General features: G+C 44.0%; 55 protein-coding genes, 1 tRNA gene and 1 pseudogene (2 of these 57 cut by a window edge). 25 read left to right on the top strand and 32 right to left on the bottom strand.

The features are described from left to right. Together DOE51_RS14010 and DOE51_RS14005 are read left to right on the top strand one after the other, a co-directional pair. Positions 1 to 278, top strand: the end of a protein-coding gene (locus tag DOE51_RS14010) for a hypothetical protein (RefSeq protein WP_142697172.1). Its footprint begins 844 nt before the window's first position; the window shows 278 of its 1,122 coding nt (coding positions 845–1,122); its start codon lies beyond the left edge, outside the window; it ends in the stop codon at positions 276 to 278. Continuing rightward, entirely contained in the window at positions 275 to 1,783 is a 1,509-nt protein-coding gene (locus DOE51_RS14005) for a GH3 auxin-responsive promoter family protein (protein WP_142697171.1), read from the top strand. The genes DOE51_RS14010 and DOE51_RS14005 overlap by 4 nt, the downstream gene beginning before the upstream one ends. Here DOE51_RS14005 and DOE51_RS14000 read toward each other — a convergent pair. From DOE51_RS14000 to DOE51_RS13990, 3 genes are read right to left on the bottom strand one after another with little or no spacing between them, the layout of a single operon-like run. Then, on the bottom strand, positions 1,773 to 2,114 hold the full coding sequence (locus DOE51_RS14000; RefSeq protein ID WP_142697170.1) for a hypothetical protein: 342 nt from the start codon (positions 2,112 to 2,114) through the stop codon (positions 1,773 to 1,775). The genes DOE51_RS14005 and DOE51_RS14000 overlap by 11 nt on opposite strands. A 43-nt stretch (positions 2,115 to 2,157) precedes the next feature. Continuing rightward, positions 2,158 to 2,682, bottom strand: coding sequence for a GNAT family N-acetyltransferase (locus DOE51_RS13995; protein WP_142697169.1), 525 nt, complete (start codon positions 2,680 to 2,682; stop codon positions 2,158 to 2,160). A gap of 18 nt (positions 2,683 to 2,700) precedes the next feature. Continuing rightward, the gene (locus DOE51_RS13990) at positions 2,701 to 3,396 is read right to left on the bottom strand and encodes an RluA family pseudouridine synthase (protein WP_142697168.1); all 696 of its coding nucleotides are present in this window, start codon (positions 3,394 to 3,396) and stop codon (positions 2,701 to 2,703) included. A 49-nt stretch (positions 3,397 to 3,445) separates the two neighbouring features. On the opposite strand from DOE51_RS13990, the gene DOE51_RS13985 reads away from it, so the two are divergent. Further along, complete coding sequence (locus tag DOE51_RS13985) at positions 3,446 to 3,808, top strand: DUF1428 family protein (RefSeq protein WP_168196457.1); 363 nt, start codon at positions 3,446 to 3,448, stop codon at positions 3,806 to 3,808. Between the two features lie 23 nt (positions 3,809 to 3,831). Here the strand turns inward: DOE51_RS13985 and DOE51_RS13980 are convergent, their stop codons facing one another. After that, a complete protein-coding gene (locus DOE51_RS13980; RefSeq protein WP_246845099.1) occupies positions 3,832 to 4,335 on the bottom strand; it encodes a hypothetical protein in 504 nt (167 codons plus the stop codon). A gap of 207 nt (positions 4,336 to 4,542) precedes the next feature. Between DOE51_RS13980 and DOE51_RS13975 the strand changes: the two genes are divergently transcribed. Next, positions 4,543 to 5,664 carry a BamA/TamA family outer membrane protein gene (locus DOE51_RS13975; protein ID WP_168196456.1) on the top strand — a complete coding sequence of 374 codons (1,122 nt, stop codon included), beginning with the start codon at positions 4,543 to 4,545 and terminating at the stop codon, positions 5,662 to 5,664. A gap of 5 nt (positions 5,665 to 5,669) precedes the next feature. Here DOE51_RS13975 and DOE51_RS13970 read toward each other — a convergent pair whose 3' ends face one another. The 3 genes from DOE51_RS13970 to DOE51_RS13960 all read right to left on the bottom strand — a co-directional run bounded on the left by DOE51_RS13970 (position 5,670) and on the right by DOE51_RS13960 (position 8,651). Then, on the bottom strand, positions 5,670 to 7,343 hold the full coding sequence (locus DOE51_RS13970) for a peptide ABC transporter substrate-binding protein (protein ID WP_142697165.1): 1,674 nt from the start codon (positions 7,341 to 7,343) through the stop codon (positions 5,670 to 5,672). Between the two features lie 42 nt (positions 7,344 to 7,385). Next, complete coding sequence (locus DOE51_RS13965; RefSeq protein ID WP_142697164.1) at positions 7,386 to 7,913, bottom strand: DUF2231 domain-containing protein; 528 nt, start codon at positions 7,911 to 7,913, stop codon at positions 7,386 to 7,388. A 126-nt stretch (positions 7,914 to 8,039) separates the two neighbouring features. Next, the gene (locus tag DOE51_RS13960; RefSeq protein WP_142697163.1) at positions 8,040 to 8,651 is read right to left on the bottom strand and encodes a hypothetical protein; all 612 of its coding nucleotides are present in this window, start codon (positions 8,649 to 8,651) and stop codon (positions 8,040 to 8,042) included. 233 nt (positions 8,652 to 8,884) lie between these two features. On the opposite strand from DOE51_RS13960, the gene DOE51_RS13955 reads away from it, so the two are divergent. Then, positions 8,885 to 9,541 carry an NAD-dependent epimerase/dehydratase family protein gene (locus DOE51_RS13955; protein ID WP_142697162.1) on the top strand — a complete coding sequence of 219 codons (657 nt, stop codon included), beginning with the start codon at positions 8,885 to 8,887 and terminating at the stop codon, positions 9,539 to 9,541. A 16-nt stretch (positions 9,542 to 9,557) separates the two neighbouring features. Here the strand turns inward: DOE51_RS13955 and DOE51_RS13950 are convergent, their stop codons facing one another. Together DOE51_RS13950 and DOE51_RS13945 are read right to left on the bottom strand one after the other, a co-directional pair. Beyond that, positions 9,558 to 12,023, bottom strand: coding sequence for a prolyl oligopeptidase family serine peptidase (locus DOE51_RS13950; RefSeq protein ID WP_142697161.1), 2,466 nt, complete (start codon positions 12,021 to 12,023; stop codon positions 9,558 to 9,560). Positions 12,024 to 12,139: 116 nt separating this feature from the next. Next, entirely contained in the window at positions 12,140 to 12,913 is a 774-nt protein-coding gene (locus DOE51_RS13945) for a helix-turn-helix transcriptional regulator (RefSeq protein WP_142697160.1), read from the bottom strand. 113 nt (positions 12,914 to 13,026) lie between these two features. On the opposite strand from DOE51_RS13945, the gene DOE51_RS13940 reads away from it, so the two are divergent. After that, a complete protein-coding gene (locus DOE51_RS13940) occupies positions 13,027 to 13,365 on the top strand; it encodes a hypothetical protein (protein ID WP_142697159.1) in 339 nt (112 codons plus the stop codon). A 35-nt stretch (positions 13,366 to 13,400) separates the two neighbouring features. Here DOE51_RS13940 and DOE51_RS13935 read toward each other — a convergent pair whose 3' ends face one another. Beyond that, complete coding sequence (locus tag DOE51_RS13935) at positions 13,401 to 13,586, bottom strand: hypothetical protein (RefSeq protein WP_142697158.1); 186 nt, start codon at positions 13,584 to 13,586, stop codon at positions 13,401 to 13,403. 99 nt (positions 13,587 to 13,685) lie between these two features. Here DOE51_RS13935 and DOE51_RS13930 point away from each other — a divergent pair, with 99 nt between their 5' ends. Beyond that, positions 13,686 to 14,189, top strand: coding sequence for a hypothetical protein (locus DOE51_RS13930; RefSeq protein WP_142697157.1), 504 nt, complete (start codon positions 13,686 to 13,688; stop codon positions 14,187 to 14,189). Between the two features lie 6 nt (positions 14,190 to 14,195). On the opposite strand, the gene DOE51_RS13925 is transcribed toward DOE51_RS13930, so the two are convergent. Beyond that, positions 14,196 to 15,089 (bottom strand): universal stress protein, encoded by an 894-nt coding sequence (locus DOE51_RS13925; RefSeq protein ID WP_142697156.1) that lies wholly within the window; start codon positions 15,087 to 15,089, stop codon positions 14,196 to 14,198. A gap of 236 nt (positions 15,090 to 15,325) precedes the next feature. On the opposite strand from DOE51_RS13925, the gene groL reads away from it, so the two are divergent. Continuing rightward, complete coding sequence (gene groL / locus DOE51_RS13920; protein ID WP_142697155.1) at positions 15,326 to 16,957, top strand: chaperonin GroEL; 1,632 nt, start codon at positions 15,326 to 15,328, stop codon at positions 16,955 to 16,957. Position 16,958: 1 nt separating this feature from the next. Here groL and DOE51_RS13915 read toward each other — a convergent pair whose 3' ends face one another. Next, positions 16,959 to 17,873, bottom strand: coding sequence for a sigma-54-dependent Fis family transcriptional regulator (locus tag DOE51_RS13915; protein WP_142697154.1), 915 nt, complete (start codon positions 17,871 to 17,873; stop codon positions 16,959 to 16,961). Positions 17,874 to 18,061: 188 nt separating this feature from the next. Between DOE51_RS13915 and DOE51_RS13910 the strand changes: the two genes are divergently transcribed. Then, positions 18,062 to 18,907, top strand: a complete 846-nt coding sequence (locus tag DOE51_RS13910) for a universal stress protein (RefSeq protein ID WP_168196455.1) — start codon at positions 18,062 to 18,064, stop codon at positions 18,905 to 18,907. A 27-nt stretch (positions 18,908 to 18,934) separates the two neighbouring features. Here DOE51_RS13910 and DOE51_RS13905 read toward each other — a convergent pair whose 3' ends face one another. From DOE51_RS13905 to DOE51_RS13895, 3 genes are all read right to left on the bottom strand, one after another. Next, positions 18,935 to 21,517 carry an erythromycin esterase family protein gene (locus tag DOE51_RS13905; protein WP_142697152.1) on the bottom strand — a complete coding sequence of 861 codons (2,583 nt, stop codon included), beginning with the start codon at positions 21,515 to 21,517 and terminating at the stop codon, positions 18,935 to 18,937. 9 nt (positions 21,518 to 21,526) lie between these two features. Next, positions 21,527 to 22,000, bottom strand: coding sequence for a hypothetical protein (locus DOE51_RS13900; protein ID WP_142697151.1), 474 nt, complete (start codon positions 21,998 to 22,000; stop codon positions 21,527 to 21,529). A 225-nt stretch (positions 22,001 to 22,225) separates the two neighbouring features. Then, a complete protein-coding gene (locus tag DOE51_RS13895; protein WP_142697150.1) occupies positions 22,226 to 22,894 on the bottom strand; it encodes an MCP four helix bundle domain-containing protein in 669 nt (222 codons plus the stop codon). Positions 22,895 to 22,954: 60 nt separating this feature from the next. Here DOE51_RS13895 and DOE51_RS19455 point away from each other — a divergent pair. The 3 genes and pseudogenes from DOE51_RS19455 to DOE51_RS13885 all read left to right on the top strand — a co-directional run. Then, positions 22,955 to 23,206 (top strand): annotated as a pseudogene (locus tag DOE51_RS19455) (helix-turn-helix domain-containing protein); the annotation flags it as partial. A gap of 63 nt (positions 23,207 to 23,269) precedes the next feature. Further along, entirely contained in the window at positions 23,270 to 23,722 is a 453-nt protein-coding gene (locus DOE51_RS19325; protein WP_246845098.1) for a hypothetical protein, read from the top strand. A gap of 152 nt (positions 23,723 to 23,874) precedes the next feature. Beyond that, positions 23,875 to 25,197 (top strand): DEAD/DEAH box helicase, encoded by a 1,323-nt coding sequence (locus DOE51_RS13885; RefSeq protein WP_142697148.1) that lies wholly within the window; start codon positions 23,875 to 23,877, stop codon positions 25,195 to 25,197. Here DOE51_RS13885 and DOE51_RS13880 read toward each other — a convergent pair. Then, positions 25,186 to 26,097: a LysR family transcriptional regulator gene (locus DOE51_RS13880; protein ID WP_142697147.1), complete on the bottom strand. Its 912-nt coding sequence runs from the start codon at positions 26,095 to 26,097 to the stop codon at positions 25,186 to 25,188. The genes DOE51_RS13885 and DOE51_RS13880 overlap by 12 nt on opposite strands. A 105-nt stretch (positions 26,098 to 26,202) precedes the next feature. On the opposite strand from DOE51_RS13880, the gene DOE51_RS13875 reads away from it, so the two are divergent. Together DOE51_RS13875 and DOE51_RS13870 are read left to right on the top strand one after the other, a co-directional pair. Next, a complete protein-coding gene (locus DOE51_RS13875; RefSeq protein ID WP_142697146.1) occupies positions 26,203 to 26,973 on the top strand; it encodes a type 1 glutamine amidotransferase domain-containing protein in 771 nt (256 codons plus the stop codon). Positions 26,974 to 27,030: 57 nt separating this feature from the next. Further along, positions 27,031 to 27,537 (top strand): DUF1993 family protein, encoded by a 507-nt coding sequence (locus DOE51_RS13870; protein ID WP_142697145.1) that lies wholly within the window; start codon positions 27,031 to 27,033, stop codon positions 27,535 to 27,537. A gap of 39 nt (positions 27,538 to 27,576) precedes the next feature. On the opposite strand, the gene DOE51_RS13865 is transcribed toward DOE51_RS13870, so the two are convergent. Both DOE51_RS13865 and DOE51_RS13860 read right to left on the bottom strand, forming a co-directional pair. Next, positions 27,577 to 28,899, bottom strand: coding sequence for a hypothetical protein (locus tag DOE51_RS13865; RefSeq protein WP_142697144.1), 1,323 nt, complete (start codon positions 28,897 to 28,899; stop codon positions 27,577 to 27,579). 45 nt (positions 28,900 to 28,944) lie between these two features. After that, entirely contained in the window at positions 28,945 to 29,568 is a 624-nt protein-coding gene (locus DOE51_RS13860; RefSeq protein ID WP_142697143.1) for a TetR/AcrR family transcriptional regulator, read from the bottom strand. Positions 29,569 to 29,829: 261 nt separating this feature from the next. Here DOE51_RS13860 and DOE51_RS13855 point away from each other — a divergent pair, with 261 nt between their 5' ends. Next, positions 29,830 to 30,165 (top strand): TIGR02147 family protein, encoded by a 336-nt coding sequence (locus DOE51_RS13855; protein ID WP_142697142.1) that lies wholly within the window; start codon positions 29,830 to 29,832, stop codon positions 30,163 to 30,165. Positions 30,166 to 30,186: 21 nt separating this feature from the next. Continuing rightward, complete coding sequence (locus DOE51_RS13850; protein WP_142697141.1) at positions 30,187 to 30,552, top strand: hypothetical protein; 366 nt, start codon at positions 30,187 to 30,189, stop codon at positions 30,550 to 30,552. 20 nt (positions 30,553 to 30,572) lie between these two features. Here DOE51_RS13850 and DOE51_RS13845 read toward each other — a convergent pair whose 3' ends face one another. Beyond that, positions 30,573 to 32,999, bottom strand: a complete 2,427-nt coding sequence (locus DOE51_RS13845; RefSeq protein WP_246845539.1) for an MHYT domain-containing protein — start codon at positions 32,997 to 32,999, stop codon at positions 30,573 to 30,575. A gap of 352 nt (positions 33,000 to 33,351) precedes the next feature. Here DOE51_RS13845 and DOE51_RS13840 point away from each other — a divergent pair, with 352 nt between their 5' ends. After that, the gene (locus DOE51_RS13840; RefSeq protein ID WP_142697139.1) at positions 33,352 to 34,230 is read left to right on the top strand and encodes a DUF4382 domain-containing protein; all 879 of its coding nucleotides are present in this window, start codon (positions 33,352 to 33,354) and stop codon (positions 34,228 to 34,230) included. Between the two features lie 84 nt (positions 34,231 to 34,314). Continuing rightward, complete coding sequence (locus tag DOE51_RS13835; RefSeq protein ID WP_142697138.1) at positions 34,315 to 35,142, top strand: DUF6635 family protein; 828 nt, start codon at positions 34,315 to 34,317, stop codon at positions 35,140 to 35,142. A gap of 26 nt (positions 35,143 to 35,168) precedes the next feature. On the opposite strand, the gene DOE51_RS13830 is transcribed toward DOE51_RS13835, so the two are convergent. Then, positions 35,169 to 36,137, bottom strand: a complete 969-nt coding sequence (locus DOE51_RS13830; RefSeq protein ID WP_142697137.1) for a hypothetical protein — start codon at positions 36,135 to 36,137, stop codon at positions 35,169 to 35,171. A gap of 174 nt (positions 36,138 to 36,311) precedes the next feature. Next, positions 36,312 to 37,154: an alkaline phosphatase family protein gene (locus DOE51_RS13825; RefSeq protein ID WP_142697136.1), complete on the bottom strand. Its 843-nt coding sequence runs from the start codon at positions 37,152 to 37,154 to the stop codon at positions 36,312 to 36,314. Between the two features lie 192 nt (positions 37,155 to 37,346). Here DOE51_RS13825 and DOE51_RS13820 point away from each other — a divergent pair, with 192 nt between their 5' ends. From DOE51_RS13820 to DOE51_RS13810, 3 genes are read left to right on the top strand one after another with little or no spacing between them, the layout of a single operon-like run. Continuing rightward, positions 37,347 to 38,054 carry an ABC transporter ATP-binding protein gene (locus DOE51_RS13820; RefSeq protein WP_142697135.1) on the top strand — a complete coding sequence of 236 codons (708 nt, stop codon included), beginning with the start codon at positions 37,347 to 37,349 and terminating at the stop codon, positions 38,052 to 38,054. After that, positions 38,051 to 40,423 (top strand): ABC transporter permease, encoded by a 2,373-nt coding sequence (locus DOE51_RS13815; RefSeq protein ID WP_142697134.1) that lies wholly within the window; start codon positions 38,051 to 38,053, stop codon positions 40,421 to 40,423. The genes DOE51_RS13820 and DOE51_RS13815 overlap by 4 nt, the downstream gene beginning before the upstream one ends. 2 nt (positions 40,424 to 40,425) lie before the next feature. Next, the gene (locus tag DOE51_RS13810) at positions 40,426 to 41,298 is read left to right on the top strand and encodes an efflux RND transporter periplasmic adaptor subunit (protein WP_142697133.1); all 873 of its coding nucleotides are present in this window, start codon (positions 40,426 to 40,428) and stop codon (positions 41,296 to 41,298) included. Positions 41,299 to 41,456: 158 nt separating this feature from the next. Here the strand turns inward: DOE51_RS13810 and DOE51_RS13805 are convergent, their stop codons facing one another. Next, positions 41,457 to 43,997, bottom strand: coding sequence for a cation-translocating P-type ATPase (locus DOE51_RS13805; protein ID WP_210415536.1), 2,541 nt, complete (start codon positions 43,995 to 43,997; stop codon positions 41,457 to 41,459). A gap of 120 nt (positions 43,998 to 44,117) precedes the next feature. Between DOE51_RS13805 and DOE51_RS13800 the strand changes: the two genes are divergently transcribed. Next, positions 44,118 to 45,410: an APC family permease gene (locus DOE51_RS13800; protein ID WP_142697132.1), complete on the top strand. Its 1,293-nt coding sequence runs from the start codon at positions 44,118 to 44,120 to the stop codon at positions 45,408 to 45,410. 116 nt (positions 45,411 to 45,526) lie between these two features. Next, positions 45,527 to 46,237 carry a hypothetical protein gene (locus DOE51_RS13795; protein WP_142697131.1) on the top strand — a complete coding sequence of 237 codons (711 nt, stop codon included), beginning with the start codon at positions 45,527 to 45,529 and terminating at the stop codon, positions 46,235 to 46,237. Here the strand turns inward: DOE51_RS13795 and DOE51_RS13790 are convergent. Genes DOE51_RS13790 through DOE51_RS13770 form a run of 5 tightly spaced genes read right to left on the bottom strand, consistent with a single transcriptional unit; the run spans position 46,200 to position 50,495 of the window. Beyond that, the gene (locus DOE51_RS13790; protein WP_142697130.1) at positions 46,200 to 47,072 is read right to left on the bottom strand and encodes a copper resistance D family protein; all 873 of its coding nucleotides are present in this window, start codon (positions 47,070 to 47,072) and stop codon (positions 46,200 to 46,202) included. The genes DOE51_RS13795 and DOE51_RS13790 overlap by 38 nt on opposite strands. Then, complete coding sequence (locus tag DOE51_RS13785) at positions 47,069 to 47,443, bottom strand: copper resistance protein CopC (RefSeq protein WP_142697129.1); 375 nt, start codon at positions 47,441 to 47,443, stop codon at positions 47,069 to 47,071. Before DOE51_RS13785 ends, DOE51_RS13790 begins: the two co-directional genes overlap by 4 nt. Positions 47,444 to 47,454: 11 nt before the next feature. Then, positions 47,455 to 48,045 carry a FixH family protein gene (locus tag DOE51_RS13780; RefSeq protein ID WP_142697128.1) on the bottom strand — a complete coding sequence of 197 codons (591 nt, stop codon included), beginning with the start codon at positions 48,043 to 48,045 and terminating at the stop codon, positions 47,455 to 47,457. 15 nt (positions 48,046 to 48,060) lie between these two features. Further along, on the bottom strand, positions 48,061 to 49,263 hold the full coding sequence (locus DOE51_RS13775) for a hypothetical protein (RefSeq protein ID WP_142697127.1): 1,203 nt from the start codon (positions 49,261 to 49,263) through the stop codon (positions 48,061 to 48,063). After that, positions 49,260 to 50,495 (bottom strand): multicopper oxidase domain-containing protein, encoded by a 1,236-nt coding sequence (locus tag DOE51_RS13770; protein ID WP_168196452.1) that lies wholly within the window; start codon positions 50,493 to 50,495, stop codon positions 49,260 to 49,262. The genes DOE51_RS13775 and DOE51_RS13770 overlap by 4 nt, the downstream gene beginning before the upstream one ends. Before the next feature lie 183 nt (positions 50,496 to 50,678). Between DOE51_RS13770 and DOE51_RS13765 the strand changes: the two genes are divergently transcribed. Beyond that, positions 50,679 to 50,963, top strand: coding sequence for a metal-sensitive transcriptional regulator (locus DOE51_RS13765; RefSeq protein WP_142697125.1), 285 nt, complete (start codon positions 50,679 to 50,681; stop codon positions 50,961 to 50,963). A 22-nt stretch (positions 50,964 to 50,985) separates the two neighbouring features. On the opposite strand, the gene DOE51_RS13760 is transcribed toward DOE51_RS13765, so the two are convergent. Further along, positions 50,986 to 51,738: a hypothetical protein gene (locus tag DOE51_RS13760; protein WP_142697124.1), complete on the bottom strand. Its 753-nt coding sequence runs from the start codon at positions 51,736 to 51,738 to the stop codon at positions 50,986 to 50,988. 105 nt (positions 51,739 to 51,843) lie between these two features. Then, complete coding sequence (locus DOE51_RS13755; RefSeq protein ID WP_142697123.1) at positions 51,844 to 52,005, bottom strand: metal-sensing transcriptional repressor; 162 nt, start codon at positions 52,003 to 52,005, stop codon at positions 51,844 to 51,846. Here DOE51_RS13755 and DOE51_RS19210 point away from each other — a divergent pair. Beyond that, the gene (locus tag DOE51_RS19210) at positions 51,944 to 52,606 is read left to right on the top strand and encodes a hypothetical protein (RefSeq protein WP_168196353.1); all 663 of its coding nucleotides are present in this window, start codon (positions 51,944 to 51,946) and stop codon (positions 52,604 to 52,606) included. The genes DOE51_RS13755 and DOE51_RS19210 overlap by 62 nt on opposite strands. A 689-nt stretch (positions 52,607 to 53,295) precedes the next feature. Here the strand turns inward: DOE51_RS19210 and DOE51_RS13745 are convergent. The 3 genes from DOE51_RS13745 to spoVG form a co-directional block, all read right to left on the bottom strand. Further along, positions 53,296 to 53,371 (bottom strand) — tRNA-Gln (locus DOE51_RS13745). 100 nt (positions 53,372 to 53,471) lie between these two features. Beyond that, positions 53,472 to 55,094, bottom strand: coding sequence for a hypothetical protein (locus DOE51_RS13740; RefSeq protein ID WP_142697121.1), 1,623 nt, complete (start codon positions 55,092 to 55,094; stop codon positions 53,472 to 53,474). A gap of 267 nt (positions 55,095 to 55,361) precedes the next feature. Further along, positions 55,362 to 55,673: the 3' portion of a septation regulator SpoVG gene (gene spoVG / locus DOE51_RS13735; RefSeq protein WP_011165187.1), read on the bottom strand. Its footprint extends 15 nt past the window's final position; the window shows 312 of its 327 coding nt (coding positions 16–327); its start codon lies off the right edge, out of view — the gene reads right to left on this strand; its stop codon occupies positions 55,362 to 55,364.

Genomic DNA, 55,673 nt, shown 5'->3' with positions numbered 1-55,673 from the left:
TGCCAGGTGTCGGCGATAATTTAGAAACTATCTATCTAACCCATTTGAATATTCATGAATCTGTCGATGCGTCGGAAGCGGTGAAAGCTTTCGCTGAATATACTTTTAAGTCTGAAAAAGCAGCGCACATGATTTCTTTTTCTGACGAATGGGGATTGCAAAACAAAATTAAAGGCTGGGTTGAACAGCGCGTTCCGGTGTTATTATTTGCGGTGTCTACCGATAAAAAACGTGTTTCCGATGGTTCTTCCGTTTCTTTTGAGATGGGGCTTGTATGATTCGCCGTCTGTGCCACGAGCTTCTACAAGTTTATTATGCTCGCAGTGAAAAGACCTTTCGTCGTTCATTAGGTTCGTTGGAAGCTATTCAAAGAAAAAAGCTTGCAGATATTATAACAAGTCTTCAGAACACCACCGAGTGGAAGCATTTAAGTGCTTCATTGAGTTATGAAGAATTGAGCAAGTCCGTTTCCGTAAAGTCCTATCAAGACTACGCAGCTTTAATAGAGCGTCAAAGAGCCAACGGAGAAAATATTATTTCTTCTGAAGTGGTACGTTACGAGCCGACGAGTGGCTCGACAGACCAACGGAAGTGGATTCCCTACACACGTGTGTTTTTGAACGAAATCAATCAAGCGGCGCAAGTCTGGTTGGGTGATCTGTATAAACGAATTCCAGCGATTAAGTCGGGGACCCATTACTGGTCGCTGTCATGGCTTCCCCAGGAGCTGCGCGGTTTAACTAACTCCAATGATGCAGATCTGTTTCCTGCGTATCAGCGCTGGATTTTAAATCAGTTGATGGCCGTGCCCTCTGAAATCGCGACCCTGCAAAGCTCTGAGGCTGCGTGGTGGGCGACATTGTTGTATCTGGCGGCACAGAAAGATTTATCACTCGTTTCGGTGTGGAGTCCGACTTTTTGGTTGAAGGTCAGTGAAGATATCCAAAACAATTGGTCAGAGATTTGTTCGGCTCTACATAACGGGGAATGGAATAAATTTTCCACCGAGCTTGCAGCTCATTTGGGTAAAGCACCTGTTCGTGATGTTACAGATCTAAATCCAGACGATTCTGAATTCTTTGTAAAGTTGTGGCCTAAGCTTCAGTTATTAAGTTCTTGGGATTCTTCTTCAAGCGCTTTATGGGCTGATAAATTGAAGTCGCGTTTTCCAAATGTAAATTTCCAAGGCAAGGGGTTGTGGGCAACTGAAGGTGTCGTCACGATTCCTTATCAAAAGCAAAAATGCCTGGCGTTTCATTCGCACTTTTTTGAATTTAGGAATTTAGCGACAGGTAACATAGTGCCTGCGTGGCAATTGCAAAAGGGTGAAGAGTATCAGCCGATTCTGTGGACTTCGTCAGGACTTCTGCGCTATCCACTGCAAGACCGCTTGCGTGTTACGGGGTTCCTGCAGTCCGTGCCATGCTTCGAATTTGTTTCGCGTTTACGCAGTGTCGATCTTGTCGGTGAAAAAATGGATGCGGCTTGGGTGCAGGATCTTTTTGCAAATCACCCTGAATGGCAGGCGGTTTCTTTAGTGGGTGTGCGTTTGCCAAAGCCGCAATATATTTTGTTTGGGCAGAATGTCGCAAACGTCGACATTGAAAAGTCCTTGCTGAAGGTGCATCACTATCAGGTCGCAAGACAGCTAGGGCAGTTGCAGCCAGCAAAAGCGGTTGAGGTCCAAGACATCTTTAATTTCTTAAAGCAATTTGGTTCAAGTCGTCTTGCTGGTCAGAACAAGATTGAAGTGTTGTTCTCGATAGATGCTCTTAGTGATTAGCTAAAGAGCATTCAATGTCTAGAAGGATATCGCGACTCCAAACGCTTGTTGAAAGACGGTCATTGCTAGATTTCAACATGCCTTCGCTATAGACGCGCATTTCTGCATTGGCGATAAAGGCCTCAAGCGTATAAATCCCGTCAACTTTTTCAGTGATATAAGCAGTCACGGTATCAACATCGCCGATTTTAACTTTTTGTTTTGTCTTAGACTCAACTTGAGTTTGCAACAATGGATCGTTATTGATGTCGATGTGACAGTTCAAAGTGGCAGCTTGTGCGAAAGAAGAAATAGCCAACGATGCAAGAACGGATACAAGTGTTAGTTTCATGGGGTTCTCCTTAAGATAATTAAACGAGGGCTTGCGCCAAACTTCAAGCATTCAAATCAAGGCCTAAGTTTTTGTCGTAAGCTTTGCGGCGTTCGGCATTAAAGAAGTATTTCATCTCTAATAGAAAACGAAAGCGTTCGTGAAAAACAGTGCCACTAATGACAAAGCCCTTCTTAAGCTTGGGAATAAGAATGGCGGCATTATTCGAGTGATGGGTGCTAGTGATGACCTGAAATCCTTCGCTGCCTACTTTGGCGATAACCGCATCAAGCAATTGGCCATAGACACCATGACCACGATGTTCTTCAAGAACCGCAGAATTTTGCATGTAGTAAGTTTCGGGATCCGTCGAATAGCCGTAATGCCAACCAACGGGTTCATCACCTTTGTAGGCAACCAAGCGAAGATGATAACGTTGTTCCGCATTCTTACGCGCCAGAATTTTGGCTTGGGCCTCTTCCGATTTAGGAAAATTCAAAGGCTGATTTGAGCGGTTCTGATAAACGCGCTCAAAGTGCAGATCCAGGACTCGATACAACTCTTCTTGTGAAACTTCTTTTACGTGCATGAATTTATCATGCTGAAGTTAGTAATTATAGTCGATCAATTTCTTAAAATACTCTGGCACACGGGCTTTGAAGTGCAGGCGCTTTTTAGAATGTGGGTGAGTCAGTTCAAGCTCGGCCGAGTGCAAAAATAAATTTCTGAATGGTGAGTTGGGTTTGCCGTATTTGACGTCGCCCACAAGTGGATGACCTTCTTCGGCCATGTGGACACGGATTTGATTTTTCTTGCCCGTTAAAAGATTGATCTTAATCAAAGAATACTTATCGATTTCTTTAAGGACTTCATATTCTGTGATCGCAAGCTTGCCTTCGTCAGAATTTTGACTTGAGTGAACGTGATAGTCTTCGTCTTCGCTTAAATAACTTTGAATGACGCCGCTTTTGTTCTTCATGTGACCATGAACGATGGCGTAATAAGTTTTGACGGTTTCTTTCCAGTTATTTTTTAAATACTGCTGCACTTCTTCGGATTTGGCGAAAACCAACAGACCTGAAGTCGCCTGATCTAAACGATGGACTACGAAAACCGATTTCGTCGAGCGGGGATTGCCTTTACGAACCCATTGATTCAATAGACCGTGAACAGTATTTTCACGCTCCCATTTCGCAGCAACAGTCAGCAGGCCTGGAGCCTTATTGCCTACGATAATGTCTAAATCGTCATGAAGGATTTCAAATCCTTTGGGCTGGTACTTTTTGGGAATTTTATTGCTCATGCAAGCCTTCGGTCTTAATGTTAGAACATCTTACAGAAAGGGAGTTTCCGTGGCAAAACAATATCTTGATCTCTGCATCATGCCGGTTCCTAAAACTAAAATAGCGGCTTATACTAAAACGACTAAAATCATCGGTAAGCTTTTATTGAAGCACGGGGCTTTGGCGAGCCGTGACTATATGGCTGATGATGAAAATGCTTCATCTCTTTCATTCCCTAAGAAAATCAAATTGAAAAAAGGCGAAGTGATCGTGGTTGCTGAAGCCGTATTTAAATCAAAAGCGCACCGCGATTCAGTTTTTAAAAAAATGTTCAAAGATCCAAAGATGGAACAATTGAACATGGGTCCTGAATGGATGGACCAAAAGCGCTGTGTCGTTGGCGGCTTTACAATGATCGCGAACGTTGAATAGTTTTTCCGTGAAAAGGAGTGTGGCTATAAGCCACACTCGACTTCAAATGTCTCCCATGCTCTTACTTGCGTTGCATCTGTGTGAATCGTATCAGTAATGCGTCCACCGCCACCCACGGCAGTCACATAATTCCCTGTTAATGTTTGAATGGCATATTTGCCACCACTTAAAGAAATAAATTTAAATTGCTCCCATCCTTGCAACCATGTTGCATCAGAGTGAATGACGTCCGTCGTTCTGCCTCCTCCGCTGACCGCTGTCAGATAAAAGCCTTTTACGGTTTTAATGCCGTAGCTGATAATTGGATCGCCAATACATGCATCCACTAAGGTGAATTTTTCCCACGCACCCACTTTGGTGGCATCGGTATGAATAACGTCAGTGGTTCTGCCGCCGCCACCAACCGCCGTTAGATAATGGCCATTGTAGGTTTTGATTGAACACGTTGTCGGGCCGTTACAGGCATTTGCGAAATTGTTGAAACTCAAAAGAACCGCTGAGGCGATTAAGACTGCGAGCGTTTTCATGAAGACTCCTTGTTTGAAAATTCCCTTCAAGAGCAGTGAAGCTTAAGCAAATGTGACTCTCAAGAGACCTTGTTAACTTTGATAAATTATGTGAAGCGAATGTGTATTCGCAGATACTATTTTGCAATTGTGCAGTTCAAACGCTGTCGGAAGCGAATTCAGTTCTTACTTCAGTCGATCTATCAAAAACTGTTTGGAGGAGTCGAAATGAAGTCGTTCGTGGTGTTATTAATTTTATCTCTGGGGATGACGGCCCATGCGATGGATTCAATTTTTATTGATCCAAAGGACCATTATTTAGATGCCAGCGAATGGCTGTTGAAACATCGCGGTTTTTTACCTGTACCAATTATTATCACTGAACCGGCGGTTGGCTACGGAGGCGGGGTGGCCTTGGTTTTCATGAGCGAAAATGAAGATTCAAAAACAGATACAACTCGCTTCATCGCGCCGACGGTCACTGGTGTATTAGGAGCCGCCACTGAAAATGGCACACGTGCTGCCGGTGCTTTCTATGTGCGTAACTGGGATCACGATCGTTGGCGCTATATGGGGTTCGTCGCTGATGTGTCTGCCAATTTAGATTTCTATGGCTTATCGGGATTTACTTCCAGCAAAGACATCCATTTCGCTTACAACATTAAAGGCTGGGGAGTATTTAATGATTTGCGCACGCGCATTGCTGATAGCAATTTCTTTTTTGGTGGCCGTTACATTTACACCGATATCAATGTGAATTTCGATGATGGTATTTTACCTCCGACGTTGCGTCCCGATGAAATTCAAAATCGCAATGGGGGACTTTCGTTTTTACTGAGTTACGACTCGCGCACCAATCCTCTATCACCTCAAGCGGGATTTTTAGGTGAATATCGCTATTACATCTTTCGCGAAGGTTTGGGTGGGGATCTAAATTATAACGTGCAAGAGCTCGACATGCAGGGCTTCATTCCTGTCAGCGATATCTGGGCATTCGCGGCACGTTTGCAAAATAAATGGGTCGATGGTGAAACGCCATTTTATGCAAAGCCATTTATTAACCTGCGCGGTATTGCCAAGCTTCGTTATCAAGGGGAGGTTGCATCTTCGTTTGAAGCAGAGGTTCGTTACAATGCTCATCCCCGTTGGCAATTATCATTATTCGGTGGTGTGGGGCGAGCGGGTGATTCTTTCAAGGAGTTGGAGGAGGCTGAAACAGCTTCAGCCTATGGAGTAGGCTTTCGCTATTTGATTGCGCGACTGTTGGGATTTCAAATGGGACTTGATATCGCTCGTGGTCCCGAAGAAACGGTCTTTTATATTCAAGCGGGGAACGCTTGGATCATGTAGTCCGCTTAGGGCTCCATGCGCCAATTTTCAATTTGTAGAAACTCTGAAAAGACGTGACCCGAAAGTTCGTAGCCCTTCATCTTCTTAGGAATGACAGAATTGTTCGAACGATAATACGCGGGCAAGGACGGAAGTTCTTCACTATAGACTTTAAGAACTTTCTTCATAAGCTCCACGCGTTTGGTTTTATTAAATTCCGATGATGCTTGTTCTAGCCACTTATCAACTTGTTTGTTCTTCCAGCCGGCACGATTGTGTCCTGACCAGCCATTGCTTTCACTGGGAATCATATTTGAGGCAAGTGTATTCACAGGTATCACATTCGGGGAATTCACCCAGGTCAATAACGCCAACTGAAACTTTCTGTGACGAAGAACATCGGCAAAGAAAACTCGCGCGGGATAAGTTTTTAGCGTTAAGTCGATGCCCACTTGTTTCCACTGATTTTGCAGATACACCGCAATCATCTCGTTAATTTTTAAATCGGTAACACCGGAAAGAACCACAGATAGTTTTTGACCGTTTTTCCAGCGATAACCATCTTTGCCCATCATCCAGCCAGACTTTTCCAAAAGCTCAATCGCTTTTTTTGTGCTGAATGGGTACGTTGATACTTCTTTCGGATCATCGGTAAACCAATCGTCAAAAGAGGTCGCAAAGTGATAAGCCGGCGGCTGCTTGTTTTCAAAGAAGGCTTTAGCCATCTCTTTACGATTAAAGGAATAAGCCAATGCCTGTCTGACATTTTGATCTTTTAAAATAGCATCATCCAAATTTACGTCGACATGCGAATACATCACGCCCGGTGCAAACTGAATTGTGAAAGGAAGATTTTGGCTTTTGATTTTTCTTTCAAATGCTAGAGCTTGGTCAAAGCTTAAGCCTGAAGACGACGTCATCTGGACGTTGCCGCTTAGAAGATTCGCTTCCATCGCAGATGAATTAAGAATGAAGCGCAAAATGACTTTTTTAAAGTAGGGTTTTTGCCCCCAATATTTCTCATTCGGCACAAGGACCACGTGACTGCCGAAGACCATTTCGCTTACGCGATAGGGTCCGTTGTACAGACCGGGATTGCCAATGTTTTTAATGTAGTTGGAATTATGTTCGTAGCCATGAACTTGCTTTTTATTTTTCTCAAAAATCGGCAGCTCTAAATGGGCGGGAATAGGACGTGGTAAATTCAGAATGAAACTGAATTGAGGCTTCGCAAATATCAAAGTGCAACGTTTGGGATTTTGTTTGTCGATATTGATTTGGCGAATGTTCGTATAGTCTTCGCGATTCGGTGTTGCCACCAAATCATCGCTGCCGATTTGCCATGACGCTTTCAAATCCTGGCATGTGAGAGGAGTGCCATCGCCCCATTGCGCGGGTGCCAGAAATTCAATGTCAGCTTGCAAGCCACCATCTTTCGTCTTTTGGAGTTTTTTATTTTCAAAAGTTGGAATGTCTTTAATAAGAACGGCTTCCATTTTTCCAGACGGAGTTAGCTTTACCAGAGGTCTTAACGCCGCATCATCGACTAACGAAGCCGCAGCCATGGTATTTACAATAGGATTGATCGTGTCGAACTCTGCATTGAGTGCGATGGATAATTCGTCTTGCGCAGTTCTCGCAGACGAAAGAGTAGGAACAATCAAAAGTGCAATCCCGAAAATGCAAAGAATTGTTTTCATACAATATCTTTAGCATTTTCGCGATAGCGTAGCAATGATGGACTAGTGATACATCACAGGAGGTTCTTCGTGACGGCGTCCACGATGTTCGATTTCCTCTTGATCATGTTCTTGTTCGGGCGAAAGGTCGACACCCACTTTGTGCGTTTGAACCATTGTCCAGCCATAGTAGCCGGCCGCTAAAAGAGTGATGCAGCCAACACCTGTTAGGACTAATGGAGCGGCAAGGGATAGAAGTGGATTGTCCCAAGTGCCATTAACAAAAACTCCACTGATCGCAAAAAGTGCGAGTGTAATCAGATTCAATGACATATGAATAAGGCCATCGCGTTTTGCCAGTGTGCCATTAGGAATTCCCATGGCCCAATCAATGAACCCGGGAATGGCCGCTACGAGTGCGCAAGCCACCGCTGCCATATTCGAGAAAAAGCCAAGCTTATACCAGAAGATCTCTCCTCGTGTCGTTGCATACACTGCAAACGAAACAAACGTTAAGACATAAAGGCAAATTGGAAATGCCACAAGCATAGGATGAACGGGATGTTTATTGATCGTGACCTTACTGTACATAAATCCTCCTTGATGCCTTCAATTATAGATACGCCAAGCGAGAGTAAGTAGGGCCTGTGCAGAGTTGCAAAAGGAAGAGCGGAGACAAACACGCTTGTATGTCTCCACTCTTTAGTCGGGGAAGGGCTATTCGATGACTAGGTCGTAGTAATCGAAATCCTGTTGGGAAATGACAACGGCATTTGCCACTGCATTGGGATTGGTTGTTTTATAGACGGCAGTTGTAACTCCGTTGATGATTGCATAAATCCTGAATGTTTCATCGATGGATAGAATTTTAGAATCATTGCCATTCACGATGAAACTTTGCGCGGGTGCACCTTCATGTTTGATCATGAATTGGACCGGGCTTGCTGTCGTATTATTGAACGCAACGGCGTCGAGGTAAGACGGAGCTGAATCAACGATATCGAAACTCAAGGTCGAACCTGATTCAGTGATAACTGCATCAAAGTTCTTCGGTCGATCAAGATTCAGTGTTTGTGAATTCAATGTTTGTCCGCCTCGTTTAGTAAGAGCCTGCACTTGGAATGGAGAATCGGTGCGCACAACCCCAAGGCCCGAAGGAGGAATCTGAATATGCGCAACCAAAATATCGCCTTTATAAATGACGAAAGTACTTAAATAGATCGTTTGATTTTGCAATCGCATTTCCGATGCATGGCCTAAGCTTGGAAGTAATGTCATCGCGCCAAGTAGAGAAGTGATCATAGTGATTTTTGAAATAAGTGTTTTCATTTTTTGTCCTTTCAAGATTTTCGTAAGAACAATAAAGCAAGGGCGATACCAACTTTTTGCAACCCCAGAAAAGATATATTAGAGTTGAGGAAGACTCTGCCGAAAAGTCGGCGGCTCTGTCTGTTGGGATCTCGTAAGCTGCCGATGTGCCGGCAGGGAATCAGGCAAATAAAATGCAGGATTAGGCAAGTCGATCCATTGGCAAAGCAGTAAGCTTCTACAAGGAGTAAGTGATGGGATTAAAAGTCATACTAACAGGCGCAACGGGAATGGTCGGCGAAGGTGTTCTGATCGAACTTCTTCAAAATTCACAAATTGATTCAGTTCTGGTGGTAGGTCGTCGCGCTTGCGGTTTGACTCATCCCAAATTGAAAGAGCTTCTGACTTCAGATTTCTTTGCCCTGAGTGAAAGCAATAAAGAACTTGCAGGCTTTGATGCTTGCTTTTATTGCGCGGGTATAAGTTCCAACGGTCTTAACGAAGAGGTCTACACAAAGATCACTTACGATACGACCATGCACTTAGCAGCAATTTTAAAATCACTAAATCCACAAATCGTTTTTAACTTTGTTTCAGGCGGGCATACGGATAGTTCAGAGCAAGGGCGTGTGATGTGGGCGCGAGTCAAAGGGCGAACGGAAAATGCTTTACAAAAAATGTTTCCAGGCCGCGAATATAATTTCAGACCCGGTCTGATGAAACCTTTTCCACAGCAGAAACATATTTATGGCTACAACAAACTGGTCGTGATGTTGCCATTCTTGCGCTTGATCTTTCCAATGATTACTTTGCAACAGTTGGCGCAAGCGATGATTGCGACGACTTTGCGTGGATATCCTAAACCTATTTTGGAAGTCAAAGATATTGTCCACGCAAGTAAGTCTGCGTAAGCACGGGAAACGGCTTTTAGCCGCCCGTGTTTTTAACGTACTTATCAAACCATTTTAGCATTTCAGAAATTTGCTGCTCGTTAGATTCGCGTGCTGAATACCAGTGCGGTTCATGCGGCAACATCACTAAACGAACCGTACCGCCATTAGCACGAACCGCATCATATAGAAAGCTTGCCTGCATAGGTGTCGTACCAGGATTGGCGTCATCAGCTCCATGCATAATCAAAAGCGGCGTTTTCATTTTATCGGCAAAGAAGAACGGCGATACTTTCGCGTAAACTTCCGGAGCTTCCCAAACAGTACGACGCTCATTTTGGAATCCAAACGGTGTCAGTGTTTTATTGTAGGAACCACTTGTCGCAACACCAGCTTTAAATAAATTTGAGTGCGTTAAAAGATTCACAGTCATCAATGCACCATGGCTGTGACCTGTGACACCGATACGTTGTGGATCTGCGACACCCAGTTTAACCGCTTGATCAACCGCTGCTTTGGCATCGGCGACAAGTTGATCCATATAGTTGTCATACGCTTTTTTCGGATCGCCAACGATAGGGAAGGCAGCATCGTCAATAATCGCATAGCCCGCAAGCAAAAGTAATTTGTAAGCGCGCAGTCGTGTAAACGTATTTTGTGAGCCGGTAATTTGGCCCGCTTTTGATGAATCAGCATAATCCAACGGGTAAGCATAAAGAATTGTCGGCACACGGGTGCCTTCTTTATATCCTGGCGGAGTGTAAAGCGTGAATGATAATTCCAAGCCATCGGCGCGTTTATACTTCACCAAACGCTTTTTGATATCTCTGACTTGCGGAGTTGGATCTGAAATATGAGTCACAGCGACGCGTGAAGATTTGAAAGTCGCTTCACCAGGAGCCGCTTTGATTTCCTCACCCAATGTGCGTTTATTCACATTCGGCGGATCCATTTGCGTTTGATACCACGTCAAGAACGTGTCGTCTTTTCCGCTTGGCAAGAATGAAATGAATTGTTCGAATTCAGTTTTATCGCTGCGGAACAAACGATCCGTTTTCAAAGTCACAAGATCAAGCTTATCCAGGAACGGACGGTCACCTTCAGGGGAAGCACCTTCGCCTGACAAGTAAATCGCGTTTTGATTTTGAATAACGACTTCATAACCGTTGCTTAAAGTTTTATAAATGGGCTGACCAGGATTGGCATATTGTTCGTCGCTTGAAAGATCCCACAAAACTTTTTTAGCTTGTTGAGGTTTATCGAAGCTTACGATGAATGCTTTGATCCAGTGTTTGTTCTCGTCGTATTCATACAACAAAGAATTGTCACGTTTTTCTAGCCACTCAAAACCAGAATAACGTTGTTCTGTTCTGAAGATCTCTTTAGCCTCGCCCTTGAATGGCGCAGCTAACATCATGATCTTATCACGTGTCGGAACTTTCACATTCCAGTCACCACCGTCAAGAGCTTCTGCCCACACCAGTGTCGCTGCATCGTGCGGCATCCAAGTGAATTCACGTGGCGATGTCGGAACACCATGGATAGGAACACGGTCTGCAAGCGGAAGATCCGCGATCAAGTGGTGAGTGACGTTCTTAAGATTTGCGGTATTTAAAATTTCAACCTTTGCTGGGAAACGACCATAAGTCACCATGTACGAATAGGGGCGAACGATCTTCTTCGTCAAAAGATGCACACCATCTGGAGCATACTGCAAACGCTCATACAGATCTGGTTTTTCAAACGTAGTCACTTTGCGAGTTTTAACGTCAACAATCGCAAGTTGTGAGACGCCGTAATAATCAAACAAGGCTTCATCATTGGCGTTATTCAAAGTGTCGCGTTTTTCGTAGGTACTGCTTTGACCTTTTTGCCCTACAGACTCTTGAATGCTTGGACCAGTTAAAGTCTCTGCCACTTTCGGAGCAGGGCCTTGATTCTTAGGAACAAGTTTTACCAATAGATGTTTTTGGTCCGGAGTCCATTGGACGTCGGAGCCAAACATTTGATTTAATTTCACGTCAGGCACGCGAGTGATCTTTGCTGTCTGCGCATCGCCAAGCCACAACTCAACAGCCGTTGCTGTTTTGTTGCGGAAGAAGAACATCTTACCGTCAGCACTCCAGCGCGGATAATCGGCGCAAGCTAATTTTGAAATATCAATTTTTGTTTCGCTGCCATCGGCAACTTTAACTAATGAAAAACTTTGGGCACATGGTGGAATGCCATAACCGCCCGGAGTGTCGTGGCGACCGCGATTGCTGGGCTCAACACGCACACCTGCTAAACGCAAGAATGGTTCTGCAACACGTGTGATAGAAGGGTAGTTCTGCATCGACACCAGAAGGATGCGATCCTTCGTCGGGCTGATGCGCGGGAACGGAGTCGCCGGTGCTTGCATCACATCCAAAATTTCTTTTGGTGGTTTATCGTATCCTGTGGTTGCATTGGCAAGACTTGCCGTCAGAACAAGACCTGCACTTAGCGCAAATAATTTTCTCATGAAACTCCCTCTATGATGATCCACCTAGCAGATCATATTCTTGGAAGATTTCATCTTTTTATTCGAAGAGTCGAGGGATTCTATTACAAAATCCCGCCTGAAGGACGGGCTGGTTTCTAATCCAGTTTTAAGCGCACCGAACTTTCAATATCCCAAATAGAAAACTCATCAGAGTGAACGATGCCCGAGACCGTCAGCCCGCGCGTGGTCTTGGCGTTCATTTCCATAAGGGACAGATTTTGATACTTCCTTAAAACGTCCATCAATTCGCGAGCAAGACCTTTTTTGTTCTCTTGAGACAGCAGAAGTTCAAACGGTTTACAGATCGCGCCGGTTTCTTCGTTGTAAGTTGAGGTCTTATAGCGGGTCGAGATCACGCTAAAAATAGCTTCAAGATTTTTATGGTGATAGGCCTTGTGTAGCAGACCATCTTCACGCCACTTAAAGGGAAAGCGCGCGAGTTGATTGATGCGATCACGTGGCATTAGTTGAATCAATTCGACGTCTTCAAGCTTGCGCAACTTCTTACGCAGCTCGATTTCTTTAAGATCTAAGGCGGTCTTAATTTGCATGAAATTAAGACCCATAATGATCGAACGGAATAGCATCAGGTAGCTGAGGTCACCAGCAAAAAGCTTCTCTTGTTCTTCGGAAAACAAATACGCTTCTTGCATATTCTGTTTGCTCATTTCAACCAGTTCGTAAAAAGACGTCCCCAGGCATGAGGCCATTTCGCTGAGCTCAGAAATACTCAGTTCACCCTTATTCAGGCGACGTTTCACAGTTGCCGTCGATACGCGCAAAATCTTCGCCAGATCTTGGTATTGCATGCCTTGCTGGCGCATCAGAATCTTCAGGCTGTTTTTGATTTTTGCTTCTTCGAGCTTCATCGTGGGCCCATTTCCAAACAAGTAAAGGGTCAAATATTGACCCTTTCATAAAACGGGTTCTGGGCCTGAGTAAAGTGATTTATGCCTATATTTATGAAAAGCAGGGGGAAATTATGCTTAAAATGATTTTAGCTATTATGGCGACAATGATGGTCGGTCACGTGGCGGGTGCAAGTTGTAATCCTTGTATTTGTGGTCCTGGTGGAGGCATGCCGATCCCACCAGAGTGCCCAAACGCAGGTCACTGGAAGCAACACGCCGTGATTCCACAGCGCGGTCTTGAGACTTTGCATGCCGTTCTGTCTGATAAAAATGTCGAGATTGAATTGCTAGGCGCAGGTGGCTTGGCTGATGTGAAATGTGTCGAATCAGCAAACGCAATCAGCTTCCAATTCAAAGCGGAAAACGGTACTGAATTCGTGACTCCAAGTTTTGTAGTTCCAGCTCAGTAATTAAAAACAAAAAAGGAGAGGGCGACCTCTCCTTTTTATTGTCTTTTTGAACCGCGCGGCGGCGTTTCATCGTTTTTCTTAACGGCCTTCATGATTTTTTCTTTTGAAGTGTGCGAGATCGCCACATCACTAAAAGCCCCTTCTTCTTGAGCCTTTTTTATTTTCTGCTGCTTATAGCGAGAAAGCTTGTTTTGCGCCATCGTCACTCCTTTCCTGATCATTTATAAAATTTTGAATGAGAATGCTGGATAGTAAAGTTCCTTTGGTAAGATACAAGGGCCGAGCTGGCCTTCCGCTAAGAACTTTGCTATTTTAGAACCATGTTTGAAACCCTGGACAATCTTTACTGGATAGAAGAGCTGTTGCCGCCCGACGTGATTTCGATACCGAAGCACGGGGGGATGGCCTATTTTCTTGATACAAAGATGATTCTTATCTTAGTAGAACAGGCAGATAGTAGCTACGAACACAAAGGTGTCACGTATCCGTTTCCGTTGTGGAATGGTCTGATCCTGCCAATTGAATACAAAAAGCAAAATGCACTTTTTCTGAAGTATTCATTTCTAGAAAATCATCCCGTCAGCAAAGATTGGCTTTATATTCCAGCAAGTTCAGAAAACTTCGAAGAAGAAGTGCGCCTTGTGATGCGAGAGATTTCTAAAAATAATCCGCTAATAGGATTGTACTTAAAATCTGCGAGCACTCCGCGAGTGAAAGCCGTGGACGGTGCCGAGAAAAAGAAAAAGCCCGCACCTAAAAAGGTGAAGGCTTCGAAGAAGCAAGAAAATGATTTTTTTCTGAAACTTGCGAATCGAAAAAAATAACTAGCGTCATGGTCTTAAGATTAAGACAGGACATGGACTAGTCACTAAAACGTCTCGAGCGGTGCTTCCCAGAAATCTTTCCGCTCGAGGTTGTCGGACATTTACCAATGCGATGAGATCGGCCTTCTGTTGTTTGGCGACATTAACAATATCGTTAGCGAGAGATTTTTTTTCTTTTTGAATTATAGCGTCGTTTTCAATCTTTGAAGACGTCAGCCGCTTTTTCCATTTATGGGCTTGTCCTTTCCTAACGTCCTCCATTCGATGAATAAAATAGTCGGCATCAACGAAAGAAGGCATGGCACTTGTACTACCCATGTAATAAATCGAAACCTCGACGCGACTGAAAAGAAGTAATTTTGCTTTCAATTTTTGAATCCACGGAACTATATGTGACAGAGCTGTCTTGGATGCGCGATCGAAATCCGTGGGAAAAAGAACTGTAGAGATGCGTTTGGAATGTTGCACCTCGGGATTAAGCACGACCATTGGAGACTCGGTGAGTTCTATAAGAGCCTGGCAAAAGCCGCCGAGGCGAAGCGGCCGCCAAGCACTGCGTTCGTGACTGTTGATAAAAATAATGTCTGCTTCGTTTTGTTTTGCATATTCTGATAGGACGAGAGCTTTCTTTCGACGCGATGGCGACGATGAGCTCAAGATTTTAGCCGGCAAAAAACTTTTTGATGAAGTGAGAGAAAGATATTTTGCCACCATCCTATTGACATATTCGCGGTAATTCTTCGTATCTAAATTGGGATCAATCTCAAGTATGGAATCAGTTAAAACGCATACAGGTTGAACTTTGGCTTTAAATCGATCGGCCCAAAACTTAATTTCTTTTATCATTTGCAGGGAATCTTTTGGATTTTTCTGTGGATCGAAAGCCCAAATGAACAGCATGGGAAACTCCTGAATTTTACGAGATATCTAAAGAGAAGCAAATCATGGGCCGCCTTATGGAGTTTGTACGAAGAAATGATTAGAAAGAATGAGACAACCTGTCGCGAAACCGTGGCTTAGTTGTCTCATTCCGTGGTGAGATGTCGTTAAGCAACTTAAAATAAAATTAAGCCACTTCAAACAGCACGAGAATTATAATTGAGCCAATTCGAGTCTTCTTTTGCGAGGTAACGAATATGTCATATAAGAAAATTCTTTTTCACAACTTGGCACGGGAAAAAATTCTTGAAGGTGTGAACATTCTTAGTGAGACGGTTCGATTGACTCTGGGGCCGAAATCAAAATGTGTGCTTCTTCAAAGGAAATGGGGACATCCCATCGTATGTAACGACGGGGTTACAATTGCCAAAGCAATCGAGCTAAAAGATCCAGAAAATAATTTAGGCGCGCAAATGATTCGAGAGACTGCGGAACGAACAGGCGATGCAGTTGGCGACGGAACGAGTACTTCGATTGTGATAGCTCAAGAAATTTACTCTGAGGGGTTGCATAACGTCGCTGCTGGCGCGAGTGCAGTTGATTTGAAGCATGGCTTAGAGAAAGCCTTATCCGTCTCAGTAAATACTATTAAGTCCCTTTCTAAAAGTGTATCGACTTCTAAAGAAAAGGCACAAGTGGCGGCGATCTCTGCACATAACGATAGTTCAATCGGCGTTCTGGTTGCACAAGCGATGGACAAAGTGGGATCTGAAGGCGTTGTGACCGTGGAGGAGGCCAAAGGAACCGAAACTCATTTGGAAGTGGTAGAAGGCATGCAATTCGATCGAGGATATTTGTCGCCGTATTTTGTAACTGATTCCGAAAAAATGGCTGCGATATTGGAAGCTCCTTATATTTTATTATGTGAAAAGAAAGTGGCTGGCATGCAAGAGCTAGTCCCATTATTAGAAGAGGTGTCAAAAACAAGCGCAGCACTTCTAATTATTGCAGATGATTTTGAAAATGATGCGTTGGCGACTCTAGTCGTTAACAAGATTCGCGGGGTGCTACATTGTGCAGCGGTTAAGGCTCCCGGATTCGGAGACCGGAAAAAAAATTTGCTTCAAGATCTTGCGGTTTTGACCGGTGGCATTCTTATTTCTGAAGATGCAGGATTGTCTTTAGCTCACATCACTCTTAAGGATTTGGGCCGTTGTTCCCGTGTGGTAATAGACAAAGAAAATACGACGATTGTCGGCGGCTTAGGCAAAAAGGAACTTATCGAGGATCACAAGGAAGAAATTCGACGTCAGTTACAGAAAACGAAATCTGAATATGACAAAGGAAAACTTGAGGAGCGACTAGCTAAACTTTCTGGTGGCATTGGAGTTATTTATGTTGGAGCACCCTCTGAGGCTGAATTGAAGAATCGAAAAGAGGCGCTTGAGGATGCTATCAGTGCGACAAGAGCCGCGATTGCCGAGGGTGTTGTTCCTGGAGGGGGCTTATCATTATTAAGAGCATCGAAAGCATTGGTAGAGTTGGAAGGGAATTGTGAAGGTGATGAAAAAACGGGTGTAAAGATTTTAAGGAAAGCCTTAGAAGGTCCAACCCGTCAAATCGCTGCCAATTCTGGTGCCGATGGAGGAGTGGTTGTAGAAAAAATGATGTCCCACAATGGAAGCTATGGGTTCGATGCCTCTAAAAATGAATTTGTTGATCTAGTTGAAGCAGGGATTATTGATCCCACTAAAGTTGTGCGAATTGCTTTAGAAAATGCAGTGTCAGTGGCAAGCGTATTGTTACTTACGGAAGCGACTCTTGTGGACATTGGTGATGAAAAAGAAAAAGGGATTGCTGATTACCCTGAAGAGAATAAAAACCTTTAACTTAGGTCTTTTGATTCAATTTTCGCGAAATCGTTCTACGACTGACCCCTAAGATTTCGGCTGCTTTCCCTTGATGAAGGTTGACGCAGTTTAAAACGTAACGAACATAATCGTCTTGAAGATCCGAAAGGGTTGGTAATTTGTGATAAGAGGCAAAAGCGCCACATGAATCTTCTCGTTCGTCATCGTAAATAAGATCATCTTTTTCTATTATTTGCTTATTAATATTCAAGATAATTATTCGCTCGACATAGTTTTCAAGTTCTCTGACGTTGCCGGGCCAAGGGCGTTTTTGTAACTCCAGCAACGCCGCTTCGGAAAATGGAATTTCTATCTGTTTGAAATATTTTTTGCTGATTTGACCCGAGATACTCCGAACTAAATTCGGTATGTCTTCCTGGCGCTGTCGTAGCGGCGGTAAATTAATCGGAATGACATTAAGTCGGTAATAAAGATCTTCACGAAACTTTCCATTTCTGATTTCCGACTTTAGATTTTTATGAGTTGCTGCGATAATTGTGAAATCAACTTTATGCTCAAATGAAGAACCAATGGGACGAACCGTTCGTTCCTGAATGACGCGTAAAAGTTTTGACTGAAGATGTATGGGCATATCACCAATCTCATCAAGAAAGACGGTGCCACCGCGAGCGGATTCGAAAATTCCTTTATGATCATTGACGGCGCCCGTGAACGATCCTTTGCGGTGCCCAAAAAATTCAGATTCTAGCAGATTTTCTGGAATGGCAGAGCAGTTGATTGCTAACATAGGTTTGTTAACTCTTGGGCTTAGGTGATGAATATATTTAGCCAGCATTTCTTTGCCGGTTCCACTTTCGCCTTGAATAAGAATATTTGCGTCAGTAGCGGCAATGCGTGGTAACGCACGAATCATTTCCTGAATCTGTTTATTCATCGAACTGAATTCTGGGGGGGACGCAGGGTTCACATGAACTCCTAATCATGGAATACACAGGTATTCAAAAGTTTAATTCAACGATTTTCAGTTGGGGAGTTACAATTCTGATGTGGACTGTGGTGATGTGATTTGGCCGATAAAAACACAAAAGGTTTTTCAACACCGCTTTTGTTAGGATGACTTGTATGTCAAACGCTGCAAAGAATAAAATAATTCTATGGGCCATCGATCCAGATCATCTTAACGATGAAACCCCTACGACGCTAAAGATACTCCGTGAGTGGAGCCAAAAACTTGAATGTCAGGTGCAACCGCTGTCGATTTTTACGGAAGACAAATTGCAGTCGCTCCCCCTTGATACTGACACTATTACCGCAAACCTTCGTGACTATTTCCCCGCAGAATTTAATTTGCCGAAAATCCTAGTCATCCGTTCTAGTTCACGTCGCAAAATGGCAGCTCGCTTTAATAGGTATGCTGTTGATCTTAAGGCTTCTTATATTTTTGTTAGAGCCCGCAATCTGAGTGGCGCTTTTTTTCACCTTGGAGGATTTACTGAAGCCCTTTTAGCTCAGACACTTGTGCCAACGGTCGTGTTGAATGTGAATGCACAGGTTAAGCGCTTTGATGCCCCTATTATTTTTCCGACGGACTTTAAAAGGAGCTCGCTTATTGCAATGAAATTAGTTATTCGGTTTGTTCAGCAAAGCAAATCGCCTCTGGAACTATTTAACCAAATTGAACATCATTCACGGTCAGTGATGAACGAAATAAAAGTGCAACGTGGAAAGACCGCAAAAAGATGGACTCGCCATTTGCGTTCCGCCGGTATTGAGTCGAGCGTTCATTTTAGCGTGGATCATAATTCGTTGGCGGAAGAGATTATTCAAGAGGCAAGTCGTGCGCGGGCCGGGCTTATCATAATGCCTTCTCGACCAATGTCATTGCCGTATTCACTGATAGGTAGCAACGTTAAAAAGGTTTTGATGTTGGCAAAATGTCCTGTAATGGTCATCAATAGGAAGGTTTGACCTTTTTCAATTCGGGACCAGATCACGTCATACTCCTCCGGGCCAAGTTTCGGGAAAATCCAAGGCGCTTGTTTTCGTTTTAATTGGATGAACGGCAGATGTTTCATCGACAAACACAAATGCGTCGTAGCGTTGCGCGGGTATCGTCGGAACATAGTTTAATTCTTTGTTTTCATGTTTAGGGTCGTACACGACTCCAACAGCGCGATGGCCATAAGTTCGTTTTCCTAAAACACTTGCTCTGGTCTCTGCATCAAATATGACACTGAAGCCTGAAGTTTTAAGATTCTGCGTGGTCTTGTGGCAAAAGCCTTCGAAAGATGAATCTTTAGCGCGTGGCAAATTCATCACAGTCTCTTGACCTTCCCAAGCGTGCGAGGCGATCACCTGTCCTTGGTAAGTACCGAATCCGACAAGAGCAACAGCATCCATGCCGAAACGTTCACGCGCTAAACCTCCTAAATTAACGTACCCTTGGTGCACCATCTCAGTTGCGTGATAGTCGCCTATATGACTGTTGTGTGCCCAAATTATGCATTTACTATCAGGGCCCCAATTTTTCAGAAGCATATCTAAGGTGTCAATCATATGGCGATCGCGCACATTCCAAGATTCGGGTCCACCGAACAACATACGACGATAGTATTCTTCTGCGTTTGCTACGATACGTGCGTTTTGTTGAACGTCGAATAGCTGCTCCTTCGATTGGTGAAGGTCGTTAATTCGCAAACGGAGAAGTTTTCTCAAAATAGAAACTACTTCGTGTCGACACCCTTCAGGGAACTGAAGCAGATGTCTTGCATATTCTTTTTCGTCTTTTTGAAATGGATTTAAGCAGGCATAGGCTCCCTCAACGGCAAGCAAAAGATTAAGATCTTTTGCTTGGGCATATTCCTTAACGGCCTCGATGGATTCGAATAATGAATAAACGTCAAGACCAAACATAGGAACCATTTCTGTTTTTAGAAATTCAACCAGAGAAACGATTTCTTCATTGGCCCACATCCATGTCGGCCAGCGCGAAAATCCTTGAAGCGCCTCGGAAGCACTGGATTTTGTTTCATTGCGAATAAACTGGTTAATTCGCTGAAAATCTGGCCAGTCACCTTCAACGGCAATAAATTTGAAACCGTGCTTTCGAATGAGACGTTCAGAAATCATTCGTCGTAGAACATAAAATTCATGAGTGCCATGTGTGGCTTCACCTAGCATAACAATGCGTGACTTGGCGATTTGTTCGATCAATCCATCGAGGCTATTGTCTCCGCGAAATGGAACTGCTTTTTTTTCCAACTCCGCAACAATGGATTCAATAGGATGTGGATTAGGTGAGCCATTGATCTGGAATAGGAACCACGAAGAAGCATGCTCAACAACTTCTGCAAGAGTACCCTCCTCTTCAAATAAATGAGTCGCTCCTGGAACCACGACCAGTTCGCATGATTTTATCTGTAGAGACGCTTCTCGATTTAATGACAGGGTCGGCTCATCATTGCCACCGACGATCAAAAGACAAGGCGACGTTACCTTTCTCAGAGCTTCTGCTGCCAGATCGGGTCTTCCACCTCGACTGACGACAGCGAATATTTTTTTAGAACTTTGAGCGGCGGCCATGATCGCTGCGCCAGCACCGGTGCTTGCACCAAAATAACCGATAGGTTGGCTGCTGGTTTCCGGCAAAGATGCCATTTTGTCAGTAGCCAGATTAAGACGGCGAGCAAGTAATGGAATGTTAAAAACGTTAGCCCTGTTGGCGGCCTCTTCATCTGTAAGAAGATCGAAAAGAAGCGTACTAAAACCAATCTTATTTAGTTCAGTTGCGACATATTGATTTCGCGGGCTCTTACGACTGCTGCCACTCCCATGCGCAAAAATTATTAGGCCTTTGCTATTGTTGAGTAGTGTCAGGTCACCTGTAACGGAATCAGGCCCATCTTCTATGGTAATTTCTCGCTCTTGTATAAAGGACTGCTCATGGCGGGATAGTTCTAACAGGCGGATGACTTCTTCATCTGAGACCTGGTCGAAATCTTCGTACCACAGACCCACAGCGGTAAAATTTTTGGGAGCTAATAAACACACAACTTCGTCAGCAACTTCTTTTAAGGGTTGAATGCTATCAGCAGGTGCAACCGGTAATGCGACGATGACTTTTCTTGGGTTTTGCTTTCGCAAAACTTGTAACGCGGCGATCATGGTCGCGCCAGTTGCAAGGCCATCATCTACCACAATGACGTCTTTACCGTTTAAAGTTTCTCGAGTTTTATTGGTGCGGAATTTTTTAATCTGTTGGGCAATTTCCTTGGTTTTATTTGCAGCGAGCTTTTTAATTAGCGCCTTTTCGATTTTTAAATATTGCACAAGTTCTTGATTCAAAACTGTAGTACCGTCTTCGCCGACAGCCCCGATTGCAAGTTCAGGATTGTCGGGCGCGCCAACTTTTTTTGTCATCGTAACATCAAGAGAACATCTTAATGTGCTTGCAACCACAAAACCAACAGGAACGCCTCCACGCGGAAGTGCTATGACTATTGGATTTTGTAGATGCAAATCTGCTATTCGTTCAGCAAGCAATTTTCCTGCGGTCATTCGATTCTCAAGGCGTTCCATATCCTGCTCCTAGCGACTTGCGTTTCCCGGGTAGTCATAGTTTCGCAAGTGTTCATAAATTTCTTTTTTATTCTCACCATAACCGACTATTTTCTGCATTTCTTGAAACGCGGAAAACATCACATTCAAACGTCGTTGATCTGCTTCGACGATCCGACGAGTCAGTTCAGTAATATCCTTAGAATTGAATTTTTTCATGGCGGCTTCTTTAAAGAGTAACGACTTCATTTGACCAATCTCTTTTCGAATCTCTCGCGAATCGGCATAGGTCTTTAAGTACAAGGCATGAAGTTTTGTCTTTTGATCCATCGTTAGACCAGGTGCAGAGGCGAATACCTCTGCGGCACGCAAAGCGATTTCTTCAGGTGTGTTGGCTGGTTGTTCTGCTTTGATTTTTTGATCCAGGCTGGCCTCTTGTTCCTTTGTCGTTGCGCAACCGATGATGAAAAGAAAAGAGGACAAAACTAATACGAATTTAGACATAGAACTCTCCTTCAGATTACGCCAGCAAGACGCAAGCCATTTGAAAACGTTGTAGAGGGTTCAAGACAGATTTAACTGAGTCAGTCCGGCGCACTATTATGACAATTTGTCCAATGTGCTATGGTCTCTGCATGTCGACAAAATTATGAAATTTGCATTTTCTCGTTAGGGCAGTGGGGAGTTGTAGTCGGTGCCCATTTTTCCTTGCTCGACCGATTGCGCCGCTCATTTTTGGCCGCGAATTAGATTCACTGAGTAAATTGTACTTAGTATTCCACCAAGTACAGCCCCGATAATCGCGATGCCAAAAAATCTTTCGTTATTAATACGGGCAACTTCGCGAGCCTCACTGAGCCACGTTTTTTGTTTCTGAGTTAGAAAGTTACGAAGGGCATCAACGCTTCTCATAAAGTCAGCCGCGGCATCGGGACACTCTCTAAAAAAAATACGATTCAATTTTACTTGTGAAGCTGGAGTTCCTTGTTGGTGAAACTCCATGATTTTACGTCCCATTTGCTTGAATTGTAGCCAGGAATGATCGATTTGGGCGATGAGTTCGGCTTCGCCTTCAATTAAATTATCACGATGAAGCTTTTTAAGATCTTCATCGACTGCGGCAATGGAGTTTGCGATTTGCATAACGGTCTGTTGTTGTTGTTCTGGAGTGATCGCTGGAATTCCCAGAGTGCGCAACGTAATTCTTGTCTGCTTGAAATTCAAAAACGCGGAGTCAATGGCAATAACATCATCAAGGACTCCGCGTGCAACGTTTTCGTGTTTATCTTGGGTACTTCTCATAAACCAGTAGGTGCAAGTCGCTGCCAAAAAAATACCGAGACTTATACCAATGCTAAGGCCTATCAACCCCTTTCCAAGATTAAGACGAAACTTCATGAACACTCCAGACTTTGCTTACGTGTTCCATTTCGGCGCATTTTAACAGATTAGTACGCCATGGCTGTCATATTGTTGAAACATCATTTTCGTGCGATGCTTTGTCTTGTGAAAATATTTTCCCGGCACACTCTTGATAAAATAGGCTACACAATTCGTTTCTATCGTAGAGCACGTTCGCTCTCGCAAATCGACATGGCCGAGTTGGTCGGAATGTCCCATCGAAATCTACAGAGGGTGGAGTGCGGCGAGGTCGAGCCTAAACTCGAGACACTGCAAAGTATCGCGAGAGTTTTAGACGTTCCGATTGCGTCCTTAATTAGACCCACTGACAGCTTCAATCTTCAAATTAAAGAAGTCACGAGCACTCGTGAGATGAATAGTTTCTTTGAACTCGATGCACGCGTAGCCGTGACCCAAGATGATTTGAATTTTGCACAGAGTGTGATTTTGAAAGATCAGTGGCGGCCGTTTCAGATGGATGCATCATGTATGGCGAAGATTGAGTATAACCGAGCAAGCTTCACCCAGAAACTTGCCGTCGATTTCGGTCTGCCAGATAATAACAATAATCTCGATTTATATAATATCGACGGAACATCAGCAGAGCGTTGGGAGTTCTTGTATCGCGCCAAGATTTCTAGCGCGTTGATTCAGAATTTTTACGTTTTTCCCAATGGTTTTCGCGCGATTGAATCTTATCATCCCAATATTAGTTTGAATCCCGATGCGCCAATTTCGGAATGCTATGTCCAAGACGTGACATCTCGTCACGAGTTGGAACAATGGTTACAGAAAAATGTTTCATCAAAGACTTTCGTATATTAGCGAGAGCTAAGCTCGAAATTAGAGTGCAATCAATATAGGACTGGCCAATGTTTAGGCACTTTTCTCTCTAAAAGTGATCGCTTTGGCCATACTTTTAGTCTGGATGATGAAAAGGCGCGCTTTTCTGACTGATTCCGTATACATTGCCGGGCATGAACAACTTCACTGACTTCGGACTTTTACCCTCTATTCTTAAAACCCTTAAAGCGGCGCGTATTTTTACACCGACAGAGATCCAACGCATGGCGATTCCCTTACTGATGTCGGGGCAATCTGTCGTCGGTGTTTCTGAAACGGGCAGTGGTAAAACACTGACCTATGCTTTGCCGCTTTTGCACATGCTGAAGAAATTGGAAGAAGATGGCGATCCAGTAAAAGCTGAAGCGGCACCGCGTGCCGTGGTGATGGTCCCAACTCGTGATTTGGGCGAGCAGGTTGCAAAGGTTTTCAAAAGCTTCACACATGATACGCGTTTGCGTGTGCGTCCAGCCCTTGGTGGCATGAGTATGGAGCAGGCAACTCGCAATATCAGCGGTTCATTTGAAATTTTATTAGCAACACCGGGTCGTTTGATTCAACTGCTTGATCAAGAGTTGATTGATTTGTCTGATGTGCGCGTTTTGGTTTTTGATGAAGCCGATCAGATGTTGGATAAAGGCTTTTTGACGGATTCAAATTATATCGTCGATACATGCCCGCAAGATATTCCAATGGCGTTATTCTCAGCAACAGTTTCTAAAAACGTTGAAGAGATGATGAATTCACTTTTTGCAAAAGCGGAAGTGGTTCGCAGTGGTGGCAGTGGTAAGACAGTCAAAACTCTGACGACAAAAAATGAAACTGTGATCGACGGTCTTCGTTGGCCGATCTTTGAAAAAATCATTAAAAAGAAAATTGAAGGCGGCACAATCGTATTCGCGAATACGCGCGAGCAATGCGATAAGATCGCTAAAGAAATTAACGATCATGGTTATAAGTGCGTTCTTTATCGCGGCGAAATGGATAAAAACGAACGTCGCACGAATCTTAAAAAATTCCGTAACGGCGAAGTGGATTTGTTGATTTCAACGGATCTAGCTGCGCGCGGTTTGGATTTAGAACACGTGGGACGCGTTGTGAATTATCATCTGCCGCAACAAATGGATAATTACCTTCATCGCGCAGGTCGTACCGCGCGTGCGGGTCGCGAAGGTTTAGTGATCAATCTTGTGACTGAACGTGATCTTCCTTTGATTGCGAAACTTGAAGGCAAAGGTCAATCAGCGAAAGAACTGAAAGAGCGCTTTAAAGATAAGGACGGTAAGCGTTTGCACGTTAAGGAATCTGACAGAAAGCCTGCGAAGAAAGGCTTCAAGAAACCAGAAGGCAAAGCCGCGCTATCAAGCAAAGCTCTAGAAGGTAAGAAGCCTGCGTTTAAACCTGGCTCGAAACCCAAAGCAAAGCCCGGTGCAAAAGCGAAACGTTTAGGTTTTTAATTTCGCGAACTCGCTCTTTAATAGATTACGGAACCACAGTCGTAATGGATCTTTATGTGTTCGCGAATGCCACAACATTCGTAACGTAATCGTTCCCATCGGAACGGGAGTGGGTTGAACTTGAATCGGAAAATACTCCTTATATTTTTCTAACAACAAAGTTGGCGCGGTCAGAACAACATCTGATTGCGCAAGCACGAATGCCATTCCGGTAAAACTGTAGGAGCCATAAACGATGTGGCGCAGTTTCGTTTTCCCGCTCGCCTTAGTGGCCAAGCTGTCTTTAAAATCCCCTTGCAGCGTAATCAAAGAATGATCCAGTTCGTAAAACTGATTTGCTTTTAATTCTCCGCGAATAAGGGGATGTTTTTTTCGGTAGGCTGTTGAAAAGGTCTCTTCGAGGACTTTGGTTTCATAAAATCCCTCAGGAAGATTTTTATAAAATCCTGCGATCGCAAAATCATAAGTTCCATCTTCCAGTTCCGTTTTTGGAAATTCGCCTTTTGTGGGGCGAATAGAAATCTGTAAGTGCGGAGCTTCCTCTTTAAGGCGTTTCAAAATCGCGGGCATCACTAAGATCTCAACATAGTCCGTCGTTGCAATCGTGATGCGATCTTGAGCCTTCAGAGGATCGAATTTTTCACTATCTTGTGTCAGGGCTTGGGCCTGATGGACTAACGCCTCGATTTGTGGTTTCAGACGCTTAGCCGTCTCGGTCAAAGTCATGCCTTTAGAAGCTCGAACGAAGAGTGGATCATCAAAGTGCAGACGCAATTTATTGAGACCATGACTTATCGCAGACTGTGTCACATTCAGTTCTTGCGCCGTCTTTGAGACATTCAAAGTGCGATAGAGGCTTTCGGCGACGATCAATAGATTTAAATCCAGCGTTTTCTTCATAAATCCTCGATATGAATATAATCGATAGCTTATATGAAAACAATGAATTGGATTTATGAGGGCTGGGCTGGCAACTTTAAAGGTGTCAACTCACTGGAGGTTTTAATGTTTAAGGTTATACCCACTCTTTTATTAGGTGTTTCATTATTTACGCAGGTTACGCATGCACAAACTAAGAAAGGTCAGAATATGGAAAAGCGCGCATTAATCGTTGTATCAAGCCATGGTCAGCTCGGTAATACCGGGAAGCCTACGGGTTGGTATTTGTCTGAAGTGACTCACGTCTATTATCCGCTTGTGAACGCTGGTTATACGGTTGATTTCGCAAGTCCTAAAGGTGGGGCGGCGCCCATGGACCCAGGCAGCAAAGACACGAAAGACGAAGAAAATGAGAAGTTTTTGGCAGATGCAAGTGTCATGAACCAGATGCAAAACACATTGCCATTAGCAAAAGTGGATACGAAGAAATATCGAGTGATTCACTTTGCAGGCGGGCACGGGGCGATGTTTGATTTCCCGGGCAATAAAGATTTAAGCCGCGTTGCTGCGGGAATTTATGAAAATAACGGTGTCGTATCAGCTGTGTGTCACGGCCCAGCAGCCTTGGTCGATATTAAACTTTCTAACGGCGAATATTTGATCAAAGGCAAGAAAGTAAATGGCTTCACGAATGCAGAAGAGGCTGAAGTAGGTCTTACGAAAGTCGTTCCGTTTTTGTTAGCGTCTAAATTGCAAGAGCGCGGAGCAAATTACGAAGGCGGCAAAAACTGGGAAGATAAGGTGGTCGTCGATGGTCGCTTGGTGACAGGACAGAACCCACAATCTGCGCACAGTGTCGGTCGTGAGCTTGTAAAGATTTTGGAAGCAAATAAATAAGAATCTTGTTTCTTTGCAAAAGCTTCGCTTAAATAGGGCACCTGCAGGAGGTGCCCTATGCTTTATGAAATCACAGTTCCTTATTTTATCAAAATGCTTCACAACCTCGAACACATTCTGGAAAAGGGCGCACGCTATGCCGAAACTAAAAAGTTCGACATGGATGTTCTGCTACATTCTCGTTTGGCTCCAGATCAATTCCCTTTGACTCGCCAAATTCAAATTGCTTGTGATACAGCGAAACTTGCAGCTTTCCGTTTGACTGAAAAACCTGCTCCGACACACGCTGATACTGAAAAAACTTATGCTGAGTTCCAAGAGCGAATCAAAAGCACGATTCAATATTTGGAATCATTGTCAGCGGCTGATTTCAAAGGCTCTGAAACAAAACAAATCACGACTCCACGTTGGGAAGGTCAATGGGTGACGGGTGCTGAATTCGTGTCTCACCACGCATTGCCGAACTTTTATTTCCACGTAACGACGGCGTACTCAATCCTTCGCCATAACGGTGTTGATGTGGGTAAAAAAGATTATTTGGGCGCGATGCCTTTTAAAAAATAGATGTCTTTTTAAAGGGTTCCGCACGGAACCCTTTGTTTTTTAAAAGCGAGCGCGAAGATTATAGCGGCGCTCTTTGACTCGTAAGTATTCTGGCTTTTTAAATGCGCCATCTGTTTTAAGTGCTAAAGAAATTCTCAGCAAGGGACTTTGTACTTTTAAAATTCCGTCTTGATAGAACATCTGAATCGAGTTTTCGTCAGAGCGCCAGCCGTTTTTAAGCGGAAAATCTTTTTCAGGGATGCGCACTTGAATGTCAACGTCACCACCACCTATTGAGTGAACATCCAGACGACGATAGTGTTCACCCTCATAGCTAAATGGCTCGGTAATAAACACGCCCATTTCTTTTACCATAGGGGAGCCTTCCGCTAAAGTGATGTCCTTAGTGCGGTGACCTTCAATTTCAGTTTTAGTTCCTTTGAGGCCTTCAAATTTTTTGACCAGCTCTGACATCCACTCGATATCTTCAGGACGCCATTGTGCACGATTTTGCTCTAAGCGTTCAGGCAGATTCGCAAGATTTTCGGCCGTGCTGCCGATCATCCACCAATCTTTAGTTCCTTCCTTAATCGGAGCTTCAAATCCCGGAACTGCTACGAACCCCAGTTTGCCGTACATCTTTACACCCAGTTTATCACCGGGAGTGTAGTACATCATTTTGTTCGGTTCATGACGTGGATCTTTTAATTGCTCGCGAGCATGTAGAATCAATTGAGTGAAGATTTCAGATGTTCCGGTTTTGTTTTGATCCTTGTCGACTACGAAGTTTGCGGGCTCGAATTTTCTGCCGGCATTACTTGGCATCGTCACAGAAAAATCTGCTTCCAAGGGTAGTTTTTTAATGGGTGTTGTGGGATCTACTTTTACGATTTTCATCGTACCGATGAGGTCCTCAGGCAGATAGGTATCCTGATTGAGTTTACGAACTTCAATGTAGGTGCTTTGCTCGGCATAGTGCTCGGCTTCTGCCTTCAGATGCACGCGCAAGTCCGGGGACCAGTCACGACGTTCTGAATAGGATTGTAAAACAAATTCGATATTTTCGTTCACACGCTGACGGAAACTTAAGTCGGTGCTGACAAGGTTTCCTCGTGGTTTGAATTTTGTGATAATCGTGCCGTATTCTGAAGTTGTTGAATTGAGGATATCTTGAGTGATGATTCCAGTGCGGGTATTAATGCCACTTACAGTTTGTGTGGTCCTGAACATCGCCATGTAGTAGGGCTCCATGGCTTCAGCATTTAAGCCGTATTCACCTAAATCAGACGCAGTGACAAAAATGGAATCGCAGCTGACTTGCGCCAAGGCAAAAGCGGGTCTGAAAAGGGCTATAAATGCGAATAAAACAAGAGCGAACTTCATGCCTTTTATAAAGCAAAACGCATTCCATTTCTTGTGAGCAAAATCTTATTTTGAGACAGCGACAGCAAGGCAGGTTTTTAAACAATCCGAGCGCAGCTGCAGCGACTCTTTGATGCTGTGATTTTCAGACAGCAAAATTAAATAACATCCAGTCAAAACAGTTTGAATAATGTGCGCGTTCGAATCAATCCGGGCCGTAAATCCCGCTTGGGTTAAAAGAAGTTTGATTTTCTGTCTTCCTAGGGCGCTTAGCTGATCGTTGCGTCGACGCATTTCCAAATTGTGAGATGAAAGATAAATAAATAACAGAAGTCCTGTTGCCTCGATAGGATGTTCTGCCGCCCAATCCAAAGTGGCTTTACAATAAATTTGAAAATGCAGTCTACTGTCTTTCTCTTTTGCGAGAGATGTTTGTACGTAATTCTGTAAATGCAGCGTACTTAAATCTAAAAGACTGTTTGCTAATTCCAGTTTGTCTTTGAAATAGTGATGTACAAGAGAGCGTGAAATTTTGCATTTTTTTGCGAGTTCTCCAAACTGCAACTGTTCAAATCCTTTTTTTTGAATCAGCTCTAACGCCATTTCCAAAATAAGAAACTGGCGATGTTCGGCGATGCCTAAACGCTTATTAAAAAAGGCTTTCTTTAAATCAAACTGCAAATTCTTCATCTTATCTAATATATCGGAATAATTGCGAAAAAACTAAAATATTGACACTTTGACAAACGGTGTGGCGAGTCTAGGTGAACGCCGGTATTCTTTGTCACGAATCAGTAACAAGGTGGAACACCACAGCTTCGAGGGCAGAAACTCTGCTCACGAAAATAAGGAAGCGCCTTCAATTGGTGGCGATGAAATCTGGCACGACAGCTGGATGAGAATTTAGGGCCTCTCAGGATGAGTTTCATTTTTGAATAAGGAACTTAGTCAATGAGACAACCTGATATTTTTGAGTTCTTAAACGTTCATCATTTTTTGCAGCAAATGTATGCCTACCGCAAATTTGCTGAAAAAAATTTTTCCTATCAGATGTGGGCTGAAGAGATGGGAATTAAAGATCGCTCTTACCTGCGCCAAGTCGTGATGGGCAAACGTGGGGTGAATGCAGAGATGATTGAAAGATTTCTCTTGAACATGAAACTGAATGAACTTGAACAACAGTATTTTCATATTTTGAACGAATACTCGACCACAACCACGAATGAGTTGAGGGATGAGTTAGGAAAAAAATTGATTGGCTTAATTAAACAGAAAGAGACCCTTTAACAATAATCCTAAGGAGGATTTATGAAAACAATGTTAGTAGCAGCAGTTTTAACTTTGATCGGTCTTCAAGCACACGCACAAGACAGCGTAAGTTACGTTGGTCAAGATAGCAGCGGACAAGAATGCTCTGTGAGCTTTGATGTAAAAAATAATATCGTTTCATTTCGTTATTTAACTAATGATGGCGTGGGTGACGGCTATGGCTTCACGATGACGCAAGAATTTAAGGCGGCTTTGCAACAAAGACAGAATCCAATCACGATTAACGAGGGCGGATTCGGTGGTGCTACTTTGAAGATTTCAATCAGCAATAATACCATGCAAGCGAAATTCCGTAATTTGCTAGTTTTAGGCGCTACGTGCAAGGACATGCACCGTCAGTACTAAAATTTTGCGAATCGTTTAGATTAGACTTGAGAAGGTTCAGCATTCTGTGCTGGGCCTTCAGGTTTTGCAATGACAGCCTTGATCGTGCGTAAAAGATCTGAACGATTGATAGGCTTCGTTAGATGAGCGTCGCAACCGGCCTCTAAAGATTTTTCGATTTCTTCTGGTAGGGCATGGGCCGTCAGCGCCACGATCGGTTTGTTATATCCTTGCGCACGAAGTTTTCGTGTCGCTTGCAGTCCATCCATTCCCGGCATCTGTACGTCCATCAGCACCACATCATAATTATTTTCCAGAGCTAATTTCACGGCTTCAAAACCATCTTCTGCGCAAGTCACTTGGAAATTGTCAGACTTAAGATAACGACGCATTAGCAATTGATTGTCTGGAAGGTCTTCAGCCAAAAGAACTTTGACCGTTTGTCCGTCAAAATCCTGCATCGTTACGACCGGAGCGGGAGTCATGTTCGCTTTGTGTTTAGCTCTTGCAACGGCCTTTTCGTCATATTCAGAAACAATCGTGAATAAGAAAGTACTGCCCACACCTTCTTTACTTTGTAACAGTGACAGATTGCCGCCAAGGGCACGAGCAAAGTGGCGTGATAAGACTAAACCCAAACCCGTCCCGCCGAATTTTCTGATGATCGAAGAGTCGGCTTGACCGAAAGCTTGAAAGATTTGTTTTTGCCCTTCTTCAGAAATACCGATACCAAAATCTTGAACTTCGGTGGCAATATGAATTTTCCCTTCGATGGTATCAGATTGAACTCTGATTTTGATCGGTCCTTTGTTTGAAAACTTCAATGCATTGCCAAGAAGATTTACTAAGATTTGTCGTAATCTAACAGGGTCAGAATAAATGTTATCAGGTAGAGTATTGGTTTTATCGAACTCTATCAGAATACCTTTTTTCTGCGCCATCAGGGACATGGAGCTGATGACCTCTTCGACTAAGTCATTATACGATATCAAAGTTTTCTCAATTGGCATTTTGCCTGCTTCGAATTTTGATAAATCTAAAATGTCATCGATGATTCTAAGTAGCAAAGTTCCGTTTGCTTGAATTCGTCCTAAGAACTCCTGTTGTTCATCCGTAAGCTTTTCAGAACTAAGTAGCTCAGCAAATCCCAAAATGGCATTCATAGGTGTGCGGATTTCATGGCTCATGTTAGCTAAGAAGGTCATCTTGGCTTTGGTTGCTTCTTCGGCGACCTCTTTTGCTTTTTTCTCGCGAAGGAGTGCTTGTTCCAGATCGGCCGTTCTTTCTTGAACACGACTTTCTAATTCGGCTTGAGTTTGAAGAAGCTCTTTTTCAATATTTTTTAGATCGGTGATGTCTTGAGTTGTGCCGTATATCTTTGTAACTTGATCGCTTTCGTCTATGGTGATTTGCCCACGTGTTTGCAAATATTTTGATGTCCCATCGGAAAGACGAATGATGTGTTCGAAGCTGAACGGGGTTTTATTTTCAATGGCTCTTTTGATTGTGGCTTGAATTTTTTCACGATCCGAAGAGCTAGCGCGGCTTAGCAGATCGTCTGACGTCACCGTGGCTGTTTTATCGATGCCGTAAATGTTGTACATCTCTTCAGACATACTTACAGTCGGACTGCTGATTATTCTTTCCCAACTGCCAAGGTGTGCGATTTCTTGCGCTTCTTTTAATAAGATATCGCGACTGTTGATCGCGGCACTGGCTTCTTTGGAGCGACGGATAAGAACTCGACCAAAAACAGAAGCAATCAATGCCACGAGCAAGATAGCAAGTGTAGTGCCGATAACGACATAGGCAACGGTTTGCGTTCCTAGTACGACTCCTTGAGGATTCGGAATGTGCTCTCCGTCGTGAACGAAGTTTGCCGCAGCCATACCGACATAGTGCATGCCTGAAACGGCAACGCCCATGAGTAGACTTGAAAAGATATGAAGTAAGTTAATTCGCTTCGTCGTGCGAAAAAGGAGTGATACGCCAAGTGCCGCGAACGAAGCGAAGGCTGCGATGAATACAGACAGTGCGACGAGGTTCCAATTCCACTCAATCTGTGCTGGCATGCTCATCGACGCCATACCGATATAGTGCATGCCGGAAATTGCGACGGCCATTGAAAGTCCGCCGAAGATCAGGCCGATCAAAGAAACTTTCAATCTGCTGATAAGATAAAACGCTAACAGTGAAGCCGCGATCGCGACGCCTAAAGAAAGAATAGACAAGCCTAGATCATAGCCAATGATGATCCCTGGCATGATCATCGCGAGCATTCCGACAAAGTGCATACTCCAAATGCCAAGGCCCATGGCAATCGCTCCAGCTAAGAGCCACAGACGATTGCTTTTTTCCAAAGACTCTTTAATGCGCAAAACAATATTCAAAGCAACGTAAGCACCGATTGTCGCAATCAGGATCGACAGGGCCACAAGTTCTTGATTGTAAGCGTGAGACATTTTCATCACTTTAAAATTAACGAAGGTGGCAGGGGATGGCAAACAGGTCATGGTTTGTTCAATACCATCACCAAAATGCTGGAAAGCACGGTTGGTATAAAAACTTCGCACAAATGCCCTCAGTTCGAATTGTTGAATTTATAGAGAGAGAATTCAGATAAAAATGTATTTCTAAATACTGCCCGCGAGAATAAAAAGAATGTCAGATTGCAAGTCTTGCGCTCTTTGAAATCTTCTTGAAATTGACTATTTTTTTATCACCCTCTCGAATTGATCGACTCAAGAAGAGCACGATTAGGCACTCTTAAATTGTTGGAGTATTGTGGTTTGTGTAAATCATCACTCACCAGGAGGGTGTATGAAGAACCCCGTGTCTAGAATAGTGTTCGTAGCAGGAATGGCCGTACTCGGCGCTTGCAGCCCACAGTCAGCGACCAATTCATCGTCCCTGAATTCTGCCTCGGCAAGCTCATCACAAGGAGCTATCGATAGCTCCAAACAAGCGGCGGTCAGTTTTAAAATGGTGGATGCTCCGAACAAAGACATCAAGTCCGTGGTCGTTGATATTGATCATCTTGAAGTTTTAGTCGCGGGTGCTAGTAAAACGGGTCGATTGTTATTGGCACAAGGACTTGGGCCGGTGGATCTTTTGAAGCTTCAAAATGGCGTCAGTCTGCCGCTTCAAGATATCGTTGCTCCGGATGGTTTGCAGATTCAGCAAATCCGTCTGATTTTAAAAGAGTCAGGACATTATATCGTTAAAGGCGATGATTCGATTTGTGAATTGAAAACACCAAGTGCGCAAAACACAGGTGTTAAAATTATTCTGACAAATAAAGTTCAATTCGAAGCCGGTCATCAATACAACGTCACTTTGGATTTTGATGCCAACAAGTCCGTTGTGTTGCAAGGAAATGGTGGCTGTCTGTTGAAGCCAGTTTTAAAATTGATTTCTGTGACGAAGCAGGAAATACCTGAAGGCGGTGGCTCTGATTCGGGTGGTTCTGAGTCTGGTGGTGGATCTGGGTCTTCTCCTGAAGTGACGCCATCGCCAACTGTAGAGCCGTCACCAGAACCTACGGTTGAACCTTCTCCGTCACCAACGCCAGAGCCTCCGGTAGAAATTATTACGACTCCAGATGGAAACGATCCTTCGACGGGTGATGGTTGGGACTATACTCCAGTGATCGATGGTCAAGAGCCAGTCGTTACTGAAAGTCAGTTATCGACACTTTAAGACTTAAGGGAGTCTGCTTTGAATCGCGTAGAGAAAAATATCATCTTAGGCACTATCGATGAAATTCTTGAAGAACATTTTACGATGAAGAAAAATGAAGTGACGGTTTTTATCGACCGTCACTTTACTCTTAATGAAGTTGTGGCGATTCAAAAGAAATCTCTGCTGGCGGATCTTATCTTTTATCCCTTAAATGCTTTATGGTCTGTGCCTTATTTGGCGGTTAAAAAGACCATAGAGACCTTTGATAAACTAGGGTGGAGTCAAGCCAACGGCTTAATAAAGAAAGTCCCATCAGCTTTTAAAACGCGATATCAAAAGACCACCGAAAAAATATTGCTCGAAGATTTTCTGAAAGATTCACAGAGCGAAATTTTCGCTTCTTTGAATTCAAAGTTAGATCTACATGCGCTATTTTCAAAAGCGGAAGTAGAGCAGCTTAATAAAAAAGTTTCCGATCTTTATAAAGAAGAGATAGATAAGTTTTCTTCGGCCCAAGTGCTGACGACCGATCTGATTGCGACTTTGTTGACCTTGGTGGCGGGAAAATTGTTCTTCCATAATAGCTCCCTCGGGATCACGGGAATGGGCTCTAAAATCGCGCGCAAAGTTGCGAACGAAGATGCAGCCGACCGATTTTTTCTAGGAAAAAGAATGGGTTCGACGTTCTATAATATTTTTCCGGTCGCGCCGACAAATACGCAAATTTATGTAGCCACGTTTGGCATCGGACTGATGTTGACTGTATTAAGCATCTCAGTCGCGGTCTTTAGCGATCCGATCCGAAAATCTTTGGGCGTTCAAGATTCTAAGCTGAAGGGTTTGCTGAATTCGCTCGAACAAAATTTATATATGATCTTTAAGAATGAAATTAAGGCGAAGATAGTGGTACGCAAGAGCTCAAAGGAATAAACCTTTGAGGCTCTTGTCTTTGGACTCTAGTTGTATTGTGCGCGCAGTTTTTGAATGAGTTCCGTGCTATCAACTTTAGGCAATACGGTGCTGCTCAACGTTTTAGCTTCACCTAAGCGATAAGTATCAAGGATAGTGCCTTTATCTGCATCAAATTTGAATGATGATGAAAACAGGGAGCCTTCTGGGCAATTTGCTACAACAGATCCCTGACCTTTTGGTCCATCTAACAGCGCCACCATAACTTTATAGTCCTTAACAAGCGATAAAGTATTAAGATCTGTCAGAACCAGAAATTGCTGTTCACTTAAAGTGGGAGTGTTTACATCAAGTGCTACTTCCGTCAAAGCGAGTGGGCATTGGCCACTTGTTTTGATCACACTTTGAAGTGACATGCGCATCTGTGGCACAAGGATTTGGTCATCAATAAGACCACTGCGAGTCGTCTCGACATAAACATTGTAGCCATAGTGAGGGCTAAAGTTAGTAATTAAGGTTTTAATTTGACTATAAAGTGCATCAATAACATCAGCATCTTTGCTCGCATCAATTTGAGCTTTCAAGTTCTTCACGCGCGCTAAAAGATTTTTCGCATTCGTGATGTACTCGCCATCAGTTGCAAAAACATTAAGTGCAGATTGACGATCTTTGATTGTGAAGTTGTTTGATGGAACTGCGCCTGTTTCTAAGACATTGGCATTTAAAACAAATTGAGCTGCTCGACGATAATAAGACTTAAATGCTCCACCTTCTTTGCCGAATTGATCTGCAAGGGCGTTCAAACGGGCAGCATATTGAACACGGGCTGTGCTTGGGTGTTTTAAAGCTTCGCCTATTCCATCCTTAGCGTTTTGATTAATCAGGTTTTGAGTCTCACTCAAAAATGAATCTACTTCCAGTTGGCGACGTGCCTCAGGAGTGATTGTTTGTGCACCTGCCAGTGAGGCATTAACAGCCAATAACAGCACGCAAAGGTTTCTCGTTACGTTCTTCATAGGTATTCCTTTTCAATTATATGTTCCGGTGAAACACCAGGTCGGTTCACAATTGTTCAACAACTGTACCTAGGAAAAACGACCCTTAAAATTGATATACCTCAGTTAGGATGTCGAAGAAATGAACAGACGCCTCGTTTTGTTTGTGCTCCCAAGATGTAATGAATGCGTTGCCTATTGTTTCCAAATATCCGTCAAAGCAGAGGCTTTAGAGTCTAAGCGGCCCAGATCGCCCAATCCAAATTCATCTTCGATAGTTTTAAGAAGACTCACTTGATTCATTGGCTGACCACTTTTTGCGCCTGGTTTGACAGAGCTTCCCAAAAGAACCGTGTAGATATGGTTGGCTCCGGAATGTCCTGCGGACTCGTCGAAAGTGACGATAACAAGATTGTCTTGCAGAAAATTTGCGTTGTTGAACAGAGAATCAAAATTCTGTTGCAACCAGTTTGCCGCATACGCAGCTCCTGTATCATGGCCGTCATCACTCAAGTTCGGTGAAAGAATCGCGAAGTTAGGTAGGGAGTTTCTAGCTACGTCGTTTTTAAATGCGACATAGTCCTGAATCTTGGCACAGCGAGTGGGGTTGTTAGAGATATCCGTGTAGCTAATAAAAGGATTGTGCTTTCTAGCGTAACGACCGCTGGTTGCACCTTTGAAGCAATTGCCAGGATAGTTCTCCATGTAACCCTTCCAGGAATATCCGGATTGTTCTAGAAGATCCACGAGATTGGTTTGATCCAGGTCCACGGGGTTGTCATTGCGAACCCCAAAAAAATCTCCGCCTAAAAGTGCCAGGTAATTTCCTTGAGACGGATGAACCATTCCCGTCATATTTTGCAGCAAAGCCCCTTGGGTTGTGAGCTTTTGGAAATAAGGTTGCTGCAAGGCCGTTTCATAATCGGTATTTTCAAAAATAATGAACAGTACGCGCTTAAAGTGTGAGCCCGTTTCGGCCTGAACGCAGAGGACGTGAAGAGTGACGATGAGAGAAACCAAAATTCTTTTAAAAGTCATGGTTAGTGTCCTTATTGCCGAGGGATTAGATATCAGAGTCTTGTGTCAGTCAAACCACAATTCCCGTATAAATACATCTCGAGGGTTGCTTCAATTTGAGTTATGAATTTTATGAAGGAATTTCATTTCGAAGTGTTTTTATAAAGATTTCGCCGCGAAAATTGAACCTGTCACCCGGCAGAAAGCAAGATCATGACGGAACCGGTCTTCACAGCCAGAGACTTAAAGAAATCCTATAGGATGGGAGAAGTTGAAGTCGCGGCCCTGAAGGGAATTAATCTCGAGCTTTTCGCAAAAGAGTTCGTTGTTCTTTTAGGGCCTTCTGGAAGTGGAAAGTCCACGTTGCTCAATATTTTAGGCGGCCTTGATAATCCTTCCTCTGGGAAAGTCAGATATCAGGATCATGATTTGGTGTCGGCAAATCCAGAGCAGCTTACCACTTATCGAAAAGAACATGTCGGTTTCGTGTTCCAATTTTTTAATTTAATTCCAAACCTTACGGCGATTGAAAACGTACAGCTGGCAACGGATTTGGTAGAAAATCCGATGGCGCCGGTGGAGGCGCTTGCTTTGGTTGGCCTGAGCGAACGCAAAAATCATTTCCCTTCGCAAATGTCTGGTGGCGAGCAGCAACGTGTTGCAATTGCCAGGGCTATCGCTAAGAGACCTGATGTTTTGTTGTGTGATGAACCGACGGGTGCGCTCGATATCAAAACCGGGAAGCTTGTTCTGGAAGCAATTAATCGTATCAATCATGAATTAGGAACATTGGTCGTTGTGATCACACATAATTCTGCAATTGCAGGGTTGGCTGATCGAGTGATCTATCTGTCGGACGGTACAATTAGCGAGGTTCGAAGTAACAAACACAAGATTTCGATCGACGAGGTTCATTGGTGACAGGTTTACATCGAAAGCTGTTGGGAGATCTTAAAACTTTACGTGGTCAGATCTTGATGCTGGCGATTCTTATCATCTGTGGCGTTTCGGTTTTGGTTTCGTCATGGAGTTCTTATCAGTCTTTGCAACGATCAAAAAACACCTATTACCAACAATATCATTTTGCGGACGTATTTGCGGAGTTGATTCGAGCCCCACAATCCGTTCTTACAAATATTCGCCGACTTAAAGGCGTTGAACAAGTTGAAGCGCGAATTATTAAAGATGGTCTGGTGGAAGTTCCAGGACAGACTGAACCCGCCTTGGGCCGTTTCGTTTCTTGGCTGGGTCGCCATCAGTCTTTGAATAATATTTATCTACGCCAAGGCCGAATGCCTGAAGCCAGTTCGATAATGGAAGTAATTGTTCATGAATCATTCGCGGATGCACAACATTTAAAAATGGGAGATCGACTACGGGTTTTACTGGGAGGACAGGAAAGGACTGTTGTGATTTGTGGCATCGGTCTTTCACCAGAGTATGTTTACGCATTGAGCCCGCTTGCGCCCTTGCCAGATGATAAACATTTTGGAGTATTTTGGGCCCGGCATCAGGATCTGGAATCAGTCACTGGAATGAACGGCGCTTTTAACAGTGTTCAGATTAAAGTCAGTGATGCAGATAAAACAAGCGCGACCCTGGAAGAGATCAAGCGCCAGGTTGATCGGATTCTTGAGTCTTACGGAAACATACAGTCTTATGATCGCACTTCGCAGTTGAGTAATACTTTTGTTGAAGACGAAATTCGCCAGCAAAGGGTGATGGCGATTTTGATGCCATCCATTTTTATGTCCGTCGCCATGTTTATTCTGAACGTTATCTTTTCCAGACTTATTTCTCTTCATCGCGGACAGATAGCGACATTGAAATCATTAGGATACAGCAGTTGGTCTTTAACATTTCATTATTTCCAGCTTGTGACTTTTATTTTGGTGATGGGCATCTTGCCAGCCATTGTCGTTGGGGCAGGCATTGGTCAGTGGTATGCAGGGCTGTACAAAGAATTTTTTAGATTTCCGACGATTGATTTTTCTCTTTCGGCGAGTGCCATTGGGCTGGCATTTCTGGCTGGGTTAATCCCAGGATGGATAGGAGCGGCTAGCGCTCTATCACGTGTTTTCTTTCTTTTGCCGGCAGAATCCCTAAGGCCTCCAAGTCCGCCACCTTTTCAGAAAGGACTCTTTGAAAAAATCAGCGGAACACGATCTTTAAGTGTGTTTTCAAAAATGATTTTACGATCGCTGTTGTTTCGTCCTTTGCGTCTGATTTTGAATGTGCTCGGCGTTGCAGCGGCATTATCAATTTTAATCAATGGCTCTTTCTGGACTGATGTCATTGATTTTATGATTGAACGTCAGTTCCATGAAATGCGACGTGAAGATCTGTCTGTTCGCTTGCTTCACCCAAAGAAGTTGGGACTTTTATCCGACATTAAAAATATTCCTGGAGTGATAATTGTTGAGGGTGAAAGGAATGTGCCGGTCTTGCTAAGGTACAGGAACTCTAAAAAAAATATTTCTATTCTTGGGTTGGATAAGTCGCTGCAACTCACTCGTGTTATGGATCAAAGGGGACGAGTGATTGAGCCGAAAGAAGGCGGTATTTTGTTAAGTCGTTACTTTGAGACCCAGTTTCAAATTCAAGTCGGAGATCTTGTTAGTATGAAAGAGCAAGAGGGCGAACAACGTGAGTTTCAGGCTCCGGTGATGGGGTTTGTTGATGATTTGATTGGGCAGCAGGCCTATGCGTTGAAGGCGGATCTGCATCACTGGCTGAGAGAAGCACCGGTAGTCGATACGTTGCTGCTTAAGGTGGATCCCTCTTATGTCGACAAAATCTATGTTGCGTTAAAGGAAATGCCGGAAGTTGCTGTGGTCAGTGTACGTAAACTGTTACTTGAAAGCTTTACCAGAACCGTTGCCGACATGATCGTAACGTTTACGATTATTTTATATATATTTGCGGCAGCCATTGCCGGAGCCGTGATTTATAACTCGGCCCGGATTAGTTTTTCCGAAAGAGCTTGGGAATTGGCAAGTCTAAGAATTTTGGGTTATGGCACAAAGAATGTTTTTGATTTGTTATTTATGGATATTGGAGTGCAACTGTTATTAGCTTTAGTTCCTGGATTGATGTTCGGATATTATCTTTCTTTTTTAAGCATACATTTTATTCACAACGACACTTTCAAATTTCCGATGGTTGTGAATCCTGTAACTTATGGGTTGGGGGTCTTTGTTTTGCTTATGATTTTTTTTACCAGCGGAATTTTCTTATACAGGAAAATAAAAAATCTGGATTTTGCCGAAGCACTTAAGGCGAGGGACTGAAGATGAAAAAAATCTTTTATGGTCTTTTGGGTCTGGTGCTTCTTGTTGTCGCCTACGTGCTGATGACTCCCAAAAAGGTATCTGTTGAAACTTTTAAGATCGAACGAGGCCCTTTCCAGGAAACATTCTCGTCTGATGGCAAGGTGCATACTCGCGATAAGAAAATCGTTTATGCATTTGCAAATGGCAGTATTGACAATCTTGACATCACACTTGGCCAGCTTGTTAACAAAGGAAAAGTAGTTGGCATGTTGGATTGGGATAAAGACCGTCCTATTAAAATTCCAATAGACGGAGTGATATCAAAGATTTTCCGAGACTCTGCAGGGCCTGTCACGCGAGGTGAGCCCTTGTTTGAAGTTTCGAATCTTGCGACGCTTGAAGTGACGGCAGATGTGCTGACTCCAGATGTTGTGCGGTTAAGTGAAAACGGGGAGGCGAGGATACAAAACTGGGGTGGAGCCGAAGATCTCGAAGCAAAAATTATGCAAATAAGTAGAGCCGGCGTCGTGAAAACCTCTGCCCTTGGCGTAGAAGAGGAACGGACCGAAGTCAGAATGGAATTCATAAAGGTCCCAGAAGAACTTAAAATTAAATTCGGCGATAATTATCATGTGGATGTCCTTTTCGTAGTTTCCCGTGAAGCCAACGCACTCAGCGTTCCGTTGGGGGCATTGTTCAAGGATCGAGATCAATGGGCTGTGTACGTATTTAAAGATGACAAAGCAAAATTAAGAGACGTCAAAATAAGTAAGCGCAACGATCGCTTCGCAATGGTCACCGATGGGCTTTACGAAAACGACGAGGTCATCCTTTTTCCCGGAGACAAAATACACGACGGTACAAAAGTAAAAAGGACCAATGTCGTCCGTTGAATTGTGTTGACTATCCAGAGCCTACTAAAGAAATGCGGGGGAGCTGTCAAGAGTTTGGAGGCATGATGCATGGAGGCCCTGGGCACAAAGGTCACATGCATGGAATGATGACGGGTTTCTGCGAATCGAATCGGTCTTTTCCGGCAGAGCCATCTCAATCAAGCCTTTCGCTTCGCCAGACCACGAAACATCTCCGTCCACGTAACACTAATAAAGCCAACAACGAAGCAAAGAACGAGATCAAGTGGATGAAGTATCGAAAACCGAAACAGCTGTCTTAATTGATCAATATACAAAATGCACGCAAGAAGGACTATTGATCCGATGGCAATCCAACGGACAACAGTGTTATCCCCAACAAAGAAGCGTTCCTTGAGAGTCTTGTGAGACCTGCGGCTTGTGAAAATGAGTGCGATATTAGAAATAAGAAGCGTTGTGAAAACGAGAGCTCTTGCATCCTCTTCTCCTTGCCCACGCCAAAGCGCAATCAGATAAACAATCGTCAGCGAAATTAACACGCTTGCCCCTTTGATAAGGCTCGGTATCCAGAGCTTTCGATCAAATAGCGGTTCCTTCGGGTCGCGCGGTGGCAGATTCATTAAGTCTTTCGAACCAGGTTCAATCTCAAATGCAATTGAAGAAGCGGGTTCGATAATTAAATGGAGAAGTGCGATGTGAGCGGGTAGTAAAACGAGTGGCAGTTTAAAAACGACCGGAATAATGGACATTCCCGTTATCGGCAAGTGGACCGCGAATAGGTAGACAAGTGCACTCTTAATGTTTGCATAAACTCTTCGACCCATTTTTACTGCTTCGACGATCGAGCCAAAATCATCATCCAAAAGAACAAGTGCAGCGGATTCTCGTGCCACGTCAGTTCCTCGGCCTCCCATCGCAATGCCAATGTGCGCACTTCGCAACGCCGGGGCATCGTTCACACCATCCCCAGTCATTGATACGATTTCACCGTTAGCCTTGAACGCTTCAACAAGTTTAAGTTTTTGTGTGGGTGAAACCCGAGAGAAAACATTGACGGATTTAACGACACGGCAAAGATCATCTGCTGAGTAGCTTTCTAGGTCTTGGCCGGTGACAACTTTATCAGGAGAAGGTAGGCCGATTTTTTGGGCGATGCTGCTGGCAGTGGCTGGATGATCTCCAGTGATCATAACAACGCGAATTCCCGCTGAATGACATTCAGCAATGGCCTGAGGAACCTCTGGTCGTATAGGATCCGCGATTCCGATGAGTCCTAAAAATGTGAAGTCAAAGTCGTGTTGAATCGGCGGCAAAGATGTTTGCGGAAAAATGCTTTTGGCCACTCCTAGAACTCGAAAACCCGCAGCGGCCATCGTCTCGGCGGATTTTGTGGCCGCCAAAGTTTGGTCCTTGTTCAGATGGCAAAGATCAATGATTGCCTCGGGGGCGCCTTTTGCTCCAACAACATAGCCGCCTCCAGGGCGAGGCTTCCATGCGTGTGTAATAGCGAGAAGTTTTGGTGAAAGTGGATATTCCTTTTCGAACTTCCAATCATAGTGAAGATGCTCAGTGCCGCGTAAGTATTGGACACCAGCGTTGATAAAAGCAATTTCCATTGGGTCAAAGGGATCTTGGCGACTCGCTAATATTCCGTACTCAAGAACCTCATGAAAATCTTCGGGGAGGTAAGGTTTGCTCAGCTCACTTAAATCTAATGATTGGTTATTCGAGAAGATCCGCTGAATTTTCATTTGATTCAACGTCAGAGTTCCCGTTTTGTCGACGCATAAGACAGTGGTCGATCCAAGATTTTCAACTGCGGGGAGTCGTCGGGTCAGAACACGTCTTTGTGAAATTCTCCAGGCACCAAGCGCAAGAAAAATGGTTAAGACCGCTGGCAATTCGTTCGGCAAAATCGCCATAGCCAGTGTTAGACCAACCAAGAATCCCTGCAACCAATCATGACGAGTGATTGAGAAGACCAAGAATACAATAATACAGATGCCACCAACAATCCATGCAATGCGACCTACTAGCTGTTGGGTATGAATTTCGAGTCTTGTTCGTTCCCTATTCTCGCTTTGAATTGATTTTCCGATTTGCCCAATCTCAGTATGAAGTCCGATGGCTGTGACGATGGCCATGGCTTGGCCTCGCACTAAAGTGGTTCCCGCATAAATCATCGACTCTGAAGTCTTTTCGACGGGAACTGATTCGCCAGTCAACAGCGACTCATCCACAGCGATCAAGTCTTTCGAGAATACGAGGGCGTCTGCAGGGACGCGATCACCCTCATTGACAAAAATAATGTCATCTCTAACAACCTCGCGTCCCGGAATGCGTTGCTTCGTTCCTTCTCTGAGAACCAGGGCACGGGGACTTGAGAGATCTTTCAGAGCATCAAGAGCTCGTTCCGCTTTTCTTTCCTGGAAAACTTCGATCCCAATGATAAGAAAAAGAAAGCCAAGTAGCATCGATGCTTCTTGGTGATCTCCAACAATAAAGTAGATTGTTCCACATCCCAAAAGCAAGTACACCATGGGCTCTTTAAAGACACCCATGACAATGTGATGCAGCCTGCGAGGTTTTGTTGTCGGCAGTTCGTTGAATCCTTCTTCTTCACGGCGTCTGAGAATGAAAGAGCGCGAAAGCCCACCTGACGAGTGCAGGTCGGCCGCAGTCGTGATAGAAGTCATTCTTTCTTTTTTTTGATAAGACATGATTCCCACTAAGTCATCATGCCATTAAGTCCTACTTGAATATGTTTGTTTCTCTACAAATGAACTGCATTAAATGGGACAGCCTCCACTCCGCGACGCAAGCTGTGGCAGAAGGTGAAAATGAGTGCCCCCAGTGAGAAACCAAAGCCAGAATTAAAACGTGTTCTTGGGCTTAGCTCGTTGGTGTTTTATGGTGTCGGCATGATCCTGGGCGCTGGCATTTACAGTATTATTGGAAAAGCAGCAGGCGTCGCAGGCCATTTTCTTTGGCTGTCGTTTGTAATTGCGGGTCTTACAGCGGGTCTTACTGCATTGTCGTATGCCGAACTTTCAACAATGGTACCAAAAGCTGGCGCTGAGTATGCTTTTCTGTCGTTTGCATTTCCCCGCAAAAAGTGGCTTGCGACGACAAGTGGGTTAATGATGTTTTTTTCCGCGGCGGCGACAGCGGCCGCTGTATCATTAGCATTCGCTGGGTATCTTTCACACTTTTTAGATCTTCCACAAGAACTGACAGCGATGATACTTTTGCTTGGATTTACGAGCTTAAGCATCTACGGCATTCAAGAGTCCAGTCGCTTGAATGTGATTTTCACGTTGATCGAAGCTTTTGGATTGATAGTTATCATCTGGCTCGGAGTTGGTTCGCACTTTGGTCGCACCATTTTTTCTTCGCCACTTGCTTCGGGCGTGTTTTCCAGTGCAGCACTTGTCCTATTCGCATTTTTGGGCTTTGAAAACTTGGTGAACTTCACTGAAGAAGCGAAGCAACCTGTACGCGATATTCCCAAGGCCATATTGCTGAGTCTTGGGTTGTCGACGGTCTTGTACATTCTTGTGAGCATTGCTGCCGTTTCACTTGTTGATCCCGCCGACCTAGCGAAGAGCACAGCACCCCTTATGGATGCCGCAATGACCAGATCGGTCGTCTTCGGTGATCTTCTTGGCTCGATCGCATTGTTTTCAACGGCCAACACAGTTTTGATTGCACTTCTTGCTGGAAGTCGAATTTTATATGGGATAGCGAAAGGTGGTGATGTTCCGGCGATCTTTGCACGACTTCATCATAAGCGTCACACCCCGTGGATAGCTTGCCTTCTTGCTATGGCAATCGCACTTTGTCTGATTCCGACTGGCACTGTCGACGTCATTGCAAGTCTTGCTTCGTTTGCAACGATCATCAGTTTCATTCTTGTGAATATCGCTGTCATATGTCTGCGATTCAGCCATCCACAGCAACATCGGGCTTTCTTCATTCCATTGCGTATCGGACGATTCCCGCTTCTGCCAGCACTCGCTGTTATCACGTGTGGCTATCTTATTTTAGAATTTCAGAAAGAGGTTTACGGATTGATGGCTTTGTTTTGGATTCTGGGGCTGGTGCTTTCGTTTATTTCAAACAGGCATAAATAAACTTTTGAGTGGCGCACAAGGGATCGGAAAAAGTTGTTTGCCATAAGGGCTCGCTTTCGTATGACATAAGAAATGAAAGATCTCGTTTTTTGTAATCAAAGAGCCTATCATGAAATATGCGCTTTCAAATTTCTTTTATTTTAGTGATCCTGCTTTTAAGTCCGACATCGTTTGCACAAAAGCCTTCGGGCGAGCTTGAGATTCTTTTTGTCTCTTCTGGTAATAGTCTTCTGACTGACAACGATAAAGATTTATTAAGCAGGGCCATGGAGGAAATCGGCTATAAGGTCGTCTATCGTACAGTTCCATTGGGGCGTGGTCCGAAAGAAATTAGCAATTCAAGTGTGGACGGAGAATTGGTTCGAATTCGTGAGTACGGCTATGTTCATCCTGAATTGGTGCGTGTCGAAGAGCCCTTTGCGACAGCTTACTTTTCGATTTACTCAAAACCTCATAAAAAAGTGCCTTGTACTTGGAAAGAACTCATTGATTCAAAACTCCGTATCGATTTTCAAAGAGGCATTTATTATTTCGAGATGAACTTAAGCACGCATTTGTCAGATCGAATTCAAGCAATCGATACACCTGTTCAAATGTTTCGACGTTTGCAAAGCAATCGTTCTGATTTATTTCTTCTGGATAAATTGACAGCAGAGCGTGAGTTGGGCTCTTCAATGCAGGCTTGGGACGTCAGCTATGTCTGCGATATTTATGTGGCCCCCACGTATATGTATTTAAAGAGGAAGCACGCGGATATTGCGGTGAAGTTAGCGCCGGTGTTGCGGAGGCTTAAACAGAAGTCATCGTCAAAAATCCCGCGAGAATAAAAATTATCACAATAAGGAAAAGCTCGCGGCGCGATTCGCGGTGAATGCCAGTAATAAAAATTTTCTCAGCGGTTATCTTCCATCGTTTCAGATGAATAAATTGATTTATCGAGGCAATGCCTAAGACCACGCAGAAAAGAATAATTTTTCCTATGACGAACTTGCCATAAGTTGTAGATAGTGGAGCGGATAAGGAAACTCCTGCGAGCATGGCTAAGATAAAGCCTGAAATGCCAATAATAGCTGTAGAGCACATTGCGAAAATAGAAAATCTTTTAACTAAGCGATAGCTGATCATGGGATCCGTTTCGCCAAACGAAAGTCTTCTACTGAGCCATGCAATAAGAGTCCACAACCCGCCAGTCCATATGCCAACAGCGACTGCATGTAAAAGGCCTAAAAATATTCTAAGGGCTGTATGATCCGCTTGGGAAGCTTGGTGGCTTGTAAGAATGGAAATCAGCGGAAGGATGAAAGTTAGCAGTATAAATGCGTATCGTGCCTTGTTGATATTCTTTAGCTTGTAAGAGGCTGTAAGTGTTAACGCAAGAACAGCAATTCGCAGACACCATAAGTGACCAAATGTCGTCGAGCTCATCGCCATCCAAAGATCATCGGGCGACCAAGACTCTGTCATATTATATGCTGAAGCCAACATCCAGAGTGTCGAAGTTATCAAGGTCGGCAGTAATAATTTCTGAAATCTATTACGATCTATCTGTGCAGCGGTGGAGCCTCCACCAGGCAAGATAAAGAAATTGAAAACAATACTGCCCACGAGCCAGTAACCTAAAAGAAAATCCAGCCCGTGGATCAGCCCTAAGGTGATGTTCATTTTTTCTCTGTGACCACAGTGAAAATATAGCTGCCTTTCATGGGGTGGCTATCAGTGCCGACGGCCTTCCATTGAACTTCATACTTCGCGCTGCCACCATTCGCGTCGGGAGTAATTCTGACTTCCATCGTATTTTTTTGTTCATTGCTATGAGTGATCGGCCCTGTGCTGAGAGTAGTGTGATCACTTTGTCGACGAACTTCAATTTTGCTCATTGCGAGTTCGACGTCTTCAGAGAATGTCAGAACAACCTTATCCGGAAGTTTGCTGACTTGCGCATCTTTGAGGGGTTCTGATTTTTGTAGGTGAGCATGAGCAAATGCGTGACTAGTAAAAAACATCAGCAGAACTGTTAAGAGTCCATTTTTCATGAGCGTCCTTTTTATTTTTGCACGTCAAAGTTAAGAACTTTTTCTTCTTTGCCATCTTGGAAAATAAGTTTGATGGCCCAAGGGCCCTTCATAGAAAAAGGAGCTTTAATGCGATATAAGCCACCAGAAATTTCTTTTACCGCAGGCGTCTCGGTCCCCATATCCATGCTTGTCATGTAAACCTCAGATTTTAGGTGCAGGCCTTTTGCGGGCTTCTTGCTTTTTTTGTCTGTGATAAGAACATCCACACTGTTGGTGCCGACTTTGGCTTTGCTTGGCTGTTTGATCTCATAATCGTAATTACCTTCTGTCTGTGACGGCGTATTTGCTGAAGCAGCGGCAGAATGAGTTTCATTCATTGCCATGTCCATGCCCTCCATGCCTGAACCTTCCACCATCATAAGATTCATCATGCGTACAGTGGGTTCTTGATCTCCAAATCCACGTTGAGATTCGAGGTCTTGTCCTTCTTGAACGTTGAAGACTCGTGTTGGTGTTATGACAGGCATCGAAGCCATGCCTTCCTGACCTGCCATCGCAGCAAAACCCACAGCAAGTGTCAGAGCAGAGAAGAGAGCGAAATGAATGATTTTCTTTTTCATACTAAAGCCTTTTTATTAATTCGGAATATATTGATGTTGTTGATTAAGTAGACTGCGACGTGGGCTGATATGTTGATTAAAGATCGTGTCGAAGCTAAATACCAATCCGACGTCGACACTTTGTTCGTAGTCGATCCCTTTGGATTGTATAGCTGCCAACTCTGTGCTTCGCCATTGTCCTTGATATTGAATCGCCAGATCAAAACCTTGTCCCAATCGCTTGATGGCTGAAAGGGCAGTGCCCCATGAGTTGGCGCCGGTGACTTTAAGATAATTCTTATAGGCAGCGGTAAGTGCTAATTGATACCCACCTTTTCCAAAGGGACTATTGAGATATCGCAAAGACGCCGCCACCGAGTTCGAATCTGCCTGAAAAGTATCGGGCAGTGTTTGGAAAGTCGAGATATTACTTCCAACACTTAAAATGTCTTGAATGTGCAAATCGATCAGGTCAGTGACGCTTTTGTTGAGATTAATGACGCCACCGGCACTTATTTGACTGATGCCCGAAGTCCCATTGGAATCAATGTGAACGTAATCATAGCTAAAACCCCATGAAGGCACACGATCAAAAACTTCCAGTCCTGGCGGTGCTAAATATTGAAAGGTGATCCCGGCCGAATTGATTCCTGTGCCGGAGTTCGTATCGACGCTGTTGATAAGGTGTTGCGCGTGAATATTTTCGAAATAGCTTAAGTTTTGATTCAAGGTCGCTGAAACAACATTTGAATAGCGATGTTCTTCTGCGCTTTCTCCGTTAGAAAATGGATTGAGTGGATTCAGCAGCGTGATCAGATCATCTCCGCGAAGGGTCGGGAAGTCCACAGTATGTGCTGATGGATTGTCCGTTCGACCTGCAAGAAATTCCCATTGGGCACTTTGATAATTTACAAATGCTTGGTGAATAAATAAGCCGCTGCTGTCGTTAGAGGCAGCATCAGCCGCATCCGTCGTTACTCCACCCAGAGTAAAGCTCCCAATGGCTTCATCGTATAACCGTTGCGAGGCTCCAACTAAAAGAGATGAGTCACTGAAAGAAATGGTTCCTTGTCCATCATGTTCTGCGGTTCTTCCATAATTTAAAGTTCCGATACCGACAGCCGCCAACTCAATCTGTGGCGAAAGGCTTTGGTCTTCTGGTATCGGAACTGGCTGTGCCATTGTTGCCCATGACAGCAATGGTTTGAATAGTATCAACATACAAAAAAGTTTTTTCATGAACTCACCTGCACGATCTCTGGAACGTTGACGCCATGTTGTTTTGCATCTTCATACATCAGCATCGTCATCATGCCGCCAGGAAAGAGCCCGTTGTTAGTCGTCGATAGATCGCTATGATCGTGAAAATGCCAGAAGCCGGGATTTGTGCCTTGAATAATGATGTCTGAAGTTGTTCCTGGAAAGATGGGAATGGTATTCAAGCGAACAGGGCTCGCAAGTGGGGAGCCATCTTGAGCCACATGCCAGAAATCATGACCATGAAGATGCATGTAGTGTGGCTGTGCGCCCGCGCCAATAAGGCGAACGCGAATATTTTCTCCTGAGCGAATCATCAGTTCGTCAGTCATTGGATAGGATTTTCCGTTAATCATAAAAAAGTTAAAATTGGGAGTTCTTGTGATGCCAGCTCGTGAGGCGACATAAGGAGGAACATAGCCATTTTTAACCGCATCCACGAAAGTTTTCTTATTGGTAAACCACCCCATCATGCGACCGTTCATTTCTTTCATGAGTTTTGGGGACTCACTCATCTTCTGCATGGCGGTCATCTCTTTTAACATTTTCTCCATCAGTGATTCGACCATGATCGTGTCGACTTCGCTAAGGCATAAAGTGTACTCTCTTTTGTAAGGGAATACTTTCTGGATGGGATCTTCTTTAGGTTCAACGATAAGCGCACCAAACATTCCTGCTTGAACATGCAGATTCGTCATGTTGTGGCAGTGATAGAAATGAGTTCCCGCAGGTTGGGCTCTGAAAAGATATTTGAATGTTTGATTTGGTCCGACTCCCCACTGAGTTCCATTAGGAACTCCATCCATTTCATTTGGCACCATGATGCCGTGCCAGTGAATGGTGTGCAGTTCTGTTGTCTTATTTTTAAAATTCACAAGAACCCAGTCGTTTTCAGGTACGCGAATTTCTGGCCCGGGGTAAGTGCCGTTATAAGTGAAAGCGTGGATCTTCACCCCCGGAACAATTTCATGAACAGAGATATCCAGTTCGATGTCGAACTCGTGAACTTTCTCTCCAGGTTTCGGAGCTTGTCTAGGAGGATACGTCGGAAATGTATCTTTAGGATTGAAATCAGCAGACGACGCTGTGCGACCCTTCGTAGTTGCTTCCGCAGGACTTCCTTTCAGCATGACACCCAAGCTGGCCGCAAGCCCGCTTATTCCAGCTGTGGTAAGAAAAGAACGCCTCGAAAGTGGACGAATTTTATCTGACATGAGTGACTCCTCGTCAGCATTAGGACGCGGAATTGTCATTTGTGACAAGTTCTGATCCATTTGTTTATCGAATGCTATACTGACGAGGGTGTAAGTCAATGAATCGGTTCATGTAGTGGTAGTAATTTTTCTTGAGGAGTCATACCCCAGTGGGGTATTTATGGTGGCATACCTGGAGTTTCTATGAAAAAGAATAGCGCAAAAATTCATCCCGATCACGGCGTTCATAAAAAGCGCTTAAATAGAGTGCGCGGACAAATCGATGGTATTGAGAAGATGATTGATGAAAGACGCTATTGTCCCGATATCTTAATTCAACTCAGAGCGGCCTCAAAAGCACTGGAGTCCATTGAGGCTGAAATCATGCAGACTCATATTCTCGGATGTGTAAAAACCGCTATGAAGTCTCGAGACGAAAAAGAAGTGTCAAAAAAAGTGGGCGAAATAATGACCCTCGTCAGAAGATAGATCTTAATTGCGCCCTCTTTTTTTATTTGAAAACCGTTACTGAAAGAGGAACCGTTTTTAGCTCGCCTTTGTCGTTGAACTGAATCCAAATTTTGTAGTCGCCTGGAGTAGGGAATGTGGCATGGAGCATTCCCGTGTTAGGATCGCCGCCCTCCATTGGATGGACGTGAGTCAGTTCATCTCCATCAGGTGATACTGCGATGACATGAGCAAAAGCACCTAGATAAGGTGTGATTTCTGGAGCAGTGCCATCCTCTCTAGAGATTGTGAAGTTAAGCATCGCCATTTTTCCGGCTCTTAACTTATTTCCCGCAAGTTCGACGATTGTTCCTTGATCAGAATTCTTTCTATGATCGCCAACAGGAACCACTGGCAACTCAGCTTGTCCGCCTTGAATTTGTGTGTTCACAAAGGTAGAAAATTCTGAGCCATTTTGCACTTGTCCTTGTGCCCAGAAAAAATATTTTCCATTAACAGGAAGATTGAGTTCCACATTCCATTTACCGCCATCGAAAGTAGGGTGAACATGATTGAACTCATTTAGTGAGGCGTCGTAAGCAATAAAATGCAATTTCTTCGTATGGGTCTCTGTCAAATCTTCGTCGGAAAGCGCTTTTGAGTTTTGATCTACAAGATCAAAACTATATTGAATGGTGCCAGCATTCAGAGTTCCCTCAGTGATGGGTTTGATTTCAATACCGTTATGTCCCCCGCCATCCGCGACAGAGTGAACGGAAGCTAACGTCACCAGAATCCCTAAAATCAGGCTTTTCATTTTTAATTCTCCAACTAATGAATGGATTTCGTCAGTTGAGAAATACCCATAAGGGGTATATTTGGCGAGACCAAAAGCGATGCGTTATCTAAGGTGTTCGCGGATCTAGATATATTTTGTAATTTCCTTTAGTTCATCCAAATCGACATGATTGCCATCAAGGCAATGTTCAATATGGTCATGAATGTATGTGCCTTTCGCTGCAATGATGGCATTAGAGACGGCGTGGAGCTGTCTTGCTACATCAACACACCTTTGGGACTCCACTTCTCCAGCTTTTCACAAGATTCAGGATGAAATTCAGGATCGTTATGCGAGTATTTACGGAAGAATTGGTACACTCTGTTTAGGGCAAAGTCCAAACCAGCAATGTTGGAATCACTACTGTAGCTCCGGTGGAGTTCGGTATGAATTTGAGTATGATCCGGAGTTCAAATCTGGGGTAAGTAGAAGGTCAGTTATCTACGACGACAATAAGACTTTCAATCTTCATAAGTTCATGTTGAATAGTGACCTTCATCCCGCTGTTAGATCGTTGCTAGAGTCGACCGATGCGATGGATATGCAGAAGGCGGCCATTATGTTGGCTTGGATGCAAACTTCTCAGCCTGGAGAATTGACAGTTGCACACTTAACTGAAGAGATTCCGTTTAAAAAGAAAACGGCATTTCAGTTCGAAGATGAATTTAGATTTGTTCAGATGATTGAGGTAAGAGAGCCAGTGACGGTTAAGTGGCCTCTAGTTGATCAAAAATCTCCTCTGGAGCAGTTGGGATTGAGGTTAGTAGGCATCGCAACTTCAGATGTCGCAAAGGTTAAAACTGAACTACCTCAACACGAACCTATTATTTACGAGGTTAATTCCTAGGCATAAGTGAAACATCGTGATTTAATTTAATTATGACGAAATACAAAATTATCATAGCTATCCAGTTCTTGCTGTTGTTTTGGTTCGCAATCACAATTGTTCGCATTGAGAATCAGCGATACGCCTATTTCGTTGGAATGTGCTCAGAGTTTTCTGACGTATCTCAGGTGGTTCAAAAGCACAAATGTATCGAGAGCGTTGAGACTAGAACGAGTCCAGTTTGGCACTTGTTTTACGCCCTTTTGAACGATTAATAAAAAGTAGTGGCAACTTCAGTCTCTGTATTAAGAATAGCTCCTTTAGCAGCAAGGTCGTCGAGCCTCTTCCACAGCATTTCTTTTGCGATTTTGCCCACAAGTATCTCCATTTACTTCATATAAATTGAAAGATAGCTTCTCTTAATTCTCGCCAAGCAAAGTTCATCTCTGTTTGCTGGCTTCATATACAAATCCAAAAAATCTAACGGGTGAGCCTTTAGGAATTTTTCTGACAGTTGAGTTGGCTCCATTCGAAATGCAAGCTTTTTGATTGCGGGCAGTGATCGCTTGCTCAAGAATTTGTCTCTCGGCTTTAGAGATGGAAATTTTCGCAATTATAGATGTGAACTCAACCAACTTACCAAGTTATTTTTATTTTCAAATTGAGACTGAATGTTTTCAGATACTTGAGACATAAATTGGTAAGAAAATTGGATGGGGTAGCAGGACTCGAACCTGCGAATGACAGAATCAAAATCTGTTGTCTTACCAACTTGACGATACCCCAGCGAGAAGACTGACTGAACCGCTAAATTACGGATTTTCCCCTCTGAAAGCAATCAAAGATGCATTGCGGCAACATGGGAAAACCTAGCGTTTGCTAGGTTTTACAGCAGTTTTAGGTATTCTAGCAGGTCGGATTTTTCGTCTTCGCTTAATTTCGCAAATGGACGGGTATGACCCGCATTACTTAAGCCTGGCTTCGTCGTGTCGTAAACCACGGGTTGAGAAAACGGCTTCACGTCGCTTGGATACTCCCACACGCCCGTCGTTTCATTCAAAACTAACTTCACGCCGACTTTTTCTAAATCTAGATTATGACCGCCGACCATGAACTTCGTTGGACGCTGTTCAGGGTGAAGCATATGCCACAATGTCGGGACCGAACCGTTATGCAGGTACGGAGCCGTCGCCCACAAAGAATTCAAAATCGGCGCAATATAACCATTCGCTTTCACGATGATCGCTGCTTTCGCCAACGATGACTTGTTAAATTGCTCTGCAAACTTGTCGGTCACAGCCTGCCAGCGCAAAGGATCTGTGCCCATGTTCTCTTGTGAAACCATGCGGTTTGGATAGCTGACCAACTTAGGACGCTGACCTTGCCACTCGTAAGTGCCATGACATTTTGTACAGTTGTTTTCAAAAACCACAGAGCCACGAGTTGCTTTTTCAATATCGATTTCACCAGGGTAAGCAGGTGCTTCGTATTTGTTAAATACAACACTTAAAGCTTTTTGCACACGCGGAATATTCGCAAGCGCACCGTCAGTACTTTGACCCATCGTCGGAATCGTGAACAACGCTGCCACCGCATTGATGAAGTTTTCGTCTTCATCATTCCACGATGATTTTTCGTGATTACGATCCATTTTCGGGGACGCATAAACACCATCCCACAACAAAGAAGTTCTTAAATAACGATCGCCCAATGACGGAATCGAAGTGAAACCAAATTCCGGTTGAACCTTCGACATATCAAGCATGCCCAATTGCATCTTCAGTGCGGCAACACCGTTCGTAAGACCCGGGCCACCGTTGCTGAAAGGAACTGCTTGCTTATAAAGATCTTCCATATTGCGCACGGCTTTTTTCACGCGCGGAAATACCGCAAGCTTATAGACAGTTCTTTCTTTGAAAGTCATTTCAGGGAACATATTCGTCATTAAACGAAATGTGCCACTCATGTTGTTAGAGATAATGCGCATGCCTTGATACAAAGCTTGCGAATAGCCTTCCATGTTGATTGAAGTATTCGGCAGGCCCATCCACGCTTGTGAAGTCGCCTGACCTTTTTCATCGTACAAGTGACCCGCGTGACAAACGGCGCACGTGATATTCACAGCCGTTATACGAATGCCAAGACCCATTTCAATTTCACGCTCAGTCATACCCATCGGTAACGATTTGAAATCAGCCTTCATACTGACCGGCGCATTCAACACCACTGACGGAGTATAAAAGCCAAAACGCGCAAGCACGGCTTTATAGTCTTGGCTGTATTCGCCAATCCAACCCTTACGACGGCCTTCCATCACCAGAGCTGTCATCGCTACTTGTTTCGGAATCGAATTTGAATTTGATGCTAATGAGTGTTGATTGATCGAACCAAAATCACTGAATAAAAAATCACGGCTCGCATCGGCGAACTCTTTATCAGAATAAGTTTTTGTCGCCGCCAAAGAGAGTGAAGAAAGCAGCGTTAAGCTTAAGGCAATCCAGGTTTTCATATGTGACCTCAATGCCCGGCAATTTAGCCATCTTAACGGTAAATTCCCAGCAAATTTAGAGGACTTGAGGCTTTCTAAGGAAATGTGAGCAGAAATACCTGGGACCAAGGAAAGAAATACCCAAACTGAATTACAGCTCTAGCAATAAAAAAGCCCGCTAAGCGTAAGCCAAGCGGGCAAAAGGGTCCACGGGGTTTGAAGCCGCCGTTAGTTCTGATCCTCCACAAATGAATCAGAGCCTGGCGAGTGAGCAGGGAACTTCAACCGTTAGTAGTCATCGTTGCCGTAATCGCTCCCAGGAGCTTTCTGGCGTTTCAAACTAACAAGGGTTTCACCCATGGATTTCAATTCTTTTTCGTAAGCTTCAAAAATCAAATCTTCAATCATCGCACGCGTTTCCTGATTTAAAGGATGCGCGATATCGCGGAACTGACCGTCTTTACGCTTCTTACTAGGCATCGCGACGAAAAGGCCGCTGGTGCCCTGGATAACTTTAAGGTCGCGCACCACGAAACAATTATCGAGTGTGATCGACACATAAGCTTTCAGACGATCCTCATTGACCGGGAAAACTTTTAC

Origin of the sequence: Bdellovibrio sp. NC01, assembly GCF_006874625.1 — a bacterium.
GTDB lineage: Bacteria > Bdellovibrionota > Bdellovibrionia > Bdellovibrionales > Bdellovibrionaceae > Bdellovibrio.
Note: the sequence above shows the minus strand (reverse complement) of the source record. Positions and strands in the feature narration are given on the sequence as shown.

What these genes read in the sequence shown, in the direction of transcription:
- DOE51_RS13980 (WP_246845099.1), bottom strand. Translation starts at nt 4,335, where the DNA reads ATGAAAACGCTCGCAGTCTTAATCGCCTCAGCGGTTCTTTTGAGTTTC.
- DOE51_RS13785 (WP_142697129.1), bottom strand. Translation starts at nt 47,443, where the DNA reads ATGAAAAATGGACTCTTAACAGTTCTGCTGATGTTTTTTACTAGTCAC.
- DOE51_RS13780 (WP_142697128.1), bottom strand. Translation starts at nt 48,045, where the DNA reads ATGAAAAAGAAAATCATTCATTTCGCTCTCTTCTCTGCTCTGACACTT.
- DOE51_RS13880 (WP_142697147.1), bottom strand. Translation starts at nt 26,097, where the DNA reads ATGAAGAAAACGCTGGATTTAAATCTATTGATCGTCGCCGAAAGCCTC.
- DOE51_RS13830 (WP_142697137.1), bottom strand. Translation starts at nt 36,137, where the DNA reads ATGAAGAACGTAACGAGAAACCTTTGCGTGCTGTTATTGGCTGTTAAT.
- DOE51_RS19325 (WP_246845098.1), top strand. Translation starts at nt 23,270, where the DNA reads ATGAATAGTTTCTTTGAACTCGATGCACGCGTAGCCGTGACCCAAGAT.
- DOE51_RS13990 (WP_142697168.1), bottom strand. Translation starts at nt 3,396, where the DNA reads ATGAGCAATAAAATTCCCAAAAAGTACCAGCCCAAAGGATTTGAAATC.
- DOE51_RS13915 (WP_142697154.1), bottom strand. Translation starts at nt 17,873, where the DNA reads ATGAATAAACAGATTCAGGAAATGATTCGTGCGTTACCACGCATTGCC.
- DOE51_RS13860 (WP_142697143.1), bottom strand. Translation starts at nt 29,568, where the DNA reads ATGAAGAATTTGCAGTTTGATTTAAAGAAAGCCTTTTTTAATAAGCGT.
- DOE51_RS13960 (WP_142697163.1), bottom strand. Translation starts at nt 8,651, where the DNA reads ATGAAAACACTTATTTCAAAAATCACTATGATCACTTCTCTACTTGGC.
- DOE51_RS13945 (WP_142697160.1), bottom strand. Translation starts at nt 12,913, where the DNA reads ATGAAGCTCGAAGAAGCAAAAATCAAAAACAGCCTGAAGATTCTGATG.
- DOE51_RS13975 (WP_168196456.1), top strand. Translation starts at nt 4,543, where the DNA reads ATGAAGTCGTTCGTGGTGTTATTAATTTTATCTCTGGGGATGACGGCC.
- DOE51_RS13810 (WP_142697133.1), top strand. Translation starts at nt 40,426, where the DNA reads ATGAAAAAAATCTTTTATGGTCTTTTGGGTCTGGTGCTTCTTGTTGTC.
- DOE51_RS13925 (WP_142697156.1), bottom strand. Translation starts at nt 15,089, where the DNA reads ATGCTGTTCATTTGGGCTTTCGATCCACAGAAAAATCCAAAAGATTCC.
- DOE51_RS13950 (WP_142697161.1), bottom strand. Translation starts at nt 12,023, where the DNA reads ATGAGAAAATTATTTGCGCTAAGTGCAGGTCTTGTTCTGACGGCAAGT.
- DOE51_RS13760 (WP_142697124.1), bottom strand. Translation starts at nt 51,738, where the DNA reads ATGAAAAGCCTGATTTTAGGGATTCTGGTGACGTTAGCTTCCGTTCAC.
- DOE51_RS13820 (WP_142697135.1), top strand. Translation starts at nt 37,347, where the DNA reads ATGACGGAACCGGTCTTCACAGCCAGAGACTTAAAGAAATCCTATAGG.
- DOE51_RS13775 (WP_142697127.1), bottom strand. Translation starts at nt 49,263, where the DNA reads ATGAAAAAACTTTTTTGTATGTTGATACTATTCAAACCATTGCTGTCA.
- DOE51_RS13740 (WP_142697121.1), bottom strand. Translation starts at nt 55,094, where the DNA reads ATGAAAACCTGGATTGCCTTAAGCTTAACGCTGCTTTCTTCACTCTCT.
- DOE51_RS13870 (WP_142697145.1), top strand. Translation starts at nt 27,031, where the DNA reads ATGCTTTATGAAATCACAGTTCCTTATTTTATCAAAATGCTTCACAAC.
- DOE51_RS13770 (WP_168196452.1), bottom strand. Translation starts at nt 50,495, where the DNA reads ATGTCAGATAAAATTCGTCCACTTTCGAGGCGTTCTTTTCTTACCACA.
- DOE51_RS13800 (WP_142697132.1), top strand. Translation starts at nt 44,118, where the DNA reads ATGAGTGCCCCCAGTGAGAAACCAAAGCCAGAATTAAAACGTGTTCTT.
- DOE51_RS19210 (WP_168196353.1), top strand. Translation starts at nt 51,944, where the DNA reads ATGATGGCATTAGAGACGGCGTGGAGCTGTCTTGCTACATCAACACAC.
- DOE51_RS13790 (WP_142697130.1), bottom strand. Translation starts at nt 47,072, where the DNA reads ATGAACATCACCTTAGGGCTGATCCACGGGCTGGATTTTCTTTTAGGT.
- DOE51_RS13855 (WP_142697142.1), top strand. Translation starts at nt 29,830, where the DNA reads ATGAGACAACCTGATATTTTTGAGTTCTTAAACGTTCATCATTTTTTG.
- DOE51_RS13895 (WP_142697150.1), bottom strand. Translation starts at nt 22,894, where the DNA reads ATGAAGTTTCGTCTTAATCTTGGAAAGGGGTTGATAGGCCTTAGCATT.
- groL (WP_142697155.1), top strand. Translation starts at nt 15,326, where the DNA reads ATGTCATATAAGAAAATTCTTTTTCACAACTTGGCACGGGAAAAAATT.
- DOE51_RS13835 (WP_142697138.1), top strand. Translation starts at nt 34,315, where the DNA reads ATGAAGAAAAATGAAGTGACGGTTTTTATCGACCGTCACTTTACTCTT.
- DOE51_RS13935 (WP_142697158.1), bottom strand. Translation starts at nt 13,586, where the DNA reads ATGATCAGGAAAGGAGTGACGATGGCGCAAAACAAGCTTTCTCGCTAT.
- DOE51_RS13885 (WP_142697148.1), top strand. Translation starts at nt 23,875, where the DNA reads ATGAACAACTTCACTGACTTCGGACTTTTACCCTCTATTCTTAAAACC.
- DOE51_RS13905 (WP_142697152.1), bottom strand. Translation starts at nt 21,517, where the DNA reads ATGGAACGCCTTGAGAATCGAATGACCGCAGGAAAATTGCTTGCTGAA.
- DOE51_RS13995 (WP_142697169.1), bottom strand. Translation starts at nt 2,682, where the DNA reads ATGCACGTAAAAGAAGTTTCACAAGAAGAGTTGTATCGAGTCCTGGAT.
- DOE51_RS13825 (WP_142697136.1), bottom strand. Translation starts at nt 37,154, where the DNA reads ATGACTTTTAAAAGAATTTTGGTTTCTCTCATCGTCACTCTTCACGTC.
- DOE51_RS14000 (WP_142697170.1), bottom strand. Translation starts at nt 2,114, where the DNA reads ATGAAACTAACACTTGTATCCGTTCTTGCATCGTTGGCTATTTCTTCT.
- DOE51_RS13765 (WP_142697125.1), top strand. Translation starts at nt 50,679, where the DNA reads ATGAAAAAGAATAGCGCAAAAATTCATCCCGATCACGGCGTTCATAAA.
- DOE51_RS13850 (WP_142697141.1), top strand. Translation starts at nt 30,187, where the DNA reads ATGAAAACAATGTTAGTAGCAGCAGTTTTAACTTTGATCGGTCTTCAA.
- DOE51_RS14005 (WP_142697171.1), top strand. Translation starts at nt 275, where the DNA reads ATGATTCGCCGTCTGTGCCACGAGCTTCTACAAGTTTATTATGCTCGC.
- DOE51_RS13795 (WP_142697131.1), top strand. Translation starts at nt 45,527, where the DNA reads ATGCGCTTTCAAATTTCTTTTATTTTAGTGATCCTGCTTTTAAGTCCG.
- DOE51_RS13865 (WP_142697144.1), bottom strand. Translation starts at nt 28,899, where the DNA reads ATGAAGTTCGCTCTTGTTTTATTCGCATTTATAGCCCTTTTCAGACCC.
- DOE51_RS13965 (WP_142697164.1), bottom strand. Translation starts at nt 7,913, where the DNA reads ATGTACAGTAAGGTCACGATCAATAAACATCCCGTTCATCCTATGCTT.
- DOE51_RS13955 (WP_142697162.1), top strand. Translation starts at nt 8,885, where the DNA reads ATGGGATTAAAAGTCATACTAACAGGCGCAACGGGAATGGTCGGCGAA.
- DOE51_RS13940 (WP_142697159.1), top strand. Translation starts at nt 13,027, where the DNA reads ATGCTTAAAATGATTTTAGCTATTATGGCGACAATGATGGTCGGTCAC.
- DOE51_RS13805 (WP_210415536.1), bottom strand. Translation starts at nt 43,997, where the DNA reads ATGTCTTATCAAAAAAAAGAAAGAATGACTTCTATCACGACTGCGGCC.
- DOE51_RS13845 (WP_246845539.1), bottom strand. Translation starts at nt 32,999, where the DNA reads ATGAAAATGTCTCACGCTTACAATCAAGAACTTGTGGCCCTGTCGATC.
- DOE51_RS13900 (WP_142697151.1), bottom strand. Translation starts at nt 22,000, where the DNA reads ATGTCTAAATTCGTATTAGTTTTGTCCTCTTTTCTTTTCATCATCGGT.
- DOE51_RS13840 (WP_142697139.1), top strand. Translation starts at nt 33,352, where the DNA reads ATGAAGAACCCCGTGTCTAGAATAGTGTTCGTAGCAGGAATGGCCGTA.
- DOE51_RS13930 (WP_142697157.1), top strand. Translation starts at nt 13,686, where the DNA reads ATGTTTGAAACCCTGGACAATCTTTACTGGATAGAAGAGCTGTTGCCG.
- DOE51_RS13970 (WP_142697165.1), bottom strand. Translation starts at nt 7,343, where the DNA reads ATGAAAACAATTCTTTGCATTTTCGGGATTGCACTTTTGATTGTTCCT.
- DOE51_RS13875 (WP_142697146.1), top strand. Translation starts at nt 26,203, where the DNA reads ATGTTTAAGGTTATACCCACTCTTTTATTAGGTGTTTCATTATTTACG.
- DOE51_RS13910 (WP_168196455.1), top strand. Translation starts at nt 18,062, where the DNA reads ATGTCAAACGCTGCAAAGAATAAAATAATTCTATGGGCCATCGATCCA.